Below are 55,787 nucleotides of genomic sequence, written 5' to 3' on the forward strand. Positions count from 1 at the left end.
GATCTTGTCCCATAGTATTATTGCTAATTTAGATTGTATTTTTTTGATATCAATGTTCTGTGATTTGTACAGGGTAATAGTTTAAGTCAAATATTCTTGTGTAAAAGAGATTGCCCTTTACTTTTCCATTTATCAATAATTTTAGGATTTACGATTAATTGCTCTTTAACAATCAAGAAGCATTCCATAAAGAATATGGGCATTATTGGGATGCAAATAATCAAGACCTGCTTTAAAATCCGCCGAGCATAATCTTTTTACGAGCGTCAGATTTACGATCAAAAGCTATTGCTTTTTGTAATTGCATACGAGTATACCATAATTTCTTTGTGATTAATTTAATCAGTCTTTGTGTTGCCTGATTTTGGTTTACTGGGCATCTTAGATTTCTTGTGCACCTCTTTCAATTCATTCAAGAAAGCATGATTTTTATTATCAGAGTTTTTTGCAAACTTTAAAAATCCAATCAACAATCTATCATCAATAGTTAGAGCATTACCTGCATTAAGCATTACCGCATTTTGTTTACACAAAATGCCATGCGCTCAGTGAGTAGTAAAAATATCTACAGAGTAATATTTAAATGGGATACATTAATAATGGCAATATTTCACTGATTAACAAAGTATATGAAGAGGTAGGTTTGCCTTTTAGGGTGACTGCAAAATCCTTTAAAGCACTTGGAATAGATAAAGTTCCGACTCGTCATGTTGGACCTAGGTATAATAAAAGATCATTAGAAATCATGCAACAGAATGAAGAAATTAGAAGACATAATAATTAAAAAAATAGTTGACATGGCATTAATGTACTTCAGTATTTCATCTGTACAAAGGAGCAAGGGACAAAATGCCGTTGCTTCAGCTGCGTATATTTCTGCATCAAAATTAGCGTACAAAACTATCGATAAAGAAACTGGTGAAGAGATAAGTATTACTTATGATTTTACTAAAAAGCCAGGAGTAGTATACCGCAAGATATTTGTGCCTGAGGAGCTTGAAGATGTAGTTTGGTTAAAGGATAGAGAGCAGTTATGGAATGCGGCAGAAGCAAGAGAAACAAGGGATGATTCTAGAACTGCTGAGAAGATTTGTTTTGCCTTACCACGTGAGGTAAGTCAGGAAGAAAATATTAAATTAGTGGCAGAGTACGTAAACAAGAATTTAGTATCACGAGGTATAGTATGCGACGTTAACATACATTACGATAACCTTGATAATCCGCATGTACATTTTCAGTTTTTCACAAGAAGATTAGAGCGTTTAGAGAATGGAGAAGTAGTAATTGGAAAGGTAAAGGATAGGGAGTTAGAAAGTACAAGATTCTTATATTTTCTAAGAGAAGAATGTGAGATAGCAATTAATAAACTGTATGAAGAAGCAGGTTTGCCATTTAGAGTAAGTAGTAAGTCGTATAAGCGGCTGGGTATAGATCAAGAGCCGACTAAGCATAGAGGAGCTAGTTATTATATGGAATCGACTGAGTTTGAGGCAAAGAATCAAGAAATAATAGTTGAGAATGCAAAGAAGATATATGAGAATCCGGAGATAGTATTTGGTCGTATTTCATATACAAAACCTGTGTTTAGATATAGCGATAGCATTATCGGACGCTTTAATGGTGCATTTAGTATTAAAAGGCAGCAATATTACTCAGGAACAAGCAGCTATTAGGGCGTTTGGAAAAGGATTAGTTCAGGAGCAAGGTAGTAGTGAAGATGCATCAAAAAGCTTAAGTAATAATCCAGCAACAAGTACAGCTCACAACCCGGCTATCGAGCATTTGAACAAAGAATATGGAGAGGAGTTTTTAAGGTTATATAATCAGCTACTTGTATCAGACAAAATAGAGCTGATGGACCAAAAAGATTTGATGGGTAGAACAGTATACTCCTTGAAATCAAGAGTGAATTTAGAGCGTCGTTATGTATCTGCTATAGAAGAGTTAAATGCTAAGGAAGAGCATAATCTTAATATTAACGCTGAGAGTTTAGAAAGAAATAGTCTCAAAGAACAAATAGGCGATTTGGTAAATGTAGTAGGAGCAAACCTACAAAATAAATTTAACGATAATATAGGAGGTAGTTTAGGTTTAAAGCTTAATGTATTTGGCAGTAAAAACCATGAGTTCAGTACTGAGCAAATAGAAGCAATCTTATCAGGATGTAACGGCTCTGATATTAGTGTACTAGAAGGTAATCCTGGAGCAGGCAAGACTTTCGTGATGAGAGAGATAGTGAGGTAGTACAAGAATGCAGGATTTAAGGTAGTAGGTACTGGTCCAAGTAGCGTATCTGCCAAGGTACTTAGCAGAAATGCCGGTATAAAAGCCGATAATACAGGCTTACTACGTAAGAAGATAGAGGAATCAAGAGGAGTGAATTTTAAGATAGATTTAAGCAGTAAATATTATGAGGAGGAGGAATATTTAAAATCTATTGGTTGCGATACTGTATTTAGTGGCAAAACCGGGGATGTGCTTGATAGCAAGACTGTACTGATTGTGGATGAGGCAAGTATGATAGAGCTTGCTAATATGGACTATTTAGCCCACGAGGTACTCAGAGCTAAGGCAAAATTAGTGCTTGTTGGAGATAACAACCAGTTTACAGCTGTTGGTATGACTGGAGCATTTAACAAAGCACGCAAGATTGCATGGGGAGTTAAGCTTACAGAGGTCAGAAGACAGGAAAGAGTAGAGTACAGGAAATCTACCGAAGCAATGGGACGCTTCCAGATGCATGAAGCAATTGAGATATATAGAAATTTAGATGTTTTTAATATTAAGGATAATGAAGAAGAGGCTAAAACTAGCTTAATATCATCATTTGCTAAAGAATATACTGAGCAGATAGATAATCTTAAGCGAGATGATTTAATAGCTATGCGAAGTATTGCAATTGGAGCATACACTAACGAGAAGGTAGCTGAGTTTAACAGAAGAGTCAGAGATGAGCTAAAGCATAGCGGAGCATTAAAAGGCAGAGAGGTATTAATTAGCAGTGGCGGTAGGTTGATACCGCTGATGAAAGGCGACCAGGTTGTATTGGAAGAGAATAGTTTAAGATACGGCATAAGCAATGGTGAAGTTGGAACAATATTATCCGTAAATCCTTTTGGCAGCAGTGCTAATAGTAAAGGTGATGGAGTTTTACGGGTACTAGTACATAAAGCTGATGGTTCAAAGGATATAATCGAGATTAATACATTTTTAGATTCCTTTAACAATAAGAGAAGGGTGAAGTTAAATCATGGATACGCTTTAACTGGCTACAAATTGCAAGGTGAGACAGTAGATCGCATGCATGTATATTTTGACCGTTCTATTGGATATGAGGCGTTTTTAGTCTTAATGTCACGTCATAGGGAGGAGGTTAAGCTTCATGCATCCGCAAAAGAGCTGGAAAACATAGTGTATCAACGTCTTGATAGTGAAGTAGAAAAAATTAGAAAGCAGTTTAAGATTAATAGCTATGAAATGCTACCTGAAAAGAAAAAAAGTGAGAATGGCAAAACGTATAAAACACATGCACCAAAAGAAATACCGAATTGGCTTAACTCTTGCAGTCAGCAGAAGAGTAAATAATAGCTTTGCCATAGACTATAAGAATGGTGGCATATTAGACGGTAATCAGTTAGTCATCAAGGATTATTTAGAAGCAAGGTCACGAGTCTTTGAGTGTCACGGCAAGATAAGAGAGTGGAAGAGCGATACTGAATCCCCTGGCAATATCACAAGATTATACGGTACAATTCTTACCCAAGCTACTAATCTAAAGAGTATCAAGTGAGATGATACAAGTCCTGTTATAGATTTTGAATTAGAGCTAGGCATCAAAGATTTAAAGATTGATCCATATAATATTGTATTTGCTGATGGCGAGGATAGCTTTAAATACACAATTGAAAATATTGTAAAAGGAGTGAAAGAGGAAGAATCGGAGAGTGCACACAGTAGTCAACAAGATAGCAAGGAAATGAAAGGAGTCACCTATAGTGACGGCAAGCTTAAAATTAACTTCAAGGAGCTTTGATAGCAAACATCAAAGCAAAATCATTGCTGTTTGCCTAAGAGAGAGTGATTATGAGAACCTGAAGGAGATCTTTGAAGAATTAAAATTAGACAAAGGTGTTTTAAAAGATTACGCAGGGTTAATTTGTGACAGTTACAGCAGTGTAATTGATGCTGATAATGCAGATGAATTTAAGCGTTTGATTCGCAAGAAGAAAGATAAGAGCAAATTAATAAGTGAGAACAAAGTAGAAGTTAGAGAGAAGAATTTTAGTAGGTTAGAAGATCGTAGGGCTAAGTTAGAAGAGCGGATTGAGGAGATCAAGGAGCAGGGAGCAAAGTATGATGAGAAATTAGAGGAAATAGCTAGTAGAATATCAACTAGACTTCAGCTAATCAAAGACAATACCACATTCACCAGCAGTTCTATATTAATGGGAGAGCATACTATTCAGCTTAATATTAACTATGAGACACTACGCAAACATGCTGGTTTTGACACATACAAGTATTATTTAAAAGATATAACTCAAAAAAGCACAATAGGTAATTGCAATGCAAGGCGTATCAAGATTTAATGATGGTAGTTCGAGATGCTAGTGGTGAGATTTTAGCAGAAAGAGAATTAGTACAACAAAAGCTAGATTTTCACGGTAGCAAGGTTAGTGCAAGTAATGGACAAGTATTAGAGCAAAAACCTTCCTCTAATACTATAAGAGCTGCAAGTAAATTAATAAGAAGATTACAGAAGAACCTCTCAGCTATCGATAGCTATATATTTGATAATCAAGAATTAATAGAGCTAAAGAGATGTGATTTGCTTGAGAATCAGAAAGCTTTAAGTGATCTAAAGCAAGAGGAGCAAGTGCAAGAGAATTTTGTAAAAACATTATTTCCTCATTACTTAGGACGTATTTACGAGCAGCAAGTAACAGAGATCATAACGAAGTGGGAAGCAGTTAAAGCTGCTAACGCTGATGTAGATATAAAGGAACTAATCTCACAAATCCAATCTAATCCATCAATACTTGGAAAGCTACCTGGCATTGGAATAGGTACGATCTTTGGAGTAAGCGTTAGCCGCCGTAAATCTATAGAGCAAGTAGTGAATTTAGATAAGCAGCTTCTAAAGTATGAGGAGAATATGGCAAGGCTAAACGAGATTAAGGATAATGATTTAATTAAAGAGCAAGAGCAGAAAATAGTAAAGACTTAGAAGATACGTATAAGTATTTTGATAGCAGTTTGGAGCGTTATCAGTTAGAGACTCAGCATCAGGTGATTCAGCAGGATCAAGAGCATGCTAAAACAGCTGATGAAATGTTAGCTGCAATTAGCCGTGAGCATGAGTTCTATAAGTCTCTTGATGGCAAGCTTAAATATGCAGAGAAGTATGATAATAGTTTATTATCTGCGATCTCAAATGCTAAGACTATCGAGCAAGATAAGTTAATTACTAATATGCATAACATGGTAGTATATGCTCAAAAACATGGTATATTAAATGATTACGAGATACTAAATCAATTTAACTCTTCTGATAGTCATAATGTGCTTAAGAATTTAAGTAAAACATGTGAGAAACATTATATGGATCATCACAATGAGAATATTAAGCAGTTATTAGATGATGAGCATGTGATGGTAGGAGCTAAGAAATATTCATGCCCGCTTAAATACATGAAGTATGAGATGCAAAATAATATACCATGCTTTGTAGATGAGAAACAAATAGCACAACCTTTGCTAAGATCAAAGCAGAAGTTAAAGAGCTTCGCAAAGAGTTAGAGTTAGAACATACAATGACTATGAGGTTATAAGGATTTGCAAGCATGACTAATGAAGAACATAATCGTAAACAACAACAAATAGACTCAGAACATAGTGGTTCTGCTGAGCGTTCAAGACATGACGAGTTATTTAAAAAGGTCATGAGTGAGCCTGTAGCTGCTCGTGAGTTTCTAGAGCATTATTTACCAGTGTCATTTAAGAACAAAATTAATCTAAATAGTGTTAAAATAGAAAAGGAAAGCTTTGTTACTGAGGACTTAAGAAAAAGACTCAGTGATGTTGTTTATTCTGTTTTTTTAAAAAATGATAATGTTAAAGATAGTACCGCTGATAGTGTAGATAATGACAAAGCTTACATATATATGCTTATAGAGCACCAGTCTAGTAGTGATTACTGGATTGCTTTCAGACTTTGGCAGTATATGCTTTTATTATGTGAAAGACATAAAGACGCAAATAAAAAGAATAATATCAAACAAGAAAAAGATAAACTCCCTCTAATATGTCCTATAGTAGTATATGCAAATGATAAACCTTATAATGCTCCAAGGAGCTTTTGGGAGTTATTTGAAGATAGCAGTACTGCTAAAGCTTTAATGTCAGATGAATACTTACTTGTTGATTTACAAAAACAAAGTGATGATGAAATGGAGAAAAAGAAGCATCTTGGTATGATGGAGTATATGCTCAAACATATCAAGGCTCGTGATATATTAAATCTATGGCAAAGCTTACTTGAGAAATTCGCAAGTAGTATTGAAATAGATAAGGCGAATGGCTTTATTTACATTAAGTGGTTATTATGGTATAGTGATGCTAAGGTCTCTGAAGATAAACAAGTAGAGCTTGCTAAAATCATAGCAAAACATCTAAATAAAGCAGACCAAGAGGGACTTATGAGAACTATTGCTGATAAATATATTGATGAGGGTATTGCTCAAGGCATGCAGATTGGTAGAAATGAAGGCATGCAGATTGGTAGAAATGAAGGCATGCAGATTGGTAGAAATGAAGGCATGCAGATTGGTAGAAATGAAGGCATGCAAATTGGTAGAAATGAAGGCATGCAGATTGGTAGAAATGAGGGAAAATATGAAGTAGCTAAAAATATGCTTTCTAATAATTACTCTATTCCTGAAGTTTCTCGTATTACAGGACTTTCTATTTCTGAAATTAACCAGCTTCTCAAATCCTAATACTCAAGTCAAAGGGACGTCCCTTTGACTTGTATTCTTCTGAATCTATTTCTTCCTTGTCATTTTTGCCATCAGATTGTCGTTATCTTTAGCTTTTCCTAAAACACTTACATCACAATCTTGTATTGTAACGTTATTCGCACCTGTGACAGTTAAATATCTTGGAAATTTAGTGGTCACTAAATACGCAGTACCCCCTGATATGATTGCCAAGAATAATACCACTAGGCACATATTCTTTAGAAAATTAAAATTGCTACATTCTATAACATGAGTAGCACTAGCAGAGAGTTTTTTACTATATTCGTCTAGTTTTTGATCTACTGAACTAAGATGTTTTGTACTATGTCCTGTTATTGAGTTACTGACTTGCTCTATTTCTGTTTTGTATTTTTTTAATTCCTCCGCGTAACCACTGATGATAGTATTATATGAATCATGTAATGATTTTGTATATTCTATTTGGATTTTGTCTAGCTCACGTGCTACATCCGGTATGATATTTGTTATTGCTTCTTTTGTTTTTTCCGGTAATACAGTTAAAACTCCAACTTCATTTTGCAGTATCTCATATTGATTTTTTTTGGCAGCAATAGTTTTATCAAACGTTTTGACTGCATCATTAAGTTGTCCTGCACTACTAGATAGAACTTTGCTCAATTCTTGCTGTTACTGCTCTAGTGCTTTAGTAGAAAAACTCAATTGATTCTTTAATTTGTTCACTGTGTCGTCATCAATGCTAGGTTCTGCATTGAGAGGAGTTACTAATTGTGATGATTCTGCACTATTTGCTGTATCGTTAGTATTTTCCCCTACCTCTACTATATTTTGTTTTTCCTCTAAATTTCGGTTTTGATTATTTGATTATTTTGTCATATTGATTCCTCATGTTTATTGTTAATATTTAAGTTTCAGGTTAATTTTAAAGTTATTTCTCTTGGGAGCGTATCCTCTAGTTCTGTTACAGACTCTTCGTCAGATATTTCATTAATATCGTGACCTGTACTTGCCATAGAACCTAGTGGGGTATTTTCAGTAGCCCCATCATTGCTTTGTATTTTGTCTAATTCTTCTTGATTTTTAATCTTTATTGCCCTGATTTCTTCCGCCTTTCCATAAAATACCCCTTCTTTAAATACCACTCCCGTTAAACGAACTCTGTTCTTTGGTTTAATATATATCTCAGCTTTATATTCCGCTTGTTGTTTTACATATTTAATCTCACCTAATACTGCAGAAGATGAGCTGCCATTTTGTTTAAAATCCTCTTTGCTCTCACGAACTAATATTACTTGTTTTTCTTGTACATAAAAATTTTTCTCTATCCTTTCTGTGATTAGTCTATCACGTTCCCAAGCCTAATGTGTATAGGGTTGTAATAATGGTAATAATTTATGTATTGCAGTAGAAAAAATTATTATTTTATAACCTTTTGGAATGTCTGATACTTCAGAAATTTTTGCATCAATTGGTTTGGTTGCTGTTCTTGCATCTTCTCTTTCTTGCTTTAGTTGTAATTCTAATAATTACATTATTTTCTTAAATTTTTTATTTAAATTAGTGCTAGATAATATTGCATAAACTTTTTCCGAGCTACATCCAGTATGGATAGCTTCTAATATTATTTCACTTATCTTTAATAGATACTGAGGGTTACTTTCAAAATTCTTGTTCCACTCTATGTAATACAAACTGCCATATTTTAGTTTCCTAATTAATTCTCATGATTCTCTAACTAGGCTAGTTAATTTTGCATGATTGCTAACCATGCATTTAACTTCTTCTATTTTACAATATACATCGTCATTTGCTTCTTCTGTTGCTATCGCCTCTTGCAAAGCAATAGGATTAAACTTCACTAATCGATCAAAAACTATATTTATAGTTGGAGTTTGATTCTTATCTAAGCAAATGCTTTGAATATCTACTAACATACCAATTTGCATTTTGTCTTTTTTCCTCTGATCATTGTAAAAATAAATTTAATAATTCATCAATATATTGTGATGGTCTAAAATATTTTTATACTACAGTCATGGGACATTTATTAAAAAATGGTCTAACGGTAGAAGAAATTGCAAAAAATCTTAAATTATTGTAATAGTTTTATTATACTTGTGATGGTATGTAGTACATTTGCTGAAGATAAAAAACCTGATCTACAGTACGATTTTTGGAAAAATAAACAAGGAATAACAATACAAGCTTGCTTATCTGGATATAATGCAAAAAAGGTTTTATGGCTCTTGCCTAGTTTTATTGAACGAAATAATTATCACAAATCGTTAGAAGTTGTTACTAATATTAGAGACAATATAAGCCTAAAATATGATTATATTGAGACTAACTATAGAGGTAGTACTTGTATAAGTTATACACTTGAGCACTATAAGGGATGGTATAATCAACTTTTTCAAGATATATCAGAAGATTCTTTTTTAATATTTGGTAAGCATAGTATAATTATTCCAGAATCTGTTTTTAAAGATCATCAAAATATTAATGTGAAATTTAATTGGAATAACTTTCCACAACAAATTAACTCTAATTTGGATCAAGTGCTGGATAACAAACAAGTAAAACTCAGTCTTCAAGATTTTGATAGCCTATATTATGCTAAAGGTTATAACACTTTATATGTAGATTCCAAAAAACAGAATAAATTTATATATACTCAAGATTATTATGTACTTATAGAAAAAATCAAGCCTCAGCTTATCAGCATAAATACTTATCTAAAAAAACACTTTCCCTCTATTAATATTAATCGTAATACTTTCATTTTTGTTGAAAATGAAAGTCCAATAAATACTAACCCAGATTTTGCATACGGTAATGGTCAGGAATTTATTCAAGTGGTTGGAATGAACACTAAACAAATATTTGATACGGAGTTTATAAGGTCTTTTACTCATGAATATCTACATAAGATTATAGGTTATACTGTTAAATTTAGACCTGAAAAATCTGATAAGGAATTTTGGTTCAAAGAAGGTTTTGTTGATTATCTTAGTATACAAATCCTTTTAGAGATATGGAATATTGATAACTATATGAATTTTTATAATAGTAGAATCTATAAATATTTTGCCTTAAATATGCACAAGTATAGACTAAAGGATTTATATAATAAATATATTTATGACGAAGCAGGTTATATAGCTGGCATGTTTTATGCTAGTAAACTAAATAATTTTATTATATTTCACACTAATGGTACTAACGATTTAATAGGATTGTTAAGTGTGTTTATTAGTCAGTTTGTTAAAAATAACAAGCTATACTTTTCAGAAGAATTATTCTTTAAAAGTATTGAAGTATTGATTAAAAAGCCTTTTTCTAGTATAGAAGAATTAAGAACAAATAGTAGCTTACTAAGTAGTGAATTATTATTTGGAACGTTACGTTTAAAAAAGCAAAAAATGCAAGTACCAATTTATTCATATGATCTTTATGAATTAGTTTCAACTATGCACTTTAATAACAAAAGAGTTGTAAAGATGTTTCCTAAATCCACCGAACCTTTTCTATATTATCTTGAGTTAATTAATAAAAATAATAAGATTGAACAGATGGTTTTAAAGCCATCTTATATAACTAAATCAATTCCTCAATATGAACTGATACCATCAAGTTGGCCTTCAGTTAAGGCACTTTCGCTGTGACGCAAAATGGTATCTCAATACTTTTTGTCACCTGGGATATAAGGTATAACACCAGCATTAAAGGCTTTAACTTGGAAATCATATGGTGCATACCTCTAATATCAATAATAAAGCCATTAACTTCTATAAGCCAAGCCATTGGATGATCGTCCATTCTGCTTGGAAGAGTCCACGTCAGATCTAACTGACTAATTTTCAGCATATCTCTTATAGATTTGCTTTTTGCGGAGATTGTGCTTTGAGAAATGTCAAACCATTCTGCTATTTCTTAAGCTCTGATATGAGGTTTTTGAGACTTATCAAACAAAGAATTTACCGTACCCAAGGTATGAATTATACCAGCTGACCAGGTGGATGCTTACCCAGACAATAACGGGGGAGGTCTTTTTCTTGCAAGTTTAACTGCTAATTTCAATGACAGGTCATAATATTCATCATTTAGCTTATCATTACAAAATGACTTAATGGTTCTAATTATGTTTATAAATTTATTATGAACATTATCAGGGACTTTTGGTGTATTATGATTACTCATTACAGTTCCTATATAATAAATGTGGTTGATATTATCTTTAGTTTTGATTAGAATGCAAGCGTTAAATAGAGCTGTTAGTATAAATTAGTTCCTACTCTAGTTATTTCCGGTACTAGTGTCGGCGGTCTTATAGCTGCATTACTCACTATTCCAAAAGAACTTGGTTCAAAAGAAGCAAAATATAGTGCTAAAGAGGCACTTGAAATATTTAAAGAAAGTAGCAGCGATGCATTTATCAAGTGTTGGAGAGCCTATTGTTGAATATGTAACATCATTCTTTGGTAGTCATGATCAACATGAGCCATTATTATTTGAAACATATACACCTCACTCAACAAGTGCTGTTATAGAAGACTATAAGCTAATAGGTAGTAATGCTCAATTAATAGCAGTAGAAATTTAGATTTACAGCTTCGATACACCCACAACAAACATTTGAGCATATATGAACAAAACTTCCATAATTTGGTTACGGCGTAATTTACGACTGCATGATAATAAATCATTTGCAGCAGCTTTGCGTAATTCTGATAAAATCCTACCTATATTTATTTTCGATACCACTATTCTAGAAAGGTTTAAAAATCCACATGACAGAAGACTTTCCTTTTTAGCAAACACACTTTGTTTAATTAACGATGAACTCAAGAAACTAAAAGGAAAGCTGCTAGTATTTCACGGCAATCCTATAGAGATTATCTCCAAACTTACTGCTATTTTAAAAATTGAAAATATTTACGCTGATGAAGATTATGAACCGAGCAATATAGCACAAGACAAAAAAGTACAGGAGTTGTTAGGTAGTAACTGCACGCTTAATTTATATTGCGATCATTTACTTATAAAGCCTGATAGAGTTTTAACAAAAGATAATAAGCCTTATAAAGTATATACTCCTTATATGCAGGCTTTTCGCAAATTTATAGCGAATAATGGAGTTATAGCACATAATAAGCTATTAACGAATTATAGCTATAATTTAGAAGGTAAGTTATATATACCGAAAGATATAGATCTAAAAACTATTGACTTAAACGTAGGGGCATCTGAAGCATTAAAACAAATCGGTTATGTTTATAAAGAAGATGAGCTTTGGCAGCCTAGAAACGCTCAAAATATTTTAAATAAATTTATTGCAAACCGAATAAATTTTTATAAAACCGATCGAGATTTCTTATATCGTAACGGCACAAGTACCATCTCACCTTATTTAAGATTCGGACTTATATCTATAAGAGAATGTTACCGCAAGGCTTTTAATGCTTCCTTGAATCCAGGAACTATCACTTGGATTAATGAACTAATTTGGCGAGAGTTTTACGCAACTATTTTATATCATTTTCCAAACACTGTTAATGAGGAATTCTTAAAAAAATATAGAAATAAAATTCCATGGAATAATAAAAAAGAGTATTTTGATAAATTTATTAATGCCGAAACTGGTTATCCTATAATAGATGCAGCAGTTAAGCAGCTTATTAGTGATGGCTGGATGCATAATAGATCAAGAATGATTGTTGCTAGTTTCTTTACTAAGAATTTACTTTTAGATTGGCGCAAAGGCGAAGAGTTTTTTGCTCAGTATCTTATGGATTACGAACTTGCTTCTAATGTTGGTGGATGGCAATGGGCAAGCTCTTGCGGTACTGACGCACAACCCTATTTCCGTATTTTTAACCCTTATACTCAAGGGCAGCACTTTGATCCTGATGCTGAATATATAAAAAAATATTTACCTACATTAAAAAAGGCTCAGACACATATTATTCACAACATCAATTTTCATAAAATGTATGATAATTATCCAAAGCCGATGGTGGACTATGTATTATCACGAGCAAAAGCTATTGAAGTATTCAGACAAGACTTACGATATATTTGACAATATACCCCTAAACTACGGGATATTATCAGTAACTACACTGTAGAAAAATACCTTAGTGTTAGGGGTTTTTTACCTATCTCGCAAATTTTGCTTGTAGAAGCGATATTCCATCTGTCTACTAAATTAGAAATTAGTAGACAGGTGAAAAGAAGGCTAATATACTGTATATTAAATCGTAAAAACATTATTAGTAGACAGCGTAGTCTACTAATCGATATAATATACAATATATTAGAAGAAATATGAGATTATTTGGTTATGCTAGGGTGTCAACCAATCAGCAGCTTTTAGACATACAAGTTAAACGTCTTAAAGATGCTGGAGTAAAAGAATCAAGAATATTTTATGACAAGGCAACAGGTAGTAATTTAGATAGACCAGGATTAAATAACTTATTACATAAGGTAGAAGAAGAGGATGTAATATTGATTACTAAGTTAGATCGTTTAGGCAGAGACACTGCCGATATGATTAACCTAGTTAGTCAGTTTGCTAATATAGGTGTAGCCATGCGTTTTCTTGATGATGGAATTAGTACAGAAGGCAGTACAGGAAAAATGGTTATTACAATCCTTAGTGCAATAGCAGAAGCTGAAAGAGTACGGATACTTGAAAGAACTAATGAAGGACGGTTAGATGCAAAAACTAAAGGTATTAAGTTTGGTCGCAACCGTATTATAGACAGGAATAAATTGTTACAATTAAATGCAGAAGGGATTAAAGGCACGGCATTGGCCAAAGAAATGAAAATAAGCCGTGCCGCCGTTTATAAAATTCTAAAAGAAGAAAAGCAGCACGACACTAATGTGTAATATGCAATCGCACACTATTATGATATTTTAATTTTCTTAGCCTTACTTTGTTCTTTTTTAGGTATTTTTATAGACAATATACCGTCCTTAAAGTGTGCACTTACATGTTCTTCATCGATATTAGATGGTAAACTAATAGAGCGAGCAAAAGAACCATAATATCGTTCTTGCATATGATAATTATGATCTTTTTTCTCAGTAGATTGTTCCTTTTTGCCCTCAATAGTTAAGATATTACTATCTATTTTAAGATCAATATTATCTTGTGTGACACCTGGCAACTCAAGTTCTAGATGATATTCAGATTCATTTTCAGTAATATCTGTTCTAGGCGATAACATTCTGTCATTGTAAGAAATAGGGTACGAAAAAGAAGCTATTTCATTAAAGAAGTTATTAAAAATATCATCAACATAGCTTCGTTTATTTGTGTGATGTTGTAACTCTGATTTATTTCTAATACGTGGTAAATTAAAAGTCATAAGTACCTACCATAAATTAAATAAATATTGATTAGTAGTAATTTAGCAAAATTTAAATATTACCTATTGAATTGGTATTTCTTTTGCATCTTTCTCTTTAACCTCCATACGAGGTAGAGTAATAGTCAGTATACCATTCTTTAAGTTTGAAGAAATATTATTTTGATCTATATCTTCATATAAAGATACTACATAATTGAAATTTCTATTCGTATAATCATCTGAAGCATCAGATTTATTATCTTTTTCTATATTGCCTGTAACAAATAATTTATTACCGCTGACTTTAACTTTGATTTGGCTTTTGTCATACCCTGGTACTTCTAATACTAGGGTATATTGTTTATCTTTAGTAATAAATTTAGTTTTTAAAGAACTTGAGTCATAGATAGACAACCTATCATCGAATATATTATTCCAGTAGTAATCCAAAGCAGAAAAAGGACGTAAGTTCGGAGGGTGTCGCAAGTAAATAGTCTGAGTCTTATTATCAGGTTTACCCTCATTATCAGCTGCAATAACTGTATTGGTCAATAAGATAACAGTAATACAAGATAGCAAATATGATTTGATGTTGTTATATAGCATACATACCTCTTTTGGATTTATATAACATATAAGATGTGAGCTTACTGGAGCAAGCCTCCACACTAAAAATATAAGTAGTGACGTGTGAAAATTCAATAGTATAAAAGTATAATGGACTAAAAAATCAAGACAAAAATAAAGAGTTAATCAGTTGGTAATTCTGTTTAAAATTAAGCAGCCATTTGTGTATGATGTTGTATACTATCGAGATAGACATTTATGGTTTTTTTATAACCAATACTTGAATGAAATCTCTGATAATTATATTTACTGATATAATCATTGATGCCCTCCTTAAGCTCTCCTATATTTTGATAATCATTAATAAATATACAAACATTACTCAGTTATCTGATTATTTGCGATAGAAAATAAAGGGTAATGCCATAATACCGCAAATTTTGAGTAACTAATTTGAGAGTTTCTTCAGTCTGATCCATATGAGGTTAGATTTTAAAGTTATACAATCATTGCATTTATTTAATGCCAAACCTTACGAATTAAGCTTACATCTAGGCAAATCTAATTTAACTAGCTGCTGCCATGCGATAACAGGACAATGCTCCGGTTTATGCTCCGGCATGCAGTATTGTGTATGTGTGGATACTGGCTCTGTCCCAAGACATTCCTTGAAATCTTTAACTTGTAAATATCTTGGCGGTAATGCTCCTGTCATATCATAGTTCTTGCTATACTTTTTGTGGTATTTTTTATGATGTTTTGAATGATAACTTAGAGATTCTTTCGGGCAATCAATACTTACTAAAGGACCTGGATATGGAGTCACACGTGGTTCATGGTGATGTGTACATGGCGGAGGAGGATTTCCACATTCAGTTTTTTTATACTCATTATACTGGTACTGTGCATGGTGATGTTTTGAGCATTTACATCCGGATAACATTGGAATACATAATAGAATTAAAAATAATGATTTCTTAACCATAATTAACCTCTCTTTAATAAAATTATTAACACTTAGTAATCTATCTTTTTATCTTCTCATCCTAAATATACATTAACAATTAATTTTTGCTGCTATACCATATGCGGTAGTTGTTTTTGTTAATATATGCACAATGTATATTGTAATAAAGTTACTATTCTTTTTTTAAGATTTAAATCTGTTATGAGGATTTATAGTCTGCAGCAGGATATTGATTGAAGTAGTGTTATAGATGTTAGAACGTAAAAATCTAAGTTCTAGATCAAGATTATCTTCACAAGTTTCAATCATCCAAGATTTATAATGTTCAACAGGGTGCATGGACCAGCGATAACCTCTAGCTTTTAGTAAGTCTTTAGTATCATAAGGAGCATTTTTTGCCCAAATCTTAAATCTTGTTTTATTGCAATTAATAAGTAACTGCTTTAATGCTGGTTGTTTAGAAATAGGCAATGTTTGAGCAAGTAAATGTAAGCCAGCAAGACAATCTGTTACAGCTCTATGTCCTTCATAAAAGAAATTATACTTGTAAGCAAGATATTCTAGTTTATGGCTTTCTATTTTTTCAGCTTTCCAATCAATATCGGCTCTTGAGCATCCCCAAACTTTGGCAATAACTTTAGGAAACATTTTATCAAAAAATGGTCTATCAAAAGCAGCATTGTGAGCAATAATGATATCAACATTTTCAAGAAACTGAATAACTTCTTCTTGATCTATATGCTTACCTTTAACCATTTCATCAGTAATTCCTGTTAGTTCAGTAATGTGCAAGGGTATAGGTTCCTTTGGATCTTGATACTGATTAAATTCATCAACTATTTGATAAATACGTCCATCTTCAGTATATTCAAACTTCACCATGCCAAGTTCAAGTATTTTATCTTTTTCATATGATAAGCCGGTAGTTTCAGTGTCTAGAAATATCCCAATTTGTTTTGGAGTACTATTTGGTAAATGATAATAAGATGGTTTTGTATATCGCTTAACAACTTTATATTGATCTGAGGTACTTAACGTATCAGCTATTTGCTCTAGATTATTGTATTTAAAATCTTTATTGGCAGTATTAGATACTTCTTGAATAGGAAGAGTATGCTGATAACCCCTTGATTTCCTTATCCTAGCGATACGTTTAATATTCTTATCCATATCATATTGTGAGTTACAGTGAATGACTTTATAATTGCCTTTATTAGAGTGTAAAGAGCCCCAACTGCAGATTAAGTCAGTAGTACCAAAGAGATTTTCTTGGGTACAGAGTCTATAATATTTATGATTCTTAGTCCAATAATAAGCCAGCATGTTATTAATGATGCTCCAATCAAAAGAATTTCAGAATATGTTTCAAGAACTTCTCTTTGTTGACATTAAGATCTTTGTTTAGTTTGAAAATGCCATTTTCCCAAGTGCCTACAACTGTGCCATCAGCAAGAGTTAGCGGTACTTCATTAAGTAACGAAGAATCATCTTTAACTTTAGACAGTACAAGTTTTTCAAGAGAATTAGCTCCCATTCCTTTTCTAATATCATCAGCACAATCTGTGAGAGCATCTATATATTGTTGTCCTTTTTGTGCTAATGAAAAAATTGAGTAAGCAGTTCTTGCTGTTACTTTAGTGACATTACCGACAGTATCCCATATTTCCTTAGGTATTTTAGCGAAATATAAATAGTTCATGAGTTTAGCTCTTGTCATGTTTAGATTCTTAGCAAGCTGCACTTGCTTGAGGTTCAAATCCACAATAAGCCTCGTATAATACAATCCTTTTGAATAATCGCATATATCCAGTCCTTGATTTTCTTTAATCTGAATGATTGCGGCATGTTCATCGGTGACATCATCAATTACGGCTTTAAGGGGCAGGTCAGCATCTAGGCACGCTTTCCATCTTCTACTACCTGCTATGATCTCATACTTAAACTTTAAATCACCTTTAAGCGTGCGAAGATGAACTGGTTCTATTTGACCATTATTTTTAATGTCCTGTGCAAGAGAGGCGATATCCCCAAACTCAAAGTTACCTCTGTCGGCATACTTCCATCTAGTACAGTCTTTTGGATCAACAGTTATGATTTGCATTACTATATACCTTGTAATTTAATTGTCTCACATGAGACAAAAAGTTTAGTTACCTACTAAAATGTCCTACATTTTAGTAGGTAACTGTATATCTGTAAATAAGTGATTTTAATTATTGTACACATTTTCAATAGTAGTGCAAGCGAAAAAATAAAATATATTAAGTGTTTCCGTTAATATGATGTTGCAAGAAAACACTATCCTCATTTCATTATAAAATATATGTAAAAAATATAAGTAATACTTGATAAGTATAAGAAAAAGTGGTACTATAAATATATGAAAAGGAACAGAAATATACACTTTTCAATTACTTAAAACAATTAAAAAAAAGAGGCAAATATAACAAAATCATTAGAAGAAATAATTAAAAACATCAATAATTTAACGGATGCAGAAAAAGAGTTTATTGCTGATAGATATGATGCAATTTTATTTAACAATGGCAATTTAATGTTTAAAGCTTCTCATGGATGTTTACCACATTTTCAAGAAGAAATAATTAAATTACTAAATATAGAATTATTTCGTGAAGTTATAATTGAACATATATTTTTATATGAAATTAAGTTTTGTGAAGCAGAGCTAAAAAATATGAAATTAGCTAAAGTACAAGAAAAGCAGATCCAAGAGAAGATAAATGAAATTAAAACCTTAAAAGCACAATATAAAACATGTATACCAATAAGTGTAACTAATGATTTAAACAAACAGGCAAAAATCAAGACTTTACTAGATGATTATTACAGTGCTGTTTTTAATAGCGTACAATGTAGTTCATATTTAGATTCTCTATTATAATTTTACTTGTACTCCTTGTGATAGTTATGAATATGATTCATATAGTGGAGCAATGTATATGCCAAAAGAGGCGTTAAAAGAATGGGAAGAGATGCAAAAGAACAATAATAATGAAATAGAGATTTGTACCACTCGGTATAATGAATATGATGCACAATGCATTAATTTACAAGAACAATTAATTCAACTAGCTAGCAATCTACAATGAGGTATGTAATGAAGAATTTAACAACATACCTCATTAAAGAATATACTTTAATAGAGGCGGTAAGAAAAGATAATTTTCAAGAAGTAAAATATCTTGTATCACAAGACGTAGATCTAAACTTTCATGATGAGAATCTAGATACTGTGTTTTCAATAGCAGCATATCACGGACAGATTAGAATCTTAGAATATTTAGCAACTAATATGAAAAAAACATCAGTTAATATATGATTAATTCCAAAAGGTATCACAGCTCAAATACTTTTCTTCAAGAGCTGCTGCCCTTTACTTTTCCATTTATCAATAATTTTAGGATTTACGATTAATTGCTCTTTACAATCAAGAAGCATTCCATAAAGAATATGGGCATTATTGGGATGCAAATAATCAAGACCTGCTTTAAAATCCGCCGAGCATAATCTTTTTACGAGCGTCAGATTTACGATCAAAAGCTATTGCTTTTTGTAATTGCATACGAGTATACCATAATTTCTTTGTGATTAATTTAATCAGTCTTTGTGTTGCCTGATTTTGGTTTACTGGGCATCTTAGATTTCTTGTGCACCTCTTTCAATTCATTTAAGAAAGCATGATTTTTATTATCAGAGTTTTTTGCAAACTTTAAAAATCCAATCAACAATCTATCATCAATAGTTAGAGCATTACCTGCATTAAGCATTACCGCATTTTGTTTACACAAAATGCCATGCGCTCAGTGAATTTACTGCTTAAATCTATCTTAAAATTCGCTCCTCTTGATTCCTCTATCTTCTTACGTAGTAAGCCTGTATTATCGGCTTTTATACCGGCATTTCTGCTAAGTACCTTGGCAGATACGCTACTTGGACCAGTACCTACTACCTTAAATCCTGCATTCTTGTACTGCCTCACTATCTCTCTCATCACGAAAGTCTTGCCTGCTCCAGGATTACCTTCTAGTACACTAATATCAGAGCCGTTACATCCTGATAAGATTGCTTCTATTTGCTCAGTACTGAACTCATGGTTTTTACTGCCAAATACATTAAGCTTTAAACCTAAACTACCTCCTATATTATCATTAAACTTATTTTGTAGGTTTGCTCAAGGTCGAGATTGGTACTTTGGATATTGAGATAAGAAAGGTAATAATCCAATTTTTAGACATTTACTTAAGATGGGTGCTATACCCATAATACGTCATAGTTTGATTAAAGGGAATATTAATCCTTATGATCCTCAATGGGAAAGCTATACTAAAAATAGAGTAACTAAACTAATGAAAAATACTATGACAGATATGGTATATCGACTTTGGATTAAAGAAAATGGGAAGTGTAAGTATTGTAATCACGATATTGATGAAGTTACTAAATGGAATATACACCATAAATTACCTCGTCATAAAGGTGGTTCAAATACCTTAAACAACCTTGTACCCTTACATCCAGAGTGTCATAGACAACTCCATAGTCGTTATGTTGCTGGGTTACCGATACAAAGTAACCTTATCTATGCTTGCGCTGTGTGCGGTGAAAGTCGCACGCACAGTTCTTAGGGGAGCGGAGTTATCCGCTTACCCGACAATGGTCAGGAGAAATATAATGTTGCAAGGAATTTATGGAATTTATTTACCAATAATAAATTAGCAAGAGAGTTATGGATTAATGATTATCAGTTAGTAAATGTTCATGAAATTCCTGATGAAGAATTAAAAAAGCAAGCGTGGTCAGGAATATTACAGTTCTTTATGAAGCATATACACGAGCGATACCTACTTAAAAGATGGTATGAGGTAGCTGATTTATTACCTGAGTTTGCAAAACTAAATATTGGTATTGATTACCTGGAGCTGATATTAACCTATACATTGATTAAAATAGACAAATCTGATAGAATAAAACTAGAGAAAATATTAAAAAGTCGTCTGAATACCGAACAAGGAGCAAAACTCATGACAAGCTTAGCTCATCATTGGAAAGAAGAAGGGGTGCAACAAGGCATGCAGATTGGTAGAAACGAGGGAAAATATAAAGATCATTTTTCGAAACAACAGATTCGTAGATTCTTTAGAAGATATTGCTCTGATTACAGATATAAAAAACTCCTTATTGAAGGAGCTCAACGTTTTAACTTAGATGGCACTCCAGCAAGTTTAGTAACTAAAGAAGAAGTGCCTCCAAAAACTAATAAATTCTCTAAACCTAAAGAATCATCATCTACGTAAATAGGCTAATCACTTAGGTGATATTCTTTTAGAAAAGTAGCAAAGCTACTTTTCATCTATGTTTTATTAAAAATATTTGAGAACAAAAATATGAAATCACAGCACTCATACCATAACGCCATAATCATTGATAAAAATACAGATTCAAAAATAGACAGCATAGTACCCTACAATTATAAAAAAAGACGTGAAGAATTAAATCAAGTAGTAAAACATCACATAGAACGACAAAAGCAACAAGTAGTACAAAAGAGCAAAGCTCTATCTGTCTAAAAACGAACGTTTCCGTACACCCCCTATTCCTATGTCCATAAATTATATTGACTTACTTTAGTACATACGATATATTTAAGACAATCTTTTTGGTATATTTTATACTACACTATTTTATGTCTCGTACTTTTGCCTATGTTCGTGTTTCCAAAATGCAACAAGATACTGAAAATCAAATCAGAGAAATTGCATTAGCTGGATTTACTATTGCACCACATCGGATAATTACTGAAACGGTTTCTGGTTCCATACCTATAGCACAGCGTCAAGGTTTTGCACATCTGTTAAATAAGATGGAAAATGGAGATGTTCTGGTTGTCACTAAGTTAGATCGATTAGGACGTGATGCTATTGATGTCAGCATAACAGTCAACAAACTAGAGCAAATGGGAATTAAAATTCATTGTCTTACACTTGGGGGTGTTGATCTTACCAGTTCAGCTGGAAAAATGACTATGGGAGTAATTAATGCTGTTGCTCAATTTGAGCGTGATTTGTTAATAGAGCGTACTCAATCTGGGCTTGCGAGAGCTAAAGCAAATGGTAAAACTCTCGGACGACCACAAATTTTAGCAGAATTACAAAAAAAACAGGTTATACAGCAACTACAAGAAGGCAAAACTATCACATCTATTGCAAGACATTTTAATACAAGCAGGCAAACCATTATGCGTATCAGAGATAATAACCTCTAATACTTGCTTGTACCGCTTTACATTCAACACCCAAGATTATGTAAAACAAATTTATAACTTACTTATCTTCTATTTTGTGCTATAATATGCTAATGCATATACAAATATTTAGTAACTAATTATTATGGCAGTTTCAAAGTTCCTAGATCCTAAAAATGATATCGCCTTCAAGAAAATCTTTGGTTCTGAAAAAAACAAAGACATTCTTATTCACTTTATCAATGATATCATGAGATTTAAAGATGATGAACAAATACAGGATGTTACTTTCTTAAGTCCTGTCCAAGATCCTGATATTGCTTATAAAAAACAGTCTCTCGTCGATGTCTTATGTAAAGCTCAAAATGGTACGCAAATCATCGTAGAAATGCAAATCTCCCCTTCTAAAGGCTTTGAGAAAAGAGCCCAATATTATGCTGCTAAAGCTTATTCACGACAACTAGCCCAAGGACAAAAACAAGACGGTCTCTATGCTAACCTTAAGGAAGTCATCTTTATTGCTATTAGTGATTATATTATCTTTCCTGATAAAGCTAATTATATCTCTCATCATGTTATCCTAGATAAAATTACTTTTGAACACGATTTAAAGGATTTCTCTTTTAGCTTTATTGAACTACCTAAATTTAATATAGATATAATTGAAAACCTAAAAACCATTACTGAGAAATGGTGCTATTTCTTTAAATATGCTGCTAACACAAGTGAAGCTGACTTGCAGAAAATTATAGGTAGCGATCTTGTAGTAGGGCGTGCTTATGAAGCATTAAATCAGTTTAACTGGCATGAAGCAGAACTCCTTGCTTATGAGCAGGAAATTAAACGCATCATGGATAACAAAGCTGTCGAAGAATACGCTCTAGAACAAGCTGAAACTAAAGGTATTAAAATTGGTAAAGCTGAGGGTAAAGCTGAAAGAAATATAGAAATAGCACGAAACTTAAAAAGATCAGGAGTAGCAATTACGATAATATCTGAATCTACTAGCTTAACTAAAAAGCAAATTGAAGAATTAGATGATTAAATTTAAGTTGAGTTTACTATAAAGTCAGTGCATATTTAAATAACAGACCAGACATTGGAATTACTAAGAATCAGTTAACTATATTGGTATAGAATGTATTGAATGGCATGACCCAATATGGTTTAATAGACTGCTGTATACTAGATAAATATTCATTTCCAATAATTACCATTAAAATCAGTAATTAATCAGTGAGAATTAGTGGCTAAAAACTAATTGATATTATTAAAAGCCAAATATTATGGAAAATCATCCAAAAAAAATTAATAAAATAACTTATAAATATTATGAGCAAAAAATCAATTATGCCAGAAATTTCTGTTAAAAGTACTAAGGAACAAATTTTAACTGCCTATAATGAGGTGTTAGCTAAGTTAAATGATAAACAGCTAGCTACCCCTCAAGAACAGAAAAAACAGCAAGAGAAACAAGAGTTGGTAAGTAAAGGTCAGCACTGATTCATCTGATAGTATATTAACTGAATTATTGATGCCGATACAGTGAACAAATTAAAGAATCAATTGAGTTTTTCTACTAAAGCACTAGAAAAGCAACAGCAAGAATTGAGCAAAGTTCTATCTATCAATATTCTTTGATATACTTAATAATACTATATCTGCTCATCAAGAATTTAAAAGCAGTATTGATCAAAAACTAGATAAATATAGTAAAAAACTCTCTGAAAGTGCTGCTCATGTTACAGAGTGCAGCAATTTTAGTTTTCTAAAGAATATATGCCTAGTGGTATTATTCTCTGCAATCATATCAGGAGGCACTGCGTATTTAGGACCACTAAATTTCCAAGATATTTAACTGTCACAGGTGCGAATAACGTTACAATACAAGATTGTGATGTAAGTGTTTTAGGAAAAGCTAAAGATAACGACAATCTGATGGCAAAAATGACAAGGAAGGAATAGATTCAGAAGAATACAAGTCAAAGGGACGTCCCTTTGACTTGAGTATTAGGATTTGAGAAGCTGGTTAATTTCAGAAATAGAAAGTCCTGTAATACGAGAAACTTCAGGAATAGAGTAATTATTAGAAAGCATATTTTTAGCTACTTCATATTTTCCCTCATTTCTACCAATCTGCATGCCTTCATTTCTACCAATCTGCATGCCTTGAGCAATACCCTCATCAATATATTTATCAGCAATAGTTCTCATAAGTCCCTCTTGGTCTGCTTTATTTAGATGTTTTGCTATGATTTTAGCAAGCTCTACTTGTTTATCTTCAGAGACCTTAGCATCACTATACCATAATAACCACTTAATGTAAATAAAGCCATTCGCCTTATCTATTTCAATACTACTTGCGAATTTCTCAAGTAAGCTTTGCCATAGATTTAATATATCACGAGCCTTAATATGTTTGAGCATATACTCCATCATACCAAGATGCTTCTTTTTCTCCATTTCATCATCACTTTGTTTTTGTAAATCAACAAGTAAGTATTCATCTGACATTAAAGCTTTAGCAGTACTGCTATCTTCAAATAACTCCCAAAAGCTCCTTGGAGCATTATAAGGTTTATCATTTGCATATACTACTATAGGACATATTAGAGGGAGTTTATCTTTTTCTTGTTTGATATTATTCTTTTTATTTGCGTCTTTATGTCTTTCACATAATAAAAGCATATACTGCCAAAGTCTGAAAGCAATCCAGTAATCACTACTAGACTGGTGCTCTATAAGCATATATATGTAAGCTTTGTCATTATCTACACTATCAGCGGTACTATCTTTAACATTATCATTTTTTAAAAAAACAGAATAAACAACATCACTGAGTCTTTTTCTTAAGTCCTCAGTAACAAAGCTTTCCTTTTCTATTTTAACACTATTTAGATTAATTTTGTTCTTAAATGACACTGGTAAATAATGCTCTAGAAACTCACGAGCAGCTACAGGCTCACTCATGACCTTTTTAAATAACTCGTCATGTCTTGAACGCTCAGCAGAACCACTATGTTCTGAGTCTATTTGTTGTTGTTTACGATTATGTTCTTCATTAGTCATGCTTGCAAATCCTTATAACCTCATAGTCATTGTATGTTCTAACTCTAACTCTTTGCGAAGCTCTTTAACTTCTGCTTTGATCTTAGCAAAGGTTGTGCTATTTGTTTCTCATCTACAAAGCATGGTATATTATTTTGCATCTCATACTTCATGTATTTAAGCGGGCATGAATATTTCTTAGCTCCTACCATCACATGCTCATCATCTAATAACTGCTTAATATTCTCATTGTGATGATCCATATAATGTTTCTCACATGTTTTACTTAAATTCTTAAGCACATTATGACTATCAGAAGAGTTAAATTGATTTAGTATCTCGTAATCATTTAATATACCATGTTTTTGAGCATATACTACCATGTTATGCATATTAGTAATTAACTTATCTTGCTCGATAGTCTTAGCATTTGAGATCGCAGATAATAAACTATTATCATACTTCTCTGCATATTTAAGCTTGCCATCAAGAGACTTATAGAACTCATGCTCACGGCTAATTGCAGCTAACATTTCATCAGCTGTTTTAGCATGCTCTTGATCCTGCTGAATCACCTGATGCTGAGTCTCTAACTGATAACGCTCCAAACTGCTATCAAAATACTTATACGTATCTTCTAAGTCTTTACTATTTTCTGCTCTTGCTCTTTAATTAAATCATTATCCTTAATCTCGTTTAGCCTTGCCATATTCTCCTCATACTTTAGAAGCTGCTTATCTAAATTCACTACTTGCTCTATAGATTTACGGCGGCTAACGCTTACTCCAAAGATCGTACCTATTCCAATGCCAGGTAGCTTTCCAAGTATTGATGGATTAGATTGGATTTGTGAGATTAGTTCCTTTATATCTACATCAGCGTTAGCAGCTTTAACTGCTTCCCACTTCGTTATGATCTCTGTTACTTGCTGCTCGTAAATACGTCCTAAGTAATGAGGAAATAATGTTTTTACAAAATTCTCTTGCACTTGCTCCTCTTGCTTTAGATCACTTAAAGCTTTCTGATTCTCAAGCAAATCACATCTCTTTAGCTCTATTAATTCTTGATTATCAAATATATAGCTATCGATAGCTGAGAGGTTCTTCTGTAATCTTCTTATTAATTTACTTGCAGCTCTTATAGTATTAGAGGAAGGTTTTTGCTCTAATACTTGTCCATTACTTGCACTAACCTTGCTACCGTGAAAATCTAGCTTTTGTTGTACTAATTCTCTTTCTGCTAAAATCTCACCACTAGCATCTCGAACTACCATCATTAAATCTTGATACGCCTTGCATTGCAATTACCTATTGTGCTTTTTTGAGTTATATCTTTTAAATAATACTTGTATGTGTCAAAACCAGCATGTTTGCGTAGTGTCTCATAGTTAATATTAAGCTGAATAGTATGCTCTCCCATTAATATAGAACTGCTGGTGAATGTGGTATTGTCTTTGATTAGCTGAAGTCTAGTTGATATTCTACTAGCTATTTCCTCTAATTTCTCATCATACTTTGCTCCCTGCTCCTTGATCTCCTCAATCCGCTCTTCTAACTTAGCCCTACGATCTTCTAACCTACTAAAATTCTTCTCTCTAACTTCTACTTTGTTCTCACTTATTAATTTGCTCTTATCTTTCTTCTTGCGAATCAAACGCTTAAATTCATCTGCATTATCAGCATCAATTACACTGCTGTAACTGTCACAAATTAACCCTGCGTAATCTTTTAAAACACCTTTGTCTAATTTTAATTCTTCAAAGATCTCCTTCAGGTTCTCATAATCACTCTCTCTTAGGCAAACAGCAATGATTTTGCTTTGATGTTTGCTATCAAAGCTCCTTGAAGTTAATTTTAAGCTTGCCGTCACTATAGGTGACTCCTTTCATTTCCTTGCTATCTTGTTGACTACTGTGTGCACTCTCCGATTCTTCCTCTTTCACTCCTTTTACAATATTTTCAATTGTGTATTTAAAGCTATCCTCGCCATCAGCAAATACAATATTATATGGATCAATCTTTAAATCTTTGATGCCTAGCTCTAATTCAAAATCTATAACAGGACTTGTATCATCTCACTTGATACTCTTTAGATTAGTAGCTTGGGTAAGAATTGTACCGTATAATCTTGTGATATTGCCAGGGGATTCAGTATCGCTCTTCCACTCTCTTATCTTGCCGTGACACTCAAAGACTCGTGACCTTGCTTCTAAATAATCCTTGATGACTAACTGATTACCGTCTAATATGCCACCATTCTTATAGTCTATGGCAAAGCTATTATTTACTCTTCTGCTGACTGCAAGAGTTAAGCCAATTCGGTATTTCTTTTGGTGCATGTGTTTTATACGTTTTGCCATTCTCACTTTTTTTCTTTTCAGGTAGCATTTCATAGCTATTAATCTTAAACTGCTTTCTAATTTTTTCTACTTCACTATCAAGACGTTGATACACTATGTTTTCCAGCTCTTTTGCGGATGCATGAAGCTTAACCTCCTCCCTATGACGTGACATTAAGACTAAAAACGCCTCATATCCAATAGAACGGTCAAAATATACATGCATGCGATCTACTGTCTCACCTTGCAATTTGTAGCCAGTTAAAGCGTATCCATGATTTAACTTCACCCTTCTCTTATTGTTAAAGGAATCTAAAAATGTATTAATCTCGATTATATCCTTTGAACCATCAGCTTTATGTACTAGTACCCGTAAAACTCCATCACCTTTACTATTAGCACTGCTGCCAAAAGGATTTACGGATAATATTGTTCCAACTTCACCATTGCTTATGCCGTATCTTAAACTATTCTCTTCCAATACAACCTGGTCGCCTTTCATCAGCGGTATCAACCTACCGCCACTGCTAATTAATACCTCTCTGCCTTTTAATGCTCCGCTATGCTTTAGCTCATCTCTGACTCTTCTGTTAAACTCAGCTACCTTCTCGTTAGTGTATGCTCCAATTGCAATACTTCGCATAGCTATTAAATCATCTCGCTTAAGATTATCTATCTGCTCAGTATATTCTTTAGCAAATGATGATATTAAGCTAGTTTTAGCCTCTTCTTCATTATCCTTAATATTAAAAACATCTAAATTTCTATATATCTCAATTGCTTCATGCATCTGGAAGCGTCCCATTGCTTCGGTAGATTTCCTGTACTCTACTCTTTCCTGTCTTCTGACCTCTGTAAGCTTAACTCCCCATGCAATCTTGCGTGCTTTGTTAAATGCTCCAGTCATACCAACAGCTGTAAACTGGTTGTTATCTCCAACAAGCACTAATTTTGCCTTAGCTCTGAGTACCTCGTGGGCTAAATAGTCCATATTAGCAAGCTCTATCATACTTGCCTCATCCACAATCAGTACAGTCTTGCTATCAAGCACATCCCCGGTTTTGCCACTAAATACAGTATCGCAACCAATAGATTTTAAATATTCCTCCTCCTCATAATATTTACTGCTTAAATCTATCTTAAAATTCACTCCTCTTGATTCCTCTATCTTCTTACGTAGTAAGCCTGTATTATCGGCTTTTATACCGGCATTTCTGCTAAGTACCTTGGCAGATACGCTACTTGGACCAGTACCTACTACCTTAAATCCTGCATTCTTGTACTACCTCACTATCTCTCTCATCACGAAAGTCTTGCCTGCTCCAGGATTACCTTCTAGTACACTAATATCAGAGCCGTTACATCCTGATAAGATTGCTTCTATTTGCTCAGTACTGAACTCATGGTTTTTACTGCCAAATACATTAAGCTTTAAACCTAAACTACCTCCTATATTATCGTTAAATTTATTTTGTAGGTTTGCTCCTACTACATTTACCAAATCGCCTATTTGTTCTTTGAGACTATTTCTTTCTAAACTCTCAGCGTTAATATTAAGATTATGCTCTTCCTTAGCATTTAACTCTTCTATAGCAGATACATAACGACGCTCTAAATTCACTCTTGATTTCAAGGAGTATACTGTTCTACCCATCAAATCTTTTTGGTCCATCAGCTCTATTTTGTCTGATACAAGTAGCTGATTATATAACCTTAAAAACTCCTCTCCATATTCTTTGTTCAAATGCTCGATAGCCGGGTTGTGAGCTGTACTTGTTGCTGGATTATTACTTAAGCTTTTTGATGCATCTTCACTACTACCTTGCTCCTGAACTAATCCTTTTCCAAACGCCCTAATAGCTGCTTGTTCCTGAGTAATATTGCTGCCTTTTAATACTAAATGCACCATTAAAGCGTCCGATAATGCTATCGCTATATCTAAACACAGGTTTTGTATATGAAATACGACCAAATACTATCTCCGGATTCTCATATATCTTCTTTGCATTCTCAACTATTATTTCTTGATTCTTTGCCTCAAACTCAGTCGATTCCATATAATAACTAGCTCCTCTATGCTTAGTCGGCTCTTGATCTATACCCAGCCGCTTATACGACTTACTACTTACTCTAAATGGCAAACCTGCTTCTTCATACAGTTTATTAATTGCTATCTCACATTCTTCTCTTAGAAAATATAAGAATCTTGTACTTTCTAACTCCCTATCCTTTACCTTTCCAATTACTACTTCTCCATTCTCTAAACGCTCTAATCTTCTTGTGAAAAACTGAAAATGTACATGCGGATTATCAAGGTTATCGTAATGTATGTTAACGTCGCATACTATACCTCGTGATACCGAAATCTTACTTACACAATGAATCTAACAGAACCTGGAACAAATATATGTTGCTTGTGTTGATGGTCTTAAAGGTTTTCCAGAAGCAATAAATAGTGTTTTCCCGAGGACTATATCTCTATTGCTTCTTTAGATTCTTCAAGAGCCGTATATATTTGTGATGCCATATAGTAATAAAACCCCTCATCAGGTCTTAATTATATTGCTTTTCTATAAGAATCTAGGCTATCATGATATCTACCCTGCTTTTGCAGTATCTGACCAACATAATAATTTGCTTTCTCATTCCAAGGATTTAGCTGCAAGCATCTTCTAAAATACATTAATGCCTTATGATTGCCCTCTTCTCGTCCAAACCAATATCCCTAGCTCAAAATATCTACTCCATTTCTCGTCTTCCTGATCTTGTTGTGCTGATACCGATATTTTGCCTTCCTCTTTATTACTATTGGTTAAACACTGCTTGTTATTAGTCATATTATTACCTACTGTTACATCTCTGAAGTTTTCTGATGATTTTCCTCTCTAACTTATCTAGACTTTTATTGAATGCTGAATCTCCGTTATTTGACGAAGAACCCTGCTGCATAGAGGCATCGCTATTACATACACTGTTACTACTTGACTGCTTCTGCGTATTGTCCAAGCAAACATAATGTAATGCCGCTAAAGTAATACGCTACGTGATTATCAGGATGAGCTTTGATTACTGACTTAAAACAACATAATGCGGATCTATAGCACTTCTGCTTATCTGCAGTTTTTTTTCAGCAACAGTAATTGCTTGCCTAGCTTTAGCCATTCATCGTCAACTGATTAATACTGTGATTGTTTTAGAAGTAAATAATTCTGATAAAGATTGCTTATCATGTACTAATCTTGCAGCTTTAGGTTTTGTTATTTTGTATGAATGAGGTTTTGCAGCAACTCTTGTGACTTGCTAGACTTATGATAGCCAGCAGAGGCTAAAGTTTTGTGGGGACTAGCAAAACGGGCAGATACTACTCTACTATTATTGCCATCACATATATTATGTGTTATCATCATTATGACCTCATATTTATTTATGGGTTGTTATTTCACCGGTAGATGCTCAAACTTTGGTCAGGGAGAGTGTCTACCGGTTTTTTCTTTTCTGTAATAATTTCCTTTTTTTCTTATTAATACATTACATATAACTAATATTATATAAGCCTAAAACTAGAGTCAAGAAAAAGTTTACTTTATTACTAGTAATATTTTTTATTAGTAATAAATATTACTTTGTGTTTTAGTTTTTACACATTAAGAACTCTTTAATATATAAATTAACTAATATAACCGTACTCGAAAAACATTCTGTTGCTATATTGTTATATTATTTATATACTAGTAATAAATATTACTAATAATATTATCTATATGATATCTAAAATTTTTGCGGTAAGTAATCATAAAGGCGGCGTCGGTAAAACTACATCAACTATAAATCTTGGTGCTGCTTTAGCTTATAAACAGAAGAAAGTACTTTTAATAGACTTAGATCCACAGGCAAATTTAACAATAAGTTTGGGCGTAACAGACGTGAAAACTAGTGTATATGAGCATTTAAGAGGAAAAAACAATGTTGAACCTATAAAGTATAGAACTAATTTAAGTCTTTTACCTTCATCTCTTGATTTATCCGCTGCAGAAATTGAACTAAGTGCAGAACCTGGCAGAGAATACATATTAAAAGATATAATTAAGAAACTTCAAATGAATTTTGATTATATTTTCATAGATTGTCCACCTTCTCTAGGGTTATTAACAATAAATGCATTAACAGCTGCACAATATGTTATCATTCCTATGCAAGCAGAGTATCTACCGCTTCGAGGATTAGCTAAATTAACCGAAGTAATAGAGAAAATTCAAAAAAGATTGAATGATCAGCTACAAATTGGTGGGGTATTTTTTACTCAGTATGATTCTAGAAAAATTTTAAATAAAGATATTGCACATAGTGTGAGTTCATTCTTCTTAGAAAAGCTATTTGAAACAAAAATTTCCAATAATATAGCTTTAGCAGAAGCTCCTAGCCAAGGCAAAGATATATTCTTATACAATAAAAATTGCAAGGGAGCTATTGATTATAATACATTATGCGATGAAATGATAAAAAGAGGATTGTTTTAAATGACAAAAAAAAATTTTAAAACTGGTTTTGACGGTTTACTCACCAATAGTACTACTAACAAAATAAAATGTGATGCTCAAGAAACATTAAGGGCTACTTTTGTGGTGAACGCTGAGCAATTAGAAAAATTAAAAGCAATATCATACTGGCAACGAAAAAAAATTAAAGATACTGTTGAAGATGCATTTAATTTTTATATAAATGATTATGAAAAAAAGAATGGCTTAGTTAAGTTAAGAGAATAATATCATTATTTTTATATGTAAAAATATTTAGTATTCTAATACAATATTTTATTTGACAAACAAAAAAATATTCATATATATTAAAATCTAATAAGGTATTTACTTAAAAAAGTATTCACAATGACTGTAACTGTAGAAGAATTTAATAATAAAGATAGAGAAGAGCAAATAGTAACTTTGCGAATTCGAAAAAATATAGTTGAGCTTGTAGATAAAGAAAGGTCTAAATTTTCTTCTCCAAGAAGTTCGTGGATTACTCAGGCAGTGGTAGAAAAATTAGAACGATTAGGATATGAAATAGAATAAGTCAGGGTTAAGTCCTAGAACTACAATCCCAAGACTTAACAACTTATAAAAGCTTTCGCACGGCTTTATAAGTTTTATAGTACACCTTTTTACATAAAAGTCAAGGGTTTTAGGTACTTAGCTCCATAAAAGGAGCATAAAATGCAATTATTTTATCCACTTGGATTACAAAGTGAGAATATAGGTATACATAAATACCTTGACACCACAAAGAATCAATCATACATCCCAATAACTGGGTGTATCTTATCGCATATATTATCAAGCAAAGAGTTATCTTCTCTTGAGAAGATGTACTATATTCTAGCTGATTCTCTTTCTTGCATTAACTTCAATAAAGGACGTAATAGATCTATATCTCTGCCTGCTACAAACTGGGCAGAAAGACTATCTTGCTCTAAATCTGAAGTGTTTGTTCTGCAGAAATCCCTTGAAGATAAAGGATATTTCATTATTCATAGAGATAAGAACGATCAAGGACAGAATAAACGTAACATTATTACCACGACAATACCTGATAAGGTTTTTAATAATCTTAAATATGAACCCGATAGGTTTGATCTATGTGATATAGATAATACAAAAACACATCACTCTAGCTCAGATAAGTTAGATGCTATAGATCAAATCTATCTACCTACCATAGAGGGTAAAAGACAACATCTTGAAAAAACTAAGATGTTTATAAGAGTTCCTTATGAGTTCTTGAAGCAATTAAATTCTAATTGTAGCATTTCTGCAACATCTAAAGTTATAATACTATATCTTTTTACTAAGATTTATAAATCTGTCGCTAATAAGTACAAGCCTGATGATGTTTTAACTCATAATTCATGCTCTATTGTTACTTCTTATCAGGAATTACAGAAAGAACTTAAATTACATAGGAATTCTATTTCTAAAACATTAAGGACTTTAGAAGATAATAATTTTATTACACGAGATCAGTTAGTGATAAAAAGCAATGATGATTATGGTAGCAGATCTGATAAATCTTTATGGAAAATATCACTACTTGATGTTACTATAATTAATGATGCTGATCATAAAGATAAAAAGCAACAACTAGTAAAAAGTGATGCGAACACAAAAATACACACTTACGATCAAGCAAGCGATATAGATTTAGAACAGATCCTAGAATCCTCTAAAGAATGGGAATGCACCAAATATGACCCTTCCTGCATTGATTCTGGTCAATTATATAATAAAGACTTCATATTAGAGAACAAGTATATTAAAGATATAGATTATATAGATGCAAATCATCTTGATTTTAAAAATTCATCTATAAATAATTTATCAGATAATCTTCAATTAGAGAAAAATTCTAAAAAAGAATTTTTGGAAAACGAGCAAAACTCGTTTTCATCTGAATCTTATAATAATTCTTATTTCTTTAGTGATTATGAGGGAAAGTCAATAAACTGTGATACTACTCAGTTTGACTTTTTGGATAGAGCAAACCACACCAATAAGCAAGAATTTTTAGAAACATCAGAACTTAAACAATCTTACTTTAATACAAGCTCTGAACGTATATCTAAAGCCATCAATGGTATATCTGTAAAAGAAAGAGTGGTAATTAATCCTACTGGACAAAAATCAAATGCAGGTGCTACACCCACCATTAAGAATACAGAACATAAAAAAGCATTAAGGCATTTCCACCCTCTATCATGGCAAGATGTAGATACACTCAACTTCAGAGCAAATAGAGAATTCAGTACTAACTTCGTAAATCAGTTACTGCTAAAGCTTTATATCAAATATCCCGAGAAGAGATTTAAGAACAAATTTACATTCTTAAGCTACATGGAAAAAATACTAAAGAACGAGAAGCATCAAGGACTGCTTGTTAATCACACAACATTTAGATTTAGCTGTAACATAAATGCAGAAGAGAAGAACATACTTGAATATGAAAGATTCCTAAGTGAGATAGAAAATTCATTAGATACTAGTAAAGAAATGCAGGTCAAGAAGAAGATAGCAGGGAGGTTTAGCACAAGGCATGCATATGAGATACTGACACAAGTAGAATTTAAGACAAACTATGATAATAGCTTTATAACTGCACTAATACCAAGCCAGCTAGATGATTTAAGCGAGCGACAAATAGAGATCTTAAGCGAGCAGCTAGAAGCAGTATATGGTATGAATGGGTATTATGTACAGGTGGTAGAAGACGTAGGATATGATGAACAGGATAGAGCAAAAGGAAATGGAATAGAGAGAAAAGAGGCAATGATCTGTCCTAAAACTACAACATCAGATATTATCTCTAATAGCACACCTATTGGTATCTTAGTAGAAGGTGGTGTAATAGATACGATGGAATCAAATACGACGTGGACGCAAATCAGAGAAGGGCTGATTAATGAGTTAGGAGTAGATATTGACAAGGTTTGGTTTTCTAAAGCAGAAGCTAAGGAGTGCAGAGATACTGCAATACTGACACTTACCATGCCAACAAAATTTATGGCTGATTGGGTGTGTAATAACTATTCGCATGCTATACGAAGATTTGCTGGTAGTGTAGGAATTAAAAGAGTGGAATATGGTTGTAGGTAATATATAACATCAAAAAGAAAAAGAAATTTAACTAGATATCTTTTAAAGATGTAGAGTTTTTAATTGTTTTTTATACTAAAAAGTATCATACTACAAAATAGTAATACTATTGTGTGTCATTATGCTAAATAGACAGTTAAATTTAAATCTTCCAAAAGGGAAAAGCTTGTTTTTATAGGGAGCTCGTAAAACAGGAAAATCAACCTACTTAAAAAATGTTTTCCCAATAGCTTTTATATAGATTTATTAAATCATAGTACCTTTTTAAGATATAGCAAATCTACGGGAATATTGCAGGGAGAGATTGAAGCTCATAGTGATTTATCAGAGCCGTATTATAGATGAAGTGCAAAAGATACCGGAAATCTTAGATTAAGTACAGTTCCTCATGGAGAATAATAAGAATATCTCTTTTGTCTTATGTGGATCAAGTATGTGTCGGCTAAAGCATACCGGTTCAAACCTTTTAGGAGGAAGGGCTTGGAGATAATTATTTTGACCGTTATGTTATCCTGAATTACCCAAGTTTAATCTCTTAAAAGTATTTAATTATGGGCTATTGCCTGAACATTATTTATCTTCTCCCGTTCCTATAAGAAATTTAGAAGGTTATGTAGTTGATTATATTATACCGAAAGTTCAATGGGAAGGGCGAATTCGTAATTTAGGTGCTTTTTCAAGATTTCTTAAAGTAATAGCGTTTAGTCATGGAGCAATTCTTAATTATTCAAATATAGCACGTGAATGTCATGTTAATATTAAAACCGTACAAGGTTATACGGAATTGATGTGTGATATGTTACTTGGCTATGTTATTCGTCCTTTTACTCCTAAAACTTCACGCCAATTAATTATTAGTAGTCCTAAATTCTATTTCTTTGATACTAGTATACCTTTATATTTACTTCAAAAGGAAATAAAGCTACTTAAAGGAGCAGATGCCGGTCATGCTTTTGAACATTACATTTTTCTTGCACTTAAAGCATATCAAGAATTAAATAAAAAGTGTTATGATATCTCTTATTGGCGTACTAAAAGTGGAGCTGAAGTGGATTTTATTGTTGGAAAAGGCGAGGTAGCAATAGAAGTAAAAATTAATTCTTCTATCCAAAAGAAAGAATTAAATGGTATCATGGAATTTACAAAAGAATTTAATCCCAAGCATTCTATTGTAGTTAGTCTTGAAGAAAATAAGCGTATTATAAAATCTGTCGATCAAAAAATCGTAATATATCCGGTAGAAGAATTTCTATCAGATTTATGGAATGGGCTATTATTTTAGTTCTTTATAATTGACTGCAAAAGAAAGATTAACAGCAATAGTAGTTTTACCGACGCCGCCTTTATGATTACTTACCGCAAAAATTTTAGATATCATATAGATAATATTATTAGTAATATTTATTACTAGTATATAAATAATATAACAATATAGCAACAGAATGTTTTTCGAGTACGGTTATATTAGTTAATTTATATATTAAAGAGTTCTTAATGTGTAAAAACTAAAACACAAAGTAATATTTATTACTAATAAAAAATATTACTAGTAATAAAGTAAACTTTTTCTTGACTCTAGTTTTAGGCTTATATAATATTAGTTATATGTAATGTATTAATAAGAAAAAAAGGAAATTATTACAGAAAAGAAAAAACCGGTAGACACTCTCCCTGACCAAAGTTTGAGCATCTACCGGTGAAATAACAACCCATAAATAAATATGAGGTCATAATGATGATAACACATAATATATGTGATGGCAATAATAGTAGAGTAGTATCTGCCCGTTTTGCTAGTCCCCACAAAACTTTAGCCTCTGCTGGCTATCATAAGTCTAGCAAGTCACAAGAGTTGCTGCAAAACCTCATTCATACAAAATAACAAAACCTAAAGCTGCAAGATTAGTACATGATAAGCAATCTTTATCAGAATTATTTACTTCTAAAACAATCACAGTATTAATCAGTTGACGATGAATGGCTAAAGCTAGGCAAGCAATTACTGTTGCTGAAAAAAAACTGCAGATAAGCAGAAGTGCTATAGATCCGCATTATGTTGTTTTAAGTCAGTAATCAAAGCTCATCCTGATAATCACGTAGCGTATTACTTTAGCGGCATTACATTATGTTTGCTTGGACAATACGCAGAAGCAGTCAAGTAGTAACAGTGTATGTAATAGCGATGCCTCTATGCAGCAGGGTTCTTCGTCAAATAACGGAGATTCAGCATTCAATAAAAGTCTAGATAAGTTAGAGAGGAAAATCATCAGAAAACTTCAGAGATGTAACAGTAGGTAATAATATGACTAATAACAAGCAGTGTTTAACCAATAGTAATAAAGAGGAAGGCAAAATATCGGTATCAGCACAACAAGATCAGGAAGACGAGAAATGGAGTAGATATTTTGAGCTAGGGATATTGGTTTGGACGAGAAGAGGGCAATCATAAGGCATTAATGTATTTTAGAAGATGCTTGCAGCTAAATCCTTGGAATGAGAAAGCAAATTATTATGTTGGTCAGATACTGCAAAAGCAGGGTAGATATCATGATAGCCTAGATTCTTATAGAAAAGCAATATAATTAAGACCTGATGAGGGGTTTTATTACTATATGGCATCACAAATATATACGGCTCTTGAAGAATCTAAAGAAGCAATAGAGATATAGTCCTCGGGAAAACACTATTTATTGCTTCTGGAAAACCTTTAAGACCATCAACACAAGCAACATATATTTGTTCCAGGTTCTGTTAGATTCATTGTGTAAGTAAGATTTCGGTATCACGAGGTATAGTATGCGACGTTAACATACATTACGATAACCTTGATAATCCGCATGTACATTTTCAGTTTTTCACAAGAAGATTAGAGCGTTTAGAGAATGGAGAAGTAGTAATTGGAAAGGTAAAGGATAGGGAGTTAGAAAGTACAAGATTCTTATATTTTCTAAGAGAAGAATGTGAGATAGCAATTAATAAACTGTATGAAGAAGCAGGTTTGCCATTTAGAGTAAGTAGTAAGTCGTATAAGCGGCTGGGTATAGATCAAGAGCCGACTAAGCATAGAGGAGCTAGTTATTATATGGAATCGACTGAGTTTGAGGCAAAGAATCAAGAAATAATAGTTGAGAATGCAAAGAAGATATATGAGAATCCGGAGATAGTATTTGGTCGTATTTCATATACAAAACCTGTGTTTAGATATAGCGATAGCATTATCGGACGCTTTAATGGTGCATTTAGTATTAAAAGGCAGCAATATTACTCAGGAACAAGCAGCTATTAGGGCGTTTGGAAAAGGATTAGTTCAGGAGCAAGGTAGTAGTGAAGATGCATCAAAAAGCTTAAGTAATAATCCAGCAACAAGTACAGCTCACAACCCGGCTATCGAGCATTTGAACAAAGAATATGGAGAGGAGTTTTTAAGGTTATATAATCAGCTACTTGTATCAGACAAAATAGAGCTGATGGACCAAAAAGATTTGATGGGTAGAACAGTATACTCCTTGAAATCAAGAGTGAATTTAGAGCGTCGTTATGTATCTGCTATAGAAGAGTTAAATGCTAAGGAAGAGCATAATCTTAATATTAACGCTGAGAGTTTAGAAAGAAATAGTCTCAAAGAACAAATAGGCGATTTGGTAAATGTAGTAGGAGCAAACCTACAAAATAAATTTAACGATAATATAGGAGGTAGTTTAGGTTTAAAGCTTAATGTATTTGGCAGTAAAAACCATGAGTTCAGTACTGAGCAAATAGAAGCAATCTTATCAGGATGTAACGGCTCTGATATTAGTGTACTAGAAGGTAATCCTGGAGCAGGCAAGACTTTCGTGATGAGAGAGATAGTGAGGTAGTACAAGAATGCAGGATTTAAGGTAGTAGGTACTGGTCCAAGTAGCGTATCTGCCAAGGTACTTAGCAGAAATGCCGGTATAAAAGCCGATAATACAGGCTTACTACGTAAGAAGATAGAGGAATCAAGAGGAGTGAATTTTAAGATAGATTTAAGCAGTAAATATTATGAGGAGGAGGAATATTTAAAATCTATTGGTTGCGATACTGTATTTAGTGGCAAAACCGGGGATGTGCTTGATAGCAAGACTGTACTGATTGTGGATGAGGCAAGTATGATAGAGCTTGCTAATATGGACTATTTAGCCCACGAGGTACTCAGAGCTAAGGCAAAATTAGTGCTTGTTGGAGATAACAACCAGTTTACAGCTGTTGGTATGACTGGAGCATTTAACAAAGCACGCAAGATTGCATGGGGAGTTAAGCTTACAGAGGTCAGAAGACAGGAAAGAGTAGAGTACAGGAAATCTACCGAAGCAATGGGACGCTTCCAGATGCATGAAGCAATTGAGATATATAGAAATTTAGATGTTTTTAATATTAAGGATAATGAAGAAGAGGCTAAAACTAGCTTAATATCATCATTTGCTAAAGAATATACTGAGCAGATAGATAATCTTAAGCGAGATGATTTAATAGCTATGCGAAGTATTGCAATTGGAGCATACACTAACGAGAAGGTAGCTGAGTTTAACAGAAGAGTCAGAGATGAGCTAAAGCATAGCGGAGCATTAAAAGGCAGAGAGGTATTAATTAGCAGTGGCGGTAGGTTGATACCGCTGATGAAAGGCGACCAGGTTGTATTGGAAGAGAATAGTTTAAGATACGGCATAAGCAATGGTGAAGTTGGAACAATATTATCCGTAAATCCTTTTGGCAGCAGTGCTAATAGTAAAGGTGATGGAGTTTTACGGGTACTAGTACATAAAGCTGATGGTTCAAAGGATATAATCGAGATTAATACATTTTTAGATTCCTTTAACAATAAGAGAAGGGTGAAGTTAAATCATGGATACGCTTTAACTGGCTACAAATTGCAAGGTGAGACAGTAGATCGCATGCATGTATATTTTGACCGTTCTATTGGATATGAGGCGTTTTTAGTCTTAATGTCACGTCATAGGGAGGAGGTTAAGCTTCATGCATCCGCAAAAGAGCTGGAAAACATAGTGTATCAACGTCTTGATAGTGAAGTAGAAAAAATTAGAAAGCAGTTTAAGATTAATAGCTATGAAATGCTACCTGAAAAGAAAAAAAGTGAGAATGGCAAAACGTATAAAACACATGCACCAAAAGAAATACCGAATTGGCTTAACTCTTGCAGTCAGCAGAAGAGTAAATAATAGCTTTGCCATAGACTATAAGAATGGTGGCATATTAGACGGTAATCAGTTAGTCATCAAGGATTATTTAGAAGCAAGGTCACGAGTCTTTGAGTGTCACGGCAAGATAAGAGAGTGGAAGAGCGATACTGAATCCCCTGGCAATATCACAAGATTATACGGTACAATTCTTACCCAAGCTACTAATCTAAAGAGTATCAAGTGAGATGATACAAGTCCTGTTATAGATTTTGAATTAGAGCTAGGCATCAAAGATTTAAAGATTGATCCATATAATATTGTATTTGCTGATGGCGAGGATAGCTTTAAATACACAATTGAAAATATTGTAAAAGGAGTGAAAGAGGAAGAATCGGAGAGTGCACACAGTAGTCAACAAGATAGCAAGGAAATGAAAGGAGTCACCTATAGTGACGGCAAGCTTAAAATTAACTTCAAGGAGCTTTGATAGCAAACATCAAAGCAAAATCATTGCTGTTTGCCTAAGAGAGAGTGATTATGAGAACCTGAAGGAGATCTTTGAAGAATTAAAATTAGACAAAGGTGTTTTAAAAGATTACGCAGGGTTAATTTGTGACAGTTACAGCAGTGTAATTGATGCTGATAATGCAGATGAATTTAAGCGTTTGATTCGCAAGAAGAAAGATAAGAGCAAATTAATAAGTGAGAACAAAGTAGAAGTTAGAGAGAAGAATTTTAGTAGGTTAGAAGATCGTAGGGCTAAGTTAGAAGAGCGGATTGAGGAGATCAAGGAGCAGGGAGCAAAGTATGATGAGAAATTAGAGGAAATAGCTAGTAGAATATCAACTAGACTTCAGCTAATCAAAGACAATACCACATTCACCAGCAGTTCTATATTAATGGGAGAGCATACTATTCAGCTTAATATTAACTATGAGACACTACGCAAACATGCTGGTTTTGACACATACAAGTATTATTTAAAAGATATAACTCAAAAAAGCACAATAGGTAATTGCAATGCAAGGCGTATCAAGATTTAATGATGGTAGTTCGAGATGCTAGTGGTGAGATTTTAGCAGAAAGAGAATTAGTACAACAAAAGCTAGATTTTCACGGTAGCAAGGTTAGTGCAAGTAATGGACAAGTATTAGAGCAAAAACCTTCCTCTAATACTATAAGAGCTGCAAGTAAATTAATAAGAAGATTACAGAAGAACCTCTCAGCTATCGATAGCTATATATTTGATAATCAAGAATTAATAGAGCTAAAGAGATGTGATTTGCTTGAGAATCAGAAAGCTTTAAGTGATCTAAAGCAAGAGGAGCAAGTGCAAGAGAATTTTGTAAAAACATTATTTCCTCATTACTTAGGACGTATTTACGAGCAGCAAGTAACAGAGATCATAACGAAGTGGGAAGCAGTTAAAGCTGCTAACGCTGATGTAGATATAAAGGAACTAATCTCACAAATCCAATCTAATCCATCAATACTTGGAAAGCTACCTGGCATTGGAATAGGTACGATCTTTGGAGTAAGCGTTAGCCGCCGTAAATCTATAGAGCAAGTAGTGAATTTAGATAAGCAGCTTCTAAAGTATGAGGAGAATATGGCAAGGCTAAACGAGATTAAGGATAATGATTTAATTAAAGAGCAAGAGCAGAAAATAGTAAAGACTTAGAAGATACGTATAAGTATTTTGATAGCAGTTTGGAGCGTTATCAGTTAGAGACTCAGCATCAGGTGATTCAGCAGGATCAAGAGCATGCTAAAACAGCTGATGAAATGTTAGCTGCAATTAGCCGTGAGCATGAGTTCTATAAGTCTCTTGATGGCAAGCTTAAATATGCAGAGAAGTATGATAATAGTTTATTATCTGCGATCTCAAATGCTAAGACTATCGAGCAAGATAAGTTAATTACTAATATGCATAACATGGTAGTATATGCTCAAAAACATGGTATATTAAATGATTACGAGATACTAAATCAATTTAACTCTTCTGATAGTCATAATGTGCTTAAGAATTTAAGTAAAACATGTGAGAAACATTATATGGATCATCACAATGAGAATATTAAGCAGTTATTAGATGATGAGCATGTGATGGTAGGAGCTAAGAAATATTCATGCCCGCTTAAATACATGAAGTATGAGATGCAAAATAATATACCATGCTTTGTAGATGAGAAACAAATAGCACAACCTTTGCTAAGATCAAAGCAGAAGTTAAAGAGCTTCGCAAAGAGTTAGAGTTAGAACATACAATGACTATGAGGTTATAAGGATTTGCAAGCATGACTAATGAAGAACATAATCGTAAACAACAACAAATAGACTCAGAACATAGTGGTTCTGCTGAGCGTTCAAGACATGACGAGTTATTTAAAAAGGTCATGAGTGAGCCTGTAGCTGCTCGTGAGTTTCTAGAGCATTATTTACCAGTGTCATTTAAGAACAAAATTAATCTAAATAGTGTTAAAATAGAAAAGGAAAGCTTTGTTACTGAGGACTTAAGAAAAAGACTCAGTGATGTTGTTTATTCTGTTTTTTTAAAAAATGATAATGTTAAAGATAGTACCGCTGATAGTGTAGATAATGACAAAGCTTACATATATATGCTTATAGAGCACCAGTCTAGTAGTGATTACTGGATTGCTTTCAGACTTTGGCAGTATATGCTTTTATTATGTGAAAGACATAAAGACGCAAATAAAAAGAATAATATCAAACAAGAAAAAGATAAACTCCCTCTAATATGTCCTATAGTAGTATATGCAAATGATAAACCTTATAATGCTCCAAGGAGCTTTTGGGAGTTATTTGAAGATAGCAGTACTGCTAAAGCTTTAATGTCAGATGAATACTTACTTGTTGATTTACAAAAACAAAGTGATGATGAAATGGAGAAAAAGAAGCATCTTGGTATGATGGAGTATATGCTCAAACATATTAAGGCTCGTGATATATTAAATCTATGGCAAAGCTTACTTGAGAAATTCGCAAGTAGTATTGAAATAGATAAGGCGAATGGCTTTATTTACATTAAGTGGTTATTATGGTATAGTGATGCTAAGGTCTCTGAAGATAAACAAGTAGAGCTTGCTAAAATCATAGCAAAACATCTAAATAAAGCAGACCAAGAGGGACTTATGAGAACTATTGCTGATAAATATATTGATGAGGGTATTGCTCAAGGCATGCAGATTGGTAGAAATGAAGGCATGCAGATTGGTAGAAATGAGGGAAAATATGAAGTAGCTAAAAATATGCTTTCTAATAATTACTCTATTCCTGAAGTTTCTCGTATTACAGGACTTTCTATTTCTGAAATTAACCAGCTTCTCAAATCCTAATACTCAAGTCAAAGGGACGTCCCTTTGACTTGTATTCTTCTGAATCTATTCCTTCCTTGTCATTTTTGCCATCAGATTGTCGTTATCTTTAGCTTTTCCTAAAACACTTACATCACAATCTTGTATTGTAACGTTATTCGCACCTGTGACAGTTAAATATCTTGGAAATTTAGTGGTCCTAAATACGCAGTGCCTCCTGATATGATTGCAGAGAATAATACCACTAGGCATATATTCTTTAGAAAACTAAAATTGCTGCACTCTGTAACATGAGCAGCACTTTCAGAGAGTTTTTTACTATATTTATCTAGTTTTTGATCAATACTGCTTTTAAATTCTTGATGAGCAGATATAGTATTATTAAGTATATCAAAGAATATTGATAGATAGAACTTTGCTCAATTCTTGCTGTTGCTTTTCTAGTGCTTTAGTAGAAAAACTCAATTGATTCTTTAATTTGTTCACTGTATCGGCATCAATAATTCAGTTAATATACTATCAGATGAATCAGTGCTGACCTTTACTTACCAACTCTTGTTTCTCTTGCTGTTTTTTCTGTTCTTGAGGGGTAGCTAGCTGTTTATCATTTAACTTAGCTAACACCTCATTATAGGCAGTTAAAATTTGTTCCTTAGTACTTTTAACAGAAATTTCTGGCATAATTGATTTTTTGCTCATAATATTTATAAGTTATTTTATTAATTTTTTTTGGATGATTTTCCATAATATTTGGCTTTTAATAATATCAATTAGTTTTTAGCCACTAATTCTCACTGATTAATTACTGATTTTAATGGTAATTATTGGAAATGAATATTTATCTAGTATACAGCAGTCTATTAAACCATATTGGGTCATGCCATTCAATACATTCTATACCAATATAGTTAACTGATTCTTAGTAATTCCAATGTCTGGTCTGTTATTTAAATATGCACTGACTTTATAGTAAACTCAACTTAAATTTAATCATCTAATTCTTCAATTTGCTTTTTAGTTAAGCTAGTAGATTCAGATATTATCGTAATTGCTACTCCTGATCTTTTTAAGTTTCGTGCTATTTCTATATTTCTTTCAGCTTTACCCTCAGCTTTACCAATTTTAATACCTTTAGTTTCAGCTTGTTCTAGAGCGTATTCTTCGACAGCTTTGTTATCCATGATGCGTTTAATTTCCTGCTCATAAGCAAGGAGTTCTGCTTCATGCCAGTTAAACTGATTTAATGCTTCATAAGCACGCCCTACTACAAGATCGCTACCTATAATTTTCTGCAAGTCAGCTTCACTTGTGTTAGCAGCATATTTAAAGAAATAGCACCATTTCTCAGTAATGGTTTTTAGGTTTTCAATTATATCTATATTAAATTTAGGTAGTTCAATAAAGCTAAAAGAGAAATCCTTTAAATCGTGTTCAAAAGTAATTTTATCTAGGATAACATGATGAGAGATATAATTAGCTTTATCAGGAAAGATAATATAATCACTAATAGCAATAAAGATGACTTCCTTAAGGTTAGCATAGAGACCGTCTTGTTTTTGTCCTTGGGCTAGTTGTCGTGAATAAGCTTTAGCAGCATAATATTGGGCTCTTTTCTCAAAGCCTTTAGAAGGGGAGATTTGCATTTCTACGATGATTTGCGTACCATTTTGAGCTTTACATAAGACATCGACGAGAGACTGTTTTTTATAAGCAATATCAGGATCTTGGACAGGACTTAAGAAAGTAACATCCTGTATTTGTTCATCATCTTTAAATCTCATGATATCATTGATAAAGTGAATAAGAATGTCTTTGTTTTTTTCAGAACCAAAGATTTTCTTGAAGGCGATATCATTTTTAGGATCTAGGAACTTTGAAACTGCCATAATAATTAGTTACTAAATATTTGTATATGCATTAGCATATTATAGCACAAAATAGAAGATAAGTAAGTTATAAATTTGTTTTACATAATCTTGGGTGTTGAATGTAAAGCGGTACAAGCAAGTATTAGAGGTTATTATCTCTGATACGCATAATGGTTTGCCTGCTTGTATTAAAATGTCTTGCAATAGATGTGATAGTTTTGCCTTCTTGTAGTTGCTGTATAACCTGTTTTTTTTGTAATTCTGCTAAAATTTGTGGTCGTCCGAGAGTTTTACCATTTGCTTTAGCTCTCGCAAGCCCAGATTGAGTACGCTCTATTAACAAATCACGCTCAAATTGAGCAACAGCATTAATTACTCCCATAGTCATTTTTCCAGCTGAACTGGTAAGATCAACACCCCCAAGTGTAAGACAATGAATTTTAATTCCCATTTGCTCTAGTTTGTTGACTGTTATGCTGACATCAATAGCATCACGTCCTAATCGATCTAACTTAGTGACAACCAGAACATCTCCATTTTCCATCTTATTTAACAGATGTGCAAAACCTTGACGCTGTGCTATAGGTATGGAACCAGAAACCGTTTCAGTAATTATCCGATGTGGTGCAATAGTAAATCCAGCTAATGCAATTTCTCTGATTTGATTTTCAGTATCTTGTTGCATTTTGGAAACACGAACATAGGCAAAAGTACGAGACATAAAATAGTGTAGTATAAAATATACCAAAAAGATTGTCTTAAATATATCGTATGTACTAAAGTAAGTCAATATAATTTATGGACATAGGAATAGGGGGTGTACGGAAACGTTCGTTTTTAGACAGATAGAGCTTTGCTCTTTTGTACTACTTGTTGCTTTTGTCGTTCTATGTGATGTTTTACTACTTGATTTAATTCTTCACGTCTTTTTTTATAATTGTAGGGTACTATGCTGTCTATTTTTGAATCTGTATTTTTATCAATGATTATGGCGTTATGGTATGAGTGCTGTGATTTCATATTTTTGTTCTCAAATATTTTTAATAAAACATAGATGAAAAGTAGCTTTGCTACTTTTCTAAAAGAATATCACCTAAGTGATTAGCCTATTTACGTAGATGATGATTCTTTAGGTTTAGAGAATTTATTAGTTTTTGGAGGCACTTCTTCTTTAGTTACTAAACTTGCTGGAGTGCCATCTAAGTTAAAACGTTGAGCTCCTTCAATAAGGAGTTTTTTATATCTGTAATCAGAGCAATATCTTCTAAAGAATCTACGAATCTGTTGTTTCGAAAAATGATCTTTATATTATAAAATCAAAAGGAGTAGTAGAATATGATGGTCAAAAATATCATGACCAGATTCATTATTTAGCACATCGGTTAAATACTAATGAAGGGCAAACATATGCCGCTGATAGTTAAAGCAAGCATAACGCTTGCAAGATTAAAAGAGGAAAAATCATATGAGATAAATACAAAGCAACAAAATAATCAGAACATAGCTGAGAAAATCGAAGATCCAGCACCAACATTAAAAATAAAATTATAAAATAGGTAATATTATGGCAAATGAAGTACATGAAGCACCAAAAACCACTAACAATAATACACATAAATTAAGTACCCAAGAGGAAGCGTTATATAATACGACAGAGTTAGGAAGAATATTGAAAGATTTTGAGTCAGTAGAACAAAAAATACAGAAGAACGCTAAGGATGCTATGAAGAATTAAAAGCAGAAAATTTAATTTTAAGGAAGCTGCCTGTAAGATTGGAAGAAAAATTGCAAGAATATAATACCTGATGTCGCTGAAGCATTGCAAAAAAAGTTTTTCAGTCGCATCTTGACAAGATTCAAAAGGCAAATGCATCTATAGATGAGATGTTGCAATAGTTTGACCAAAAGATAACTGCATCACTGTTAGAAGCTGATCGGCAAATATCACAGTCCCTATCGAAAGTAAAACGTCTTACCAATAATATAGTAGAATATGAAGCCGGTAGTTTCAAAAAAAAGTTAATAATAGGTGCTACTGCATTTGCAATGTTAGTAGATAGTTGTTGTATTTCATCGTATATTGTATATAAGAAGTTTCCGGGAAGAGTTGAGATGCGTCATGATGGTCCTACGCATCTAGAAAATAATAGAGTTATGATATACAACCCTACCATAGGGCAAATAGACACAAAAAATAATAAAAAATTAAACAAATAGAATTTTAATATATTTTATGAGTAACAAAGAGGATTTGTCATTAAGTTCGTCAACTACTACAGAGCAAGAAAGCAATAAGCAGCAAGTAGCTTCGGATAGTAGCGACTCTCTTGATAGACCAAAACATGATGAGCTATTTAAAAAGGTCATGAGCGAACCTATAGCTGCTCGTGAGTTTCTAGAGAATTATTTGCCTGCATCATTTAAGAACAAGATTAATCTAAATAGCATAACAATAGCAAAAGAGAGCTTTGTTACCGATGATTTAAGAAAGAGACTCAGTGATGTTGTTTATTCTGTTTCTTTAAAAAATGATAATGTTAAAGATAGTACCGCTGATAGTGTAGATAATGACAAAGCTTACGTATATGTGCTTATAGAGCACCAGTCTAGTAGTGATTACTGGATCGCCTTTAGACTGTGGCAGTATATGCTTTTATTATGCGAAAGACATAAAGAGAATACAAAAACAAAAAGTAAACTGCCTCTAATATGTCCTATAGTAGTATATGCAAATGATAAACCTTATAATGCTCCAAGGAGTTTTTGGGAATTATTTGAAGATAGCAGTACTGCTAAAGCTCTTATGTCAGATGAATACTTGCTTGTTGATTTGCAAAAACAAAGTGATGATGAAATAGAGAAAAAGAAACATCTTGGTATGATGGAATATATGCTTAAACATATCAAGGCTCGTGATATCTTAAATCTATGGCAAAGTCTATTTGAGAAGTTTCAAAGCAGTATTGAGATAGATAAGGAAAATGGATACATTTACATTAAGTGGTTATTGTGGTATAGTGATGCTAAGGTAGATGAAGAGAAGCAAGCTGAGCTTGCGAATATTATAGAAAAACATCTAAATAAAGCGGATCAAGAGGGACTTATGAGAACTATTGCTGATAAATATATTGATGAGGGTATTGCTCAAGGCATGCAGATTGGTAGAAACGAGGGCATGCAGATTGGGGAAGCTAGAGGCATACAGATTGGTGAGGCTAAAGGAAAATATGAAGTAGCAAAAAATATGCTTTCTAATAATTATTCTATTCCTGAGGTTTCTCGTATTACAGGACTCTCTATTTCTGAAATCAACGACCTTCTCAAATCCTAATCCTCAAGTCAAAGGGGCGTCCCTTGGGTCTATCAGATTCATTGTGTAAGTTGTCAAAATAGTTAAGAATAAAATTAATAAAAACAACTTATATAGGAATGATATGAAAAAGCCAATAAATCTAAGTATAGAAAAAGCAGTATCAGAAATATTTGGTAAAGATGGTATATTCCAAGAATTAAAGAAACAGCTAGTCAATAAGATTTTAGAAAAAGAAATGGAATCTCATATAGGTTATAAGAAACATTCTAAGAATGAGAAAAAATCAGATAATCGACGAAATGGTAATTATCAAAAGACCTTAATAGACGAAGAAGGTCGTAGATTAGCAGTAGAAGTGCCAAGGGACCGGGAAGGAGAGTTTGAACCTATACTTATTCCGAAAGGAGCGTAAATTTGAGGGGTTTGACGATAAAGTTATATCTTTATATGGCAGAGGAATGACTATTAGAGAAATACAAGGGCATTTGGAAGAACTATATGTTACCAAGGTATCATCTGAATTAATATCAAAGGTAACTGATGGTATTTTAGAGGAAGTTACTGCCTGGCAGAATAGAGCACTTGATAATGTATATCCTATAATGTATTGAGATTGTATTCATGTTAAGGCAAGAGATAATCATGTAATAATAAATAAAGCAGTTTATCTAGCTATTGGAGTGAATATGGAAGGCAAGAAGGAGTTATTAGGAATTTGGATAGGCAAGAATGAAGGATCTAAATTTTGAATGCAGGTATTAGTAACAGAACTGAAAAATCGTGGTGTAGAACAAATATATGTTGCGTGTGTTGATGGTCTTAAGGGTCTTCCAGAGGCGATAAATAGTATTTTTCCAAAAACTATAGTACAGCTGTGTATTGTGCATATGATAAGAAACTCTGTAAAATACGTATCATATAAAGATTTAAAATCGGTAATCGCTGATTTAAAGAGAATTCATTCTGCAATAAATGAAGCAGAGGGATTAAGAGAATTACAAAATTTTGCCAAAAAATGGGATAGAAAATATCCAGTAATTTTTGACATATGGCAACGAAATTGGTCTGGCATAGCTCCATTTTTTAGCTTTCCAGCAGACATTAGAAAGGCGATTTACACTAATGCTATTGGATCAACTAACCGTCAAATTCGTAAAATTATTAAAAATAAAGGAGTATTTTCAGATGATAAATCGATTCAGAAAATAATTTTTTTAGCATTGACAAATGCCTCTAAAAACTGGACAATGCCTATTAAGAATTGGGCAATGGCTTTAAATCAATTTGCAATTATTTGTGATACTAATTTACAAAATTGGGCAAATGGAGAAATCATACTTACACAAACTTTCTGACAGACCCTATTATTTCTCTTGGGAGCGTATCCTCTAGTTCTGTTACAGACTCTTCGTCAGATATTTCATTAATATCGCGACCTGTACTTGCCATAGAACCTAGTGGGGTATTTTCAGTAGCCCCATCATTGCTTTGTATTCTTTCTTTTAATTTTACCTCTCATGCTGCTTCTTCAGACAAAGGAACATAACCTTTATTTTGGCGTGCTACCTTTGCCGGAGAAAGTTGTAGCTTTGTTATGCGTACTTGCGGATCAGGAAGACCTACAAAACATTCAAGATCCTTAAGGCTTGCTATATCGTTCGTTGTGATTAAGGATTTTCTTTTTTCCTGCTCTGTATATGAAACACCATCTCTATGTTCGTGTGCTCCATAGGAGGTATTTTTTTGTTGAGATGCGTACTCAATATTGCCAAATATATCAGTGATTAAACGGGCAGTACTTGGATCAGTACTTCTAAACATGAATTTAATAGCAAACTGATCAAATAAAGTACTACCTGCATAATGACCATATTTATCAAAGAGCTGATTTAAAGACTGAGTTGCTGCCATTACGCAACCACCATATTTTCGAGATTCTGCAAGCAATGCCGAGAGTGAATTGAGCCTACCAAGACTTGCCACCTCATCAATCACAAACCACATACGTCTTTGCTCGTTAATGCCTGATTCGACTAAATAAGAAACTGCAAGCTCCAATATGCAAGCAAGAAGCGGAAGTGTTACTTCCCGTTGTGACAAGCTACTTGATAAGAACAGCCAGCTATTACTTCTATTTTCAATATTTTGAAAATACTTCTTTAAAGACAAGCACTTCTTAGTATCTTGCAGAAGACAAATTGGTCTAACACATGTAGTCATGACTGATAAAATAGATTCTGCAGTAGTATTATTGTTTTTTGAGAAATATCTAGCTGCTCTTGTGCATTGCAGTAAATTTGCTAAATCTTGCCTATTTACTTTAGTAAGTATCTTTTTAAGAGCAGTAATAGTGCGGTAATCTTTCTTGATTAAACTCTCTACACATGAGGTAAATAGTATCTCGGCACTATTTTGCCAAAACTGATCATTACCGCTTCCCGTACTACTTTTATCAAAAGAAAAAAGAACTTTAGCAAATTTTTAAGTCTTGGATCTACCTCGCCTATTGCTACGTTATGAGATGTCGCATCTTGCCAAAAGTCCTATGAATGAGAGCGAGCATCTAATGGATTAAATATGATATCGCCCCTATTTGGATCATAATACCGCTCTATCATCTCTCCTGTCTGATCTACTACAATAGCTGAGTGCTTGTGCTTCTAACTTGCGGTAGCAGTGTATTAATGAGATTAGTTTTACCGCTACCAGTACTGCCTGTGATCAAGAAATGCCTAGTTTCTGTATCCTTGATTAGAGGCATGTTACCTATGTGAAACTTGCCTATTAAATTATGTTTTTTGAGATATTTTTTTACTTCTGATGCGGTTTTAATAGTACTGCCGCTTATATGTTTTGTCGCTCTTGCAGTTTTGCCAAATTTGCTCCATACCACAAACACTATCAACACTAAAAAGACTGTACTACCTGCAGCTAATAACGAGGTACTTGCTATATATTGTTTAAGCATCATATATGATTGCTTATATTTTGGCGTATTTAAGATAGTTGCGACTTTAACATTCCTTGATGCCCTATCATGGACATATCATATATATCTATCCTTGGCTCTGCCTCTTTGAATCTTCAGAGATTTTAGGTGTTATATCCCAAATAAACTCTACAAAAGATGCTCTCATATATGTTTTGGCAGCAAACATATTAATCGCTTTATATTGTGGCAAAGTTATGAAAATTACTAACAAAGCTGCAATAACAAAAGACCAAAATGTTGACACTCCAATAACCTGCCTGAACATCCTTATTTTATGTATGAAGATTTGTCCGCCCCTAGTGTAATCATCTAACATTTTAGTATCTATTTTCCTGTATTATTCTTTTTTCTATGTTGTGATTTAGTTTTGTCTAAGCCATGATACTAATACCGCTTTTAAGTATTTACGGTGATACTCACCTTTAGCAGAGTGGTACCTTACTGCCTTCTGCCAACTTTGATGCTTTTCGTGTAGTGATTTCAGCAGTTGAGCGGCATAAATGATGTTTTGTGAAGGATTGAGCATATTATCTAGGTCTTGATCAAACTCCTTAGCATGCCACCGCCAGTTTATTTGCATGATGCCTATATCAATATTAGTGATGCCTTTTGCTAAATACTCCTTAATGATCTGTTTTGCTTCTTCTGTAGAGCTTGCTTTAATAGATTTACCTGACACACCGATTGCATATGGTTTTAAACCGGACTCAACTTCTGCAATAGCAGCTAGTAATCCGCTTGGAATTCCATGCTCCTTTTCAACTGTGTGTATAAGCTGTGGCATATCGGATGCAAAATTTGCCTGAGCTCCTAAAGTAATTAAAAAATACGCTAAAAAGTAACGTATTAATTTGCACGGACGTACTAAACAAGGTAAGATATATGTATGATATTTAACTTTTAGGTATGATATGAGCAATAGCAAAAAATAATATAGTATTTTTAAACAACCTATAAGCAAGGATAATTTTTGGAATCTTATCTTTTGGTTTGGTATGTCTACTGGCTTTAGTTTATCTTTAATTGCAACAAAAGTACTGCATTCACCATTTTTATCTTCTGCCGATATGTGGTTATCATTCATTCTTGTACCTTTTATCGTTGTTAGAAATAACCCAGTCAAATATGACCCTGAGGCAAAAATCTTCTTAAATAGCGAAGGGCAATCTTTTTTAGAAAAGAAACAACCTAGTTCTTTAGTATGGTTAGTGTTGCTAATCGCTCTTGGTGTGGCAATAGTTTCGTTCTTTAAAAATAAATACAATGTGCCAGAGTTCATTTTTGATACTTTTTGTTCATTTATACTATTTGCCCCTGCTTGTTTATATTTCGTTGTATTGCAATGCCCTATCACTTGGTTATTTAATAAAAATATTTGGACTGCTAAACCTGCAAATGCAGGATATGTAGCACCACACACTTTACAAAATACATCAGCATTATCACAATCATCTAGCGGTGCATCTCGTCGTCGTAATAGTCCCTTATACTCTTACCTACCTGGTAATATTTACCATAGAAAATAATTTTTATTATTTATCATCTGATGGTTTTATAGTTGAGGGGTTTTTAACTCCTCCTATACCATCATCGAATACAGCTCCGCCTTTCACTAAATTATTTGCAGTCCAGCCCTGTCCTATTCTATCTTCCTCACGTATATTGACTGCTTCTTGTGTTGCCTGAGCTGACTCTAGATTTTTCTCCTGCATAGCTTGATATGTACCACTATTTTCATATTGTATCTTTTGGAACTGTCCTTTTAATTCTTGCTCTTTGATACCTATATCTGCTTTTGCCTGATCATAATTAATGCCTCCCATCTCGTTATAGGCAACATTCTTAGCAGTAGCAAAATTCTGAATAGCTTGCTTATCGACTTGCTGTTCATAATTACTACTTGCCTCGTTTAACCTCGAGGATGCGTTATCGCCCGTTACTCTACTATGTCCTGCTGAGACTGATGCTAAAACATTTGCTGCTCTATGATCGATGCGGTTTTGCCAAACTTGTCTAAACCTTGGATCATTTCTCTCTATCATATCGTGAGCCTCTTTAGAGGATACGCCGTACGCTCTCTCTAAGTTTTGCTGGACTTCATGACGTACATCGTTATTAGCACTAGTTCCGTGCGTTCTTTGCCAATTTTCTGCTCTATGATATTGCTCCGTTTTATCTTGAGTGACAGCAAGTTGTCTTTCGGTTCGCTGTACCTCCATAGATGCCGCGTGTACTCCTTGACTTAAACTTTAATCTAAGCCATGCTCTCGTGACCAATTCTCATTCGATAATACCTTAACTAGGTTGTTATAGTCCTCACTTGTGCTTTGTCCTTTAGAATCATTTGTTCTATCTTCTAATACTTGGTTCGTTTCATTACCAGCGGTTATTGAACCATCAACACTAACTGATGCACCACTACCGGTGATGCCCATGAGAGGTGTGCCAAAGGACGCTGAGGCTTTGACCGCAGCTTCGGCAGCTTGACGATTATTATATCCGTAGTTCTTGACCAAATCCTGTGCATGATCTATGACCTTTCTTGCAGATTTCCCTTGCTCTCCTAGTTCTTCAAAATTAAAGCTTTGTCCTTGCTGCATTTTATCCATCACCGCTTTAACCCCATCTGATGTTCTAGATATTGTTGTACCGTGAGCATTGCCGAGACTTCGTCTCTCTGACTCAAGCATACTATCCATGATTTGCGAACCTTGACTTAACTGTGTTTGGGTATCATCTGCTTCGCTAAGCTTTCTATTACCTACTGACACGGTATAACCACTACCACCTGAGAATACTTGCTCACCTGATTGCGTAATAAACTCTCCTGTGCCATCTGCATATTGAGCTCTATTAGTGCCATCAAAATACTGCATGCTGGTATCTACTTTATTGGCACTTGTGTTGCCGTATTGCTGATTGCCGCTGCTGTAATTATCAAAGTTTTTATTGTTGGTCGCAACTTCGCCGCCAACCCCGCCTGATACAGATTGCACGCCTCCAACGATATTGCCGGCTAAATGCATATCACCTCCAAGCTTGGTTAACCAAAAAGATAGAAATGGTACTAACATCTGAAGCGATGCGGCAATAGTTACTATCGTATCTATCTTCTTATACATTGTAGATACCGCAGCATAACTCATAACCTGCCTTGAGCCTTCAGCAAAATCACTATAGGTCTCCATAATCATATTAAGTATTGCATTTAATGCCGGCCATAGCTGCAGTGATACAATAATTACTAGATATGTCATATATTTAGCAAAGCCGCCACTCATTAAAATCATCGGCACAACAAATATAAATGCTCCATATACAAGATTGCTAGGTGATGTACTTTCTTCTTGTACTGCTTTCCTTAGAAGCTTTGTTGCTTGCAGAAATACTAACTTCTATAGTGTCGTCATGATCAGCAAGGCTTAGCGATTGATCTGTTTCTTCTAGAGACTCCGTAGAGATTGCTCCTACCTGATCAGAATTTAATACTTCATTAAGCTTCTCTAACTCTGCTAGCTTTTCTTCTGTTGGTGGTGAAAATGGTATATCGTTCTCATCAATGCTATCGTCAGAATATTCACTGCCACTACTCGTATATACGGTGTCATATCCGTCAGTATTTTCAGAACTATCTGCATCACTCCAATCATCATCAAGGTTAGCACCCCCGTCCTCACTCCTACTATCAACACTTGAACAGCTAGATCTGCTATAGCCGCTATCTTCTATTGCCTCATCTAGCATCTTTATTACTTTCGCTTCTTCCTCGCTTAATGAATTAGCTTCTGAAATCTGCAGGTTTTCTGAGCTGCTAAATGCTGATAGCTCAATTTGCTTATGTTGTGTGAATTCAGATGCAAATCCTTTTCCTATCTCTATGTCAGGATCGCTCCAAGGTTCTTCATACTGCGTTGCTACTTGCTATACTGATAGTAT

Annotated in this window: 71 protein-coding genes and 7 pseudogenes (1 of these 78 running past the window's edge); 42 read left to right on the plus strand and 36 right to left on the minus strand. The window is 33.4% G+C overall.

All coding sequences use genetic code 11. From position 1 onward, the window contains the following. The first annotated feature begins 583 nt into the window (after positions 1-583). From D6968_RS03445 to D6968_RS03470, 9 genes and pseudogenes are all read left to right on the plus strand, one after another. A complete protein-coding gene (locus D6968_RS03445) occupies positions 584-784 on the plus strand; it encodes a hypothetical protein (protein WP_121543427.1) in 201 nt (66 codons plus the stop codon). Continuing rightward, entirely contained in the window at positions 756-1,673 is a 918-nt protein-coding gene (locus tag D6968_RS05940; protein ID WP_245969264.1) for a MobA/MobL family protein, read from the plus strand. Before D6968_RS03445 ends, D6968_RS05940 begins: the two co-directional genes overlap by 29 nt. Beyond that, positions 1,618-2,244, plus strand: coding sequence for a hypothetical protein (locus D6968_RS05945; protein WP_245969266.1), 627 nt, complete (start codon positions 1,618-1,620; stop codon positions 2,242-2,244). Before D6968_RS05940 ends, D6968_RS05945 begins: the two co-directional genes overlap by 56 nt. Before the next feature lie 63 nt (positions 2,245-2,307). Continuing rightward, positions 2,308-3,585: pseudogene (locus D6968_RS05950) on the plus strand (AAA family ATPase); the annotation flags it as partial. After that, positions 3,527-3,790, plus strand: a complete 264-nt coding sequence (locus D6968_RS05955; protein ID WP_177717282.1) for a hypothetical protein — start codon at positions 3,527-3,529, stop codon at positions 3,788-3,790. The pseudogene D6968_RS05950 and the gene D6968_RS05955, both read left to right, overlap by 59 nt. Positions 3,791-3,995: 205 nt before the next feature. Then, the gene (locus D6968_RS03455) at positions 3,996-4,589 is read left to right on the plus strand and encodes a hypothetical protein (RefSeq protein WP_121543429.1); all 594 of its coding nucleotides are present in this window, start codon (positions 3,996-3,998) and stop codon (positions 4,587-4,589) included. Continuing rightward, on the plus strand, positions 4,589-5,227 hold the full coding sequence (locus D6968_RS03460) for a hypothetical protein (RefSeq protein WP_245969268.1): 639 nt from the start codon (positions 4,589-4,591) through the stop codon (positions 5,225-5,227). Before D6968_RS03455 ends, D6968_RS03460 begins: the two co-directional genes overlap by 1 nt. A gap of 29 nt (positions 5,228-5,256) precedes the next feature. Beyond that, complete coding sequence (locus D6968_RS05960; protein ID WP_245969270.1) at positions 5,257-5,799, plus strand: hypothetical protein; 543 nt, start codon at positions 5,257-5,259, stop codon at positions 5,797-5,799. A gap of 44 nt (positions 5,800-5,843) precedes the next feature. Then, entirely contained in the window at positions 5,844-6,998 is a 1,155-nt protein-coding gene (locus D6968_RS03470; RefSeq protein WP_121543431.1) for an Rpn family recombination-promoting nuclease/putative transposase, read from the plus strand. Between the two features lie 45 nt (positions 6,999-7,043). Here the strand turns inward: D6968_RS03470 and D6968_RS05965 are convergent, their stop codons facing one another. From D6968_RS05965 to D6968_RS03485, 3 genes are all read right to left on the minus strand, one after another. After that, positions 7,044-7,658, minus strand: coding sequence for a viral A-type inclusion protein (locus tag D6968_RS05965; RefSeq protein ID WP_245969273.1), 615 nt, complete (start codon positions 7,656-7,658; stop codon positions 7,044-7,046). Between the two features lie 251 nt (positions 7,659-7,909). Beyond that, the gene (locus tag D6968_RS03480; protein WP_121543433.1) at positions 7,910-8,140 is read right to left on the minus strand and encodes a hypothetical protein; all 231 of its coding nucleotides are present in this window, start codon (positions 8,138-8,140) and stop codon (positions 7,910-7,912) included. Positions 8,141-8,719: 579 nt separating this feature from the next. After that, positions 8,720-8,944 (minus strand): hypothetical protein, encoded by a 225-nt coding sequence (locus tag D6968_RS03485; RefSeq protein ID WP_121543435.1) that lies wholly within the window; start codon positions 8,942-8,944, stop codon positions 8,720-8,722. Between the two features lie 129 nt (positions 8,945-9,073). On the opposite strand from D6968_RS03485, the gene D6968_RS03490 reads away from it, so the two are divergent. Next, complete coding sequence (locus D6968_RS03490; protein ID WP_141110523.1) at positions 9,074-10,663, plus strand: hypothetical protein; 1,590 nt, start codon at positions 9,074-9,076, stop codon at positions 10,661-10,663. Here D6968_RS03490 and D6968_RS05970 read toward each other — a convergent pair. Next, positions 10,644-11,198, minus strand: a pseudogene (locus tag D6968_RS05970) (DUF6398 domain-containing protein). The gene D6968_RS03490 and the pseudogene D6968_RS05970 sit on opposite strands and share 20 nt — an antisense overlap. A 226-nt stretch (positions 11,199-11,424) precedes the next feature. Between D6968_RS05970 and D6968_RS03505 the strand changes: the two are divergent. From D6968_RS03505 to D6968_RS03515, 3 genes are all read left to right on the plus strand, one after another. Further along, a complete protein-coding gene (locus tag D6968_RS03505) occupies positions 11,425-11,601 on the plus strand; it encodes a DUF5424 family protein (protein WP_245969302.1) in 177 nt (58 codons plus the stop codon). 42 nt (positions 11,602-11,643) lie between these two features. Next, positions 11,644-13,080 carry a cryptochrome/photolyase family protein gene (locus D6968_RS03510; protein ID WP_121543441.1) on the plus strand — a complete coding sequence of 479 codons (1,437 nt, stop codon included), beginning with the start codon at positions 11,644-11,646 and terminating at the stop codon, positions 13,078-13,080. A gap of 245 nt (positions 13,081-13,325) precedes the next feature. Beyond that, positions 13,326-13,895 carry a recombinase family protein gene (locus D6968_RS03515; RefSeq protein WP_121543443.1) on the plus strand — a complete coding sequence of 190 codons (570 nt, stop codon included), beginning with the start codon at positions 13,326-13,328 and terminating at the stop codon, positions 13,893-13,895. Between the two features lie 17 nt (positions 13,896-13,912). Here D6968_RS03515 and D6968_RS03520 read toward each other — a convergent pair whose 3' ends face one another. From D6968_RS03520 to D6968_RS03545, 6 genes are all read right to left on the minus strand, one after another. Continuing rightward, positions 13,913-14,377: an Hsp20/alpha crystallin family protein gene (locus tag D6968_RS03520; RefSeq protein ID WP_121543445.1), complete on the minus strand. Its 465-nt coding sequence runs from the start codon at positions 14,375-14,377 to the stop codon at positions 13,913-13,915. A gap of 63 nt (positions 14,378-14,440) precedes the next feature. Next, positions 14,441-14,965, minus strand: coding sequence for an Hsp20/alpha crystallin family protein (locus tag D6968_RS03525; protein ID WP_121543447.1), 525 nt, complete (start codon positions 14,963-14,965; stop codon positions 14,441-14,443). Positions 14,966-15,135: 170 nt separating this feature from the next. Next, complete coding sequence (locus D6968_RS06670) at positions 15,136-15,312, minus strand: IS3 family transposase (protein ID WP_121543511.1); 177 nt, start codon at positions 15,310-15,312, stop codon at positions 15,136-15,138. Positions 15,313-15,458: 146 nt separating this feature from the next. Continuing rightward, positions 15,459-15,911: a hypothetical protein gene (locus D6968_RS05245; RefSeq protein WP_177717270.1), complete on the minus strand. Its 453-nt coding sequence runs from the start codon at positions 15,909-15,911 to the stop codon at positions 15,459-15,461. 165 nt (positions 15,912-16,076) lie between these two features. Further along, positions 16,077-17,216, minus strand: a complete 1,140-nt coding sequence (locus D6968_RS03540) for a 3'-5' exonuclease (protein WP_342767355.1) — start codon at positions 17,214-17,216, stop codon at positions 16,077-16,079. Between the two features lie 19 nt (positions 17,217-17,235). Then, the gene (locus D6968_RS03545; RefSeq protein WP_121543451.1) at positions 17,236-17,994 is read right to left on the minus strand and encodes a ParB/RepB/Spo0J family partition protein; all 759 of its coding nucleotides are present in this window, start codon (positions 17,992-17,994) and stop codon (positions 17,236-17,238) included. A gap of 453 nt (positions 17,995-18,447) precedes the next feature. Between D6968_RS03545 and D6968_RS03550 the strand changes: the two genes are divergently transcribed. Genes D6968_RS03550 through D6968_RS03555 form a run of 3 tightly spaced genes read left to right on the plus strand, consistent with a single transcriptional unit; the run spans position 18,448 to position 19,233 of the window. After that, positions 18,448-18,795 (plus strand): hypothetical protein, encoded by a 348-nt coding sequence (locus tag D6968_RS03550; RefSeq protein ID WP_121543453.1) that lies wholly within the window; start codon positions 18,448-18,450, stop codon positions 18,793-18,795. Between the two features lie 58 nt (positions 18,796-18,853). Further along, positions 18,854-19,003, plus strand: a complete 150-nt coding sequence (locus tag D6968_RS05250) for a hypothetical protein (RefSeq protein WP_177717272.1) — start codon at positions 18,854-18,856, stop codon at positions 19,001-19,003. Between the two features lie 8 nt (positions 19,004-19,011). Beyond that, positions 19,012-19,233, plus strand: a complete 222-nt coding sequence (locus D6968_RS03555; RefSeq protein ID WP_177717275.1) for an ankyrin repeat domain-containing protein — start codon at positions 19,012-19,014, stop codon at positions 19,231-19,233. Between the two features lie 23 nt (positions 19,234-19,256). Here the strand turns inward: D6968_RS03555 and traD are convergent, their stop codons facing one another. The 3 genes from traD to D6968_RS05975 are packed head-to-tail and all read right to left on the minus strand — an operon-like array spanning position 19,257 to position 20,055. After that, positions 19,257-19,451 carry a conjugal transfer protein TraD gene (gene traD, locus D6968_RS03560; protein ID WP_245969284.1) on the minus strand — a complete coding sequence of 65 codons (195 nt, stop codon included), beginning with the start codon at positions 19,449-19,451 and terminating at the stop codon, positions 19,257-19,259. A gap of 56 nt (positions 19,452-19,507) precedes the next feature. Continuing rightward, complete coding sequence (locus tag D6968_RS05255; protein WP_177717267.1) at positions 19,508-19,681, minus strand: hypothetical protein; 174 nt, start codon at positions 19,679-19,681, stop codon at positions 19,508-19,510. After that, positions 19,681-20,055, minus strand: a complete 375-nt coding sequence (locus tag D6968_RS05975; protein WP_342767356.1) for an AAA family ATPase — start codon at positions 20,053-20,055, stop codon at positions 19,681-19,683. Before D6968_RS05975 ends, D6968_RS05255 begins: the two co-directional genes overlap by 1 nt. Positions 20,056-20,158: 103 nt before the next feature. Between D6968_RS05975 and D6968_RS03570 the strand changes: the two genes are divergently transcribed. From D6968_RS03570 to D6968_RS05265, 7 genes and pseudogenes are all read left to right on the plus strand, one after another. Next, a complete protein-coding gene (locus D6968_RS03570) occupies positions 20,159-20,539 on the plus strand; it encodes an HNH endonuclease (protein ID WP_121543457.1) in 381 nt (126 codons plus the stop codon). Positions 20,540-20,566: 27 nt separating this feature from the next. Next, positions 20,567-21,007, plus strand: a pseudogene (locus D6968_RS05260) (Rpn family recombination-promoting nuclease/putative transposase); the annotation flags it as partial. Next, complete coding sequence (locus tag D6968_RS05980) at positions 20,984-21,208, plus strand: ProQ/FINO family protein (protein WP_245969304.1); 225 nt, start codon at positions 20,984-20,986, stop codon at positions 21,206-21,208. The pseudogene D6968_RS05260 and the gene D6968_RS05980, both read left to right, overlap by 24 nt. A gap of 90 nt (positions 21,209-21,298) precedes the next feature. Beyond that, positions 21,299-21,481 (plus strand): hypothetical protein, encoded by a 183-nt coding sequence (locus D6968_RS03580; protein ID WP_121543459.1) that lies wholly within the window; start codon positions 21,299-21,301, stop codon positions 21,479-21,481. Between the two features lie 116 nt (positions 21,482-21,597). Beyond that, positions 21,598-22,176: a recombinase family protein gene (locus tag D6968_RS03585; RefSeq protein ID WP_121543461.1), complete on the plus strand. Its 579-nt coding sequence runs from the start codon at positions 21,598-21,600 to the stop codon at positions 22,174-22,176. Between the two features lie 124 nt (positions 22,177-22,300). After that, positions 22,301-23,200 (plus strand): Rpn family recombination-promoting nuclease/putative transposase, encoded by a 900-nt coding sequence (locus tag D6968_RS03590; protein ID WP_121543463.1) that lies wholly within the window; start codon positions 22,301-22,303, stop codon positions 23,198-23,200. Positions 23,201-23,505: 305 nt separating this feature from the next. Next, a complete protein-coding gene (locus D6968_RS05265; RefSeq protein WP_177717279.1) occupies positions 23,506-23,658 on the plus strand; it encodes a hypothetical protein in 153 nt (50 codons plus the stop codon). Positions 23,659-24,165: 507 nt separating this feature from the next. On the opposite strand, the gene D6968_RS03600 is transcribed toward D6968_RS05265, so the two are convergent. The 9 genes and pseudogenes from D6968_RS03600 to D6968_RS03630 all read right to left on the minus strand — a co-directional run bounded on the left by D6968_RS03600 (position 24,166) and on the right by D6968_RS03630 (position 30,378). Then, positions 24,166-25,224 carry an Rpn family recombination-promoting nuclease/putative transposase gene (locus D6968_RS03600; protein WP_121543465.1) on the minus strand — a complete coding sequence of 353 codons (1,059 nt, stop codon included), beginning with the start codon at positions 25,222-25,224 and terminating at the stop codon, positions 24,166-24,168. 44 nt (positions 25,225-25,268) lie between these two features. Further along, positions 25,269-25,811 (minus strand): hypothetical protein, encoded by a 543-nt coding sequence (locus D6968_RS05985; RefSeq protein ID WP_245969270.1) that lies wholly within the window; start codon positions 25,809-25,811, stop codon positions 25,269-25,271. Between the two features lie 29 nt (positions 25,812-25,840). After that, positions 25,841-26,479 (minus strand): hypothetical protein, encoded by a 639-nt coding sequence (locus tag D6968_RS03610; protein WP_245969268.1) that lies wholly within the window; start codon positions 26,477-26,479, stop codon positions 25,841-25,843. Beyond that, the gene (locus D6968_RS05270) at positions 26,479-27,072 is read right to left on the minus strand and encodes a hypothetical protein (protein WP_121543429.1); all 594 of its coding nucleotides are present in this window, start codon (positions 27,070-27,072) and stop codon (positions 26,479-26,481) included. Before D6968_RS05270 ends, D6968_RS03610 begins: the two co-directional genes overlap by 1 nt. A gap of 205 nt (positions 27,073-27,277) precedes the next feature. After that, positions 27,278-27,541 carry a hypothetical protein gene (locus D6968_RS05275; RefSeq protein ID WP_177717282.1) on the minus strand — a complete coding sequence of 88 codons (264 nt, stop codon included), beginning with the start codon at positions 27,539-27,541 and terminating at the stop codon, positions 27,278-27,280. Next, positions 27,483-28,760, minus strand: a pseudogene (locus D6968_RS05990) (AAA family ATPase); the annotation flags it as partial. The gene D6968_RS05275 and the pseudogene D6968_RS05990, both read right to left, overlap by 59 nt. 63 nt (positions 28,761-28,823) lie before the next feature. Next, entirely contained in the window at positions 28,824-29,450 is a 627-nt protein-coding gene (locus D6968_RS05995; RefSeq protein WP_245969266.1) for a hypothetical protein, read from the minus strand. Then, positions 29,395-29,925, minus strand: a complete 531-nt coding sequence (locus D6968_RS06000; RefSeq protein WP_342767357.1) for a MobA/MobL family protein — start codon at positions 29,923-29,925, stop codon at positions 29,395-29,397. The genes D6968_RS05995 and D6968_RS06000 overlap by 56 nt, the downstream gene beginning before the upstream one ends. A 306-nt stretch (positions 29,926-30,231) precedes the next feature. Further along, positions 30,232-30,378 carry a hypothetical protein gene (locus D6968_RS03630; RefSeq protein ID WP_177717285.1) on the minus strand — a complete coding sequence of 49 codons (147 nt, stop codon included), beginning with the start codon at positions 30,376-30,378 and terminating at the stop codon, positions 30,232-30,234. Between the two features lie 924 nt (positions 30,379-31,302). On the opposite strand from D6968_RS03630, the gene D6968_RS03640 reads away from it, so the two are divergent. The 5 genes from D6968_RS03640 to D6968_RS05440 all read left to right on the plus strand — a co-directional run bounded on the left by D6968_RS03640 (position 31,303) and on the right by D6968_RS05440 (position 36,466). Beyond that, on the plus strand, positions 31,303-32,058 hold the full coding sequence (locus D6968_RS03640) for a ParA family protein (RefSeq protein WP_245969288.1): 756 nt from the start codon (positions 31,303-31,305) through the stop codon (positions 32,056-32,058). Further along, positions 32,059-32,304, plus strand: a complete 246-nt coding sequence (locus D6968_RS03645; protein ID WP_121543467.1) for a hypothetical protein — start codon at positions 32,059-32,061, stop codon at positions 32,302-32,304. Between the two features lie 120 nt (positions 32,305-32,424). Further along, entirely contained in the window at positions 32,425-32,610 is a 186-nt protein-coding gene (locus D6968_RS03650) for a hypothetical protein (RefSeq protein WP_121543469.1), read from the plus strand. Between the two features lie 141 nt (positions 32,611-32,751). Next, a complete protein-coding gene (locus D6968_RS03655; RefSeq protein ID WP_121543471.1) occupies positions 32,752-35,184 on the plus strand; it encodes a DnaA N-terminal domain-containing protein in 2,433 nt (810 codons plus the stop codon). 559 nt (positions 35,185-35,743) lie between these two features. Beyond that, a complete protein-coding gene (locus D6968_RS05440) occupies positions 35,744-36,466 on the plus strand; it encodes an ATP-binding protein (RefSeq protein WP_245969289.1) in 723 nt (240 codons plus the stop codon). On the opposite strand, the gene D6968_RS03665 is transcribed toward D6968_RS05440, so the two are convergent. Further along, entirely contained in the window at positions 36,458-36,562 is a 105-nt protein-coding gene (locus D6968_RS03665; protein WP_245969292.1) for a ParA family protein, read from the minus strand. The genes D6968_RS05440 and D6968_RS03665 overlap by 9 nt on opposite strands. Positions 36,563-37,486: 924 nt before the next feature. Here D6968_RS03665 and D6968_RS03675 point away from each other — a divergent pair. The 9 genes and pseudogenes from D6968_RS03675 to D6968_RS03705 all read left to right on the plus strand — a co-directional run bounded on the left by D6968_RS03675 (position 37,487) and on the right by D6968_RS03705 (position 43,699). Then, positions 37,487-37,633, plus strand: a complete 147-nt coding sequence (locus D6968_RS03675; RefSeq protein WP_177717285.1) for a hypothetical protein — start codon at positions 37,487-37,489, stop codon at positions 37,631-37,633. A gap of 360 nt (positions 37,634-37,993) precedes the next feature. Next, entirely contained in the window at positions 37,994-38,470 is a 477-nt protein-coding gene (locus tag D6968_RS06005) for a MobA/MobL family protein (protein WP_245969305.1), read from the plus strand. Next, the gene (locus tag D6968_RS06010; RefSeq protein WP_245969266.1) at positions 38,415-39,041 is read left to right on the plus strand and encodes a hypothetical protein; all 627 of its coding nucleotides are present in this window, start codon (positions 38,415-38,417) and stop codon (positions 39,039-39,041) included. The genes D6968_RS06005 and D6968_RS06010 overlap by 56 nt, the downstream gene beginning before the upstream one ends. 63 nt (positions 39,042-39,104) lie before the next feature. Further along, positions 39,105-40,382, plus strand: a pseudogene (locus D6968_RS06015) (AAA family ATPase); the annotation flags it as partial. Further along, positions 40,324-40,587 (plus strand): hypothetical protein, encoded by a 264-nt coding sequence (locus tag D6968_RS05280; RefSeq protein ID WP_177717282.1) that lies wholly within the window; start codon positions 40,324-40,326, stop codon positions 40,585-40,587. The pseudogene D6968_RS06015 and the gene D6968_RS05280, both read left to right, overlap by 59 nt. 205 nt (positions 40,588-40,792) lie before the next feature. Next, entirely contained in the window at positions 40,793-41,386 is a 594-nt protein-coding gene (locus D6968_RS05285) for a hypothetical protein (protein WP_121543429.1), read from the plus strand. After that, on the plus strand, positions 41,386-42,024 hold the full coding sequence (locus tag D6968_RS03695) for a hypothetical protein (RefSeq protein WP_245969268.1): 639 nt from the start codon (positions 41,386-41,388) through the stop codon (positions 42,022-42,024). The genes D6968_RS05285 and D6968_RS03695 overlap by 1 nt, the downstream gene beginning before the upstream one ends. Before the next feature lie 29 nt (positions 42,025-42,053). Then, positions 42,054-42,596, plus strand: a complete 543-nt coding sequence (locus D6968_RS06020) for a hypothetical protein (protein ID WP_245969270.1) — start codon at positions 42,054-42,056, stop codon at positions 42,594-42,596. Positions 42,597-42,640: 44 nt separating this feature from the next. After that, a complete protein-coding gene (locus D6968_RS03705) occupies positions 42,641-43,699 on the plus strand; it encodes an Rpn family recombination-promoting nuclease/putative transposase (protein ID WP_121543465.1) in 1,059 nt (352 codons plus the stop codon). A gap of 507 nt (positions 43,700-44,206) precedes the next feature. Here the strand turns inward: D6968_RS03705 and D6968_RS05290 are convergent. The 5 genes from D6968_RS05290 to D6968_RS03730 form a co-directional block, all read right to left on the minus strand. Beyond that, positions 44,207-44,359 (minus strand): hypothetical protein, encoded by a 153-nt coding sequence (locus D6968_RS05290; RefSeq protein ID WP_177717279.1) that lies wholly within the window; start codon positions 44,357-44,359, stop codon positions 44,207-44,209. Positions 44,360-44,664: 305 nt separating this feature from the next. Continuing rightward, positions 44,665-45,564: an Rpn family recombination-promoting nuclease/putative transposase gene (locus tag D6968_RS03715; RefSeq protein ID WP_121543463.1), complete on the minus strand. Its 900-nt coding sequence runs from the start codon at positions 45,562-45,564 to the stop codon at positions 44,665-44,667. A gap of 124 nt (positions 45,565-45,688) precedes the next feature. After that, positions 45,689-46,267, minus strand: coding sequence for a recombinase family protein (locus D6968_RS03720; RefSeq protein WP_121543461.1), 579 nt, complete (start codon positions 46,265-46,267; stop codon positions 45,689-45,691). A 116-nt stretch (positions 46,268-46,383) separates the two neighbouring features. Further along, complete coding sequence (locus D6968_RS03725) at positions 46,384-46,566, minus strand: hypothetical protein (RefSeq protein ID WP_121543459.1); 183 nt, start codon at positions 46,564-46,566, stop codon at positions 46,384-46,386. Between the two features lie 90 nt (positions 46,567-46,656). Beyond that, on the minus strand, positions 46,657-46,827 hold the full coding sequence (locus tag D6968_RS03730) for a ProQ/FINO family protein (protein ID WP_121543519.1): 171 nt from the start codon (positions 46,825-46,827) through the stop codon (positions 46,657-46,659). A gap of 111 nt (positions 46,828-46,938) precedes the next feature. On the opposite strand from D6968_RS03730, the gene D6968_RS05295 reads away from it, so the two are divergent. The 5 genes and pseudogenes from D6968_RS05295 to D6968_RS03745 all read left to right on the plus strand — a co-directional run bounded on the left by D6968_RS05295 (position 46,939) and on the right by D6968_RS03745 (position 50,214). Then, positions 46,939-47,097 (plus strand): hypothetical protein, encoded by a 159-nt coding sequence (locus D6968_RS05295; protein ID WP_177717288.1) that lies wholly within the window; start codon positions 46,939-46,941, stop codon positions 47,095-47,097. Positions 47,098-47,110: 13 nt separating this feature from the next. Continuing rightward, entirely contained in the window at positions 47,111-47,281 is a 171-nt protein-coding gene (locus D6968_RS05300) for a hypothetical protein (protein WP_177717291.1), read from the plus strand. A 311-nt stretch (positions 47,282-47,592) separates the two neighbouring features. After that, a complete protein-coding gene (locus D6968_RS06025) occupies positions 47,593-47,763 on the plus strand; it encodes a hypothetical protein (protein WP_245969298.1) in 171 nt (56 codons plus the stop codon). 16 nt (positions 47,764-47,779) lie between these two features. Next, a complete protein-coding gene (locus D6968_RS03740; RefSeq protein ID WP_121543475.1) occupies positions 47,780-48,877 on the plus strand; it encodes an Rpn family recombination-promoting nuclease/putative transposase in 1,098 nt (365 codons plus the stop codon). Positions 48,878-48,980: 103 nt separating this feature from the next. Beyond that, positions 48,981-50,214: pseudogene (locus D6968_RS03745) on the plus strand (IS256 family transposase). Between the two features lie 160 nt (positions 50,215-50,374). Here D6968_RS03745 and D6968_RS03750 read toward each other — a convergent pair. From D6968_RS03750 to D6968_RS03785, 8 genes and pseudogenes are all read right to left on the minus strand, one after another. Then, entirely contained in the window at positions 50,375-51,259 is an 885-nt protein-coding gene (locus D6968_RS03750) for a type IV secretion system DNA-binding domain-containing protein (RefSeq protein ID WP_245969306.1), read from the minus strand. A gap of 143 nt (positions 51,260-51,402) precedes the next feature. Beyond that, positions 51,403-51,830 (minus strand): annotated as a pseudogene (locus tag D6968_RS05305) (type IV secretion system DNA-binding domain-containing protein). A gap of 85 nt (positions 51,831-51,915) precedes the next feature. Continuing rightward, complete coding sequence (locus D6968_RS05310; RefSeq protein WP_177717299.1) at positions 51,916-52,167, minus strand: hypothetical protein; 252 nt, start codon at positions 52,165-52,167, stop codon at positions 51,916-51,918. Between the two features lie 45 nt (positions 52,168-52,212). Further along, on the minus strand, positions 52,213-53,271 hold the full coding sequence (locus D6968_RS06030; protein WP_245969299.1) for a transglycosylase SLT domain-containing protein: 1,059 nt from the start codon (positions 53,269-53,271) through the stop codon (positions 52,213-52,215). Between the two features lie 112 nt (positions 53,272-53,383). Next, entirely contained in the window at positions 53,384-54,070 is a 687-nt protein-coding gene (locus D6968_RS03770; protein ID WP_121543479.1) for a hypothetical protein, read from the minus strand. A 30-nt stretch (positions 54,071-54,100) separates the two neighbouring features. After that, on the minus strand, positions 54,101-55,132 hold the full coding sequence (locus D6968_RS06035) for a hypothetical protein (protein WP_245969300.1): 1,032 nt from the start codon (positions 55,130-55,132) through the stop codon (positions 54,101-54,103). 46 nt (positions 55,133-55,178) lie between these two features. Further along, a complete protein-coding gene (locus D6968_RS03780; RefSeq protein WP_121543481.1) occupies positions 55,179-55,595 on the minus strand; it encodes a hypothetical protein in 417 nt (138 codons plus the stop codon). 157 nt (positions 55,596-55,752) lie between these two features. Next, a protein-coding gene (locus D6968_RS03785) for a hypothetical protein (protein ID WP_121543483.1) crosses the window boundary here: on the minus strand, positions 55,753-55,787 show its final stretch. It continues 379 nt past the right edge of the window; the window shows 35 of its 414 coding nt (coding positions 380-414); its start codon lies off the right edge, out of view — the gene reads right to left on this strand; its stop codon occupies positions 55,753-55,755.

It is taken from the genome of Candidatus Rickettsia colombianensi (assembly GCF_003664375.1).
Classification (GTDB): domain Bacteria; phylum Pseudomonadota; class Alphaproteobacteria; order Rickettsiales; family Rickettsiaceae; genus Rickettsia; species Rickettsia tamurae.

Excerpts from the sequence above, each read along its gene's own strand:
- D6968_RS03725 (WP_121543459.1), bottom strand. The coding sequence starts at position 46,566 with ATGAAATCACAGCACTCATACCATAACGCCATAATCATTGATAAAAAT.
- D6968_RS03695 (WP_245969268.1), top strand. The coding sequence starts at position 41,386 with ATGATGGTAGTTCGAGATGCTAGTGGTGAGATTTTAGCAGAAAGAGAA.
- D6968_RS03590 (WP_121543463.1), top strand. The coding sequence starts at position 22,301 with ATGGCAGTTTCAAAGTTCCTAGATCCTAAAAATGATATCGCCTTCAAG.
- D6968_RS05255 (WP_177717267.1), bottom strand. The coding sequence starts at position 19,681 with ATGCTTAATGCAGGTAATGCTCTAACTATTGATGATAGATTGTTGATT.
- D6968_RS03655 (WP_121543471.1), top strand. The coding sequence starts at position 32,752 with ATGCAATTATTTTATCCACTTGGATTACAAAGTGAGAATATAGGTATA.
- D6968_RS03650 (WP_121543469.1), top strand. The coding sequence starts at position 32,425 with ATGACTGTAACTGTAGAAGAATTTAATAATAAAGATAGAGAAGAGCAA.
- D6968_RS05250 (WP_177717272.1), top strand. The coding sequence starts at position 18,854 with ATGCCAAAAGAGGCGTTAAAAGAATGGGAAGAGATGCAAAAGAACAAT.
- D6968_RS03515 (WP_121543443.1), top strand. The coding sequence starts at position 13,326 with ATGAGATTATTTGGTTATGCTAGGGTGTCAACCAATCAGCAGCTTTTA.
- D6968_RS03485 (WP_121543435.1), bottom strand. The coding sequence starts at position 8,944 with ATGCAAATTGGTATGTTAGTAGATATTCAAAGCATTTGCTTAGATAAG.
- D6968_RS05265 (WP_177717279.1), top strand. The coding sequence starts at position 23,506 with ATGCCAGAAATTTCTGTTAAAAGTACTAAGGAACAAATTTTAACTGCC.
- D6968_RS05945 (WP_245969266.1), top strand. The coding sequence starts at position 1,618 with ATGGTGCATTTAGTATTAAAAGGCAGCAATATTACTCAGGAACAAGCA.
- D6968_RS03630 (WP_177717285.1), bottom strand. The coding sequence starts at position 30,378 with ATGACTAATAACAAGCAGTGTTTAACCAATAGTAATAAAGAGGAAGGC.
- D6968_RS03525 (WP_121543447.1), bottom strand. The coding sequence starts at position 14,965 with ATGCTATATAACAACATCAAATCATATTTGCTATCTTGTATTACTGTT.
- D6968_RS03780 (WP_121543481.1), bottom strand. The coding sequence starts at position 55,595 with ATGCTAGATGAGGCAATAGAAGATAGCGGCTATAGCAGATCTAGCTGT.
- D6968_RS03675 (WP_177717285.1), top strand. The coding sequence starts at position 37,487 with ATGACTAATAACAAGCAGTGTTTAACCAATAGTAATAAAGAGGAAGGC.
- D6968_RS03580 (WP_121543459.1), top strand. The coding sequence starts at position 21,299 with ATGAAATCACAGCACTCATACCATAACGCCATAATCATTGATAAAAAT.
- D6968_RS03555 (WP_177717275.1), top strand. The coding sequence starts at position 19,012 with ATGAAGAATTTAACAACATACCTCATTAAAGAATATACTTTAATAGAG.
- D6968_RS03510 (WP_121543441.1), top strand. The coding sequence starts at position 11,644 with ATGAACAAAACTTCCATAATTTGGTTACGGCGTAATTTACGACTGCAT.
- D6968_RS03460 (WP_245969268.1), top strand. The coding sequence starts at position 4,589 with ATGATGGTAGTTCGAGATGCTAGTGGTGAGATTTTAGCAGAAAGAGAA.
- D6968_RS03505 (WP_245969302.1), top strand. The coding sequence starts at position 11,425 with ATGCATTTATCAAGTGTTGGAGAGCCTATTGTTGAATATGTAACATCA.
- D6968_RS03570 (WP_121543457.1), top strand. The coding sequence starts at position 20,159 with ATGGGTGCTATACCCATAATACGTCATAGTTTGATTAAAGGGAATATT.
- D6968_RS05995 (WP_245969266.1), bottom strand. The coding sequence starts at position 29,450 with ATGGTGCATTTAGTATTAAAAGGCAGCAATATTACTCAGGAACAAGCA.
- D6968_RS06010 (WP_245969266.1), top strand. The coding sequence starts at position 38,415 with ATGGTGCATTTAGTATTAAAAGGCAGCAATATTACTCAGGAACAAGCA.
- D6968_RS03550 (WP_121543453.1), top strand. The coding sequence starts at position 18,448 with ATGTTTAAAGCTTCTCATGGATGTTTACCACATTTTCAAGAAGAAATA.
- D6968_RS05300 (WP_177717291.1), top strand. The coding sequence starts at position 47,111 with ATGGCAAATGAAGTACATGAAGCACCAAAAACCACTAACAATAATACA.
- D6968_RS05980 (WP_245969304.1), top strand. The coding sequence starts at position 20,984 with ATGCAGATTGGTAGAAACGAGGGAAAATATAAAGATCATTTTTCGAAA.
- D6968_RS03715 (WP_121543463.1), bottom strand. The coding sequence starts at position 45,564 with ATGGCAGTTTCAAAGTTCCTAGATCCTAAAAATGATATCGCCTTCAAG.
- D6968_RS05940 (WP_245969264.1), top strand. The coding sequence starts at position 756 with ATGAAGAAATTAGAAGACATAATAATTAAAAAAATAGTTGACATGGCA.
- D6968_RS03665 (WP_245969292.1), bottom strand. The coding sequence starts at position 36,562 with ATGATATCTAAAATTTTTGCGGTAAGTAATCATAAAGGCGGCGTCGGT.
- D6968_RS03585 (WP_121543461.1), top strand. The coding sequence starts at position 21,598 with ATGTCTCGTACTTTTGCCTATGTTCGTGTTTCCAAAATGCAACAAGAT.
- D6968_RS03740 (WP_121543475.1), top strand. The coding sequence starts at position 47,780 with ATGAGTAACAAAGAGGATTTGTCATTAAGTTCGTCAACTACTACAGAG.
- D6968_RS05245 (WP_177717270.1), bottom strand. The coding sequence starts at position 15,911 with ATGGTTAAGAAATCATTATTTTTAATTCTATTATGTATTCCAATGTTA.
- D6968_RS05290 (WP_177717279.1), bottom strand. The coding sequence starts at position 44,359 with ATGCCAGAAATTTCTGTTAAAAGTACTAAGGAACAAATTTTAACTGCC.
- D6968_RS03600 (WP_121543465.1), bottom strand. The coding sequence starts at position 25,224 with ATGACTAATGAAGAACATAATCGTAAACAACAACAAATAGACTCAGAA.
- D6968_RS05295 (WP_177717288.1), top strand. The coding sequence starts at position 46,939 with ATGAAGGGCAAACATATGCCGCTGATAGTTAAAGCAAGCATAACGCTT.
- D6968_RS03470 (WP_121543431.1), top strand. The coding sequence starts at position 5,844 with ATGACTAATGAAGAACATAATCGTAAACAACAACAAATAGACTCAGAA.
- D6968_RS06035 (WP_245969300.1), bottom strand. The coding sequence starts at position 55,132 with ATGAGTGGCGGCTTTGCTAAATATATGACATATCTAGTAATTATTGTA.
- D6968_RS03610 (WP_245969268.1), bottom strand. The coding sequence starts at position 26,479 with ATGATGGTAGTTCGAGATGCTAGTGGTGAGATTTTAGCAGAAAGAGAA.
- D6968_RS03640 (WP_245969288.1), top strand. The coding sequence starts at position 31,303 with ATGATATCTAAAATTTTTGCGGTAAGTAATCATAAAGGCGGCGTCGGT.
- D6968_RS06025 (WP_245969298.1), top strand. The coding sequence starts at position 47,593 with ATGTTAGTAGATAGTTGTTGTATTTCATCGTATATTGTATATAAGAAG.
- D6968_RS03540 (WP_342767355.1), bottom strand. The coding sequence starts at position 17,216 with ATGCTGGCTTATTATTGGACTAAGAATCATAAATATTATAGACTCTGT.
- D6968_RS03645 (WP_121543467.1), top strand. The coding sequence starts at position 32,059 with ATGACAAAAAAAAATTTTAAAACTGGTTTTGACGGTTTACTCACCAAT.
- D6968_RS03770 (WP_121543479.1), bottom strand. The coding sequence starts at position 54,070 with ATGGAGGTACAGCGAACCGAAAGACAACTTGCTGTCACTCAAGATAAA.
- D6968_RS03445 (WP_121543427.1), top strand. The coding sequence starts at position 584 with ATGGGATACATTAATAATGGCAATATTTCACTGATTAACAAAGTATAT.
- D6968_RS05280 (WP_177717282.1), top strand. The coding sequence starts at position 40,324 with ATGCACCAAAAGAAATACCGAATTGGCTTAACTCTTGCAGTCAGCAGA.
- D6968_RS05955 (WP_177717282.1), top strand. The coding sequence starts at position 3,527 with ATGCACCAAAAGAAATACCGAATTGGCTTAACTCTTGCAGTCAGCAGA.
- D6968_RS05275 (WP_177717282.1), bottom strand. The coding sequence starts at position 27,541 with ATGCACCAAAAGAAATACCGAATTGGCTTAACTCTTGCAGTCAGCAGA.
- D6968_RS03705 (WP_121543465.1), top strand. The coding sequence starts at position 42,641 with ATGACTAATGAAGAACATAATCGTAAACAACAACAAATAGACTCAGAA.
- D6968_RS05310 (WP_177717299.1), bottom strand. The coding sequence starts at position 52,167 with ATGTTAGATGATTACACTAGGGGCGGACAAATCTTCATACATAAAATA.
- D6968_RS03545 (WP_121543451.1), bottom strand. The coding sequence starts at position 17,994 with ATGCAAATCATAACTGTTGATCCAAAAGACTGTACTAGATGGAAGTAT.
- D6968_RS03520 (WP_121543445.1), bottom strand. The coding sequence starts at position 14,377 with ATGACTTTTAATTTACCACGTATTAGAAATAAATCAGAGTTACAACAT.
- D6968_RS03720 (WP_121543461.1), bottom strand. The coding sequence starts at position 46,267 with ATGTCTCGTACTTTTGCCTATGTTCGTGTTTCCAAAATGCAACAAGAT.